33 protein-coding genes and 3 pseudogenes are annotated in these 44,548 nt (G+C 42.1%); 9 read left to right on the forward strand and 27 right to left on the reverse strand.

Annotation, left to right across the window (positions count from 1 at the left end; all coding sequences use genetic code 11):
* From ODU37_RS07765 to ODU37_RS07805, 9 genes are all read right to left on the reverse strand, one after another.
* Window positions 1-1,260, reverse strand: a 1,260-nt coding sequence (locus ODU37_RS07765) for an RHS repeat-associated core domain-containing protein (RefSeq protein WP_398580452.1), incomplete at its 3' end; no start/stop codon positions are given.
* 220 nt (window positions 1,261-1,480) lie between these two features.
* Complete coding sequence (locus tag ODU37_RS07770; RefSeq protein ID WP_024382960.1) at window positions 1,481-2,095, reverse strand: hypothetical protein; 615 nt, start codon at window positions 2,093-2,095, stop codon at window positions 1,481-1,483.
* Window positions 2,085-11,519 (reverse strand): DNRLRE domain-containing protein, encoded by a 9,435-nt coding sequence (locus tag ODU37_RS07775; RefSeq protein WP_398580453.1) that lies wholly within the window; start codon window positions 11,517-11,519, stop codon window positions 2,085-2,087. The genes ODU37_RS07770 and ODU37_RS07775 overlap by 11 nt, the downstream gene beginning before the upstream one ends.
* 14 nt (window positions 11,520-11,533) lie before the next feature.
* Window positions 11,534-12,133: a hypothetical protein gene (locus ODU37_RS07780; protein ID WP_024400446.1), complete on the reverse strand. Its 600-nt coding sequence runs from the start codon at window positions 12,131-12,133 to the stop codon at window positions 11,534-11,536.
* Between the two features lies 1 nt (window position 12,134).
* Window positions 12,135-12,818: a class B sortase gene (locus ODU37_RS07785; RefSeq protein WP_024400445.1), complete on the reverse strand. Its 684-nt coding sequence runs from the start codon at window positions 12,816-12,818 to the stop codon at window positions 12,135-12,137.
* 252 nt (window positions 12,819-13,070) lie between these two features.
* Window positions 13,071-13,457: a hypothetical protein gene (locus ODU37_RS07790; RefSeq protein ID WP_105106331.1), complete on the reverse strand. Its 387-nt coding sequence runs from the start codon at window positions 13,455-13,457 to the stop codon at window positions 13,071-13,073.
* 2 nt (window positions 13,458-13,459) lie between these two features.
* The gene (gene pcrA / locus ODU37_RS07795) at window positions 13,460-15,739 is read right to left on the reverse strand and encodes a DNA helicase PcrA (protein WP_249562507.1); all 2,280 of its coding nucleotides are present in this window, start codon (window positions 15,737-15,739) and stop codon (window positions 13,460-13,462) included.
* A gap of 180 nt (window positions 15,740-15,919) precedes the next feature.
* On the reverse strand, window positions 15,920-17,287 hold the full coding sequence (nox, locus tag ODU37_RS07800; RefSeq protein WP_014638055.1) for a H2O-forming NADH oxidase: 1,368 nt from the start codon (window positions 17,285-17,287) through the stop codon (window positions 15,920-15,922).
* 184 nt (window positions 17,288-17,471) lie between these two features.
* The gene (locus ODU37_RS07805; protein WP_002935455.1) at window positions 17,472-17,810 is read right to left on the reverse strand and encodes an ATP cone domain-containing protein; all 339 of its coding nucleotides are present in this window, start codon (window positions 17,808-17,810) and stop codon (window positions 17,472-17,474) included.
* 166 nt (window positions 17,811-17,976) lie between these two features.
* On the opposite strand from ODU37_RS07805, the gene pepF reads away from it, so the two are divergent.
* Window positions 17,977-19,767 carry an oligoendopeptidase F gene (pepF, locus tag ODU37_RS07810; RefSeq protein WP_249562506.1) on the forward strand — a complete coding sequence of 597 codons (1,791 nt, stop codon included), beginning with the start codon at window positions 17,977-17,979 and terminating at the stop codon, window positions 19,765-19,767.
* Between the two features lie 137 nt (window positions 19,768-19,904).
* Here pepF and ODU37_RS07815 read toward each other — a convergent pair.
* The 12 genes and pseudogenes from ODU37_RS07815 to ODU37_RS07870 form a co-directional block, all read right to left on the reverse strand.
* Window positions 19,905-20,210 (reverse strand): annotated as a pseudogene (locus ODU37_RS07815) (MIP/aquaporin family protein); the annotation flags it as partial.
* 378 nt (window positions 20,211-20,588) lie between these two features.
* Window positions 20,589-21,524, reverse strand: a complete 936-nt coding sequence (gene dapA / locus ODU37_RS07820) for a 4-hydroxy-tetrahydrodipicolinate synthase (protein WP_249562505.1) — start codon at window positions 21,522-21,524, stop codon at window positions 20,589-20,591.
* A 72-nt stretch (window positions 21,525-21,596) separates the two neighbouring features.
* Window positions 21,597-22,673 (reverse strand): aspartate-semialdehyde dehydrogenase, encoded by a 1,077-nt coding sequence (locus tag ODU37_RS07825; RefSeq protein ID WP_029171167.1) that lies wholly within the window; start codon window positions 22,671-22,673, stop codon window positions 21,597-21,599.
* Window positions 22,674-22,841: 168 nt separating this feature from the next.
* A complete protein-coding gene (locus tag ODU37_RS07830; protein ID WP_024384405.1) occupies window positions 22,842-23,936 on the reverse strand; it encodes a glycerol dehydrogenase in 1,095 nt (364 codons plus the stop codon).
* 120 nt (window positions 23,937-24,056) lie between these two features.
* Window positions 24,057-25,013 (reverse strand): iron-containing alcohol dehydrogenase, encoded by a 957-nt coding sequence (locus ODU37_RS07835; protein ID WP_249562504.1) that lies wholly within the window; start codon window positions 25,011-25,013, stop codon window positions 24,057-24,059.
* A 31-nt stretch (window positions 25,014-25,044) separates the two neighbouring features.
* A complete protein-coding gene (locus ODU37_RS07840; protein WP_024382948.1) occupies window positions 25,045-25,713 on the reverse strand; it encodes a fructose-6-phosphate aldolase in 669 nt (222 codons plus the stop codon).
* A 14-nt stretch (window positions 25,714-25,727) separates the two neighbouring features.
* The gene (locus tag ODU37_RS07845; RefSeq protein ID WP_398580454.1) at window positions 25,728-28,172 is read right to left on the reverse strand and encodes a glycyl radical protein; all 2,445 of its coding nucleotides are present in this window, start codon (window positions 28,170-28,172) and stop codon (window positions 25,728-25,730) included.
* 151 nt (window positions 28,173-28,323) lie between these two features.
* Complete coding sequence (locus ODU37_RS07850; RefSeq protein ID WP_024395167.1) at window positions 28,324-29,625, reverse strand: PTS sugar transporter subunit IIC; 1,302 nt, start codon at window positions 29,623-29,625, stop codon at window positions 28,324-28,326.
* A 12-nt stretch (window positions 29,626-29,637) separates the two neighbouring features.
* A complete protein-coding gene (locus ODU37_RS07855; protein ID WP_002935430.1) occupies window positions 29,638-29,943 on the reverse strand; it encodes a PTS sugar transporter subunit IIB in 306 nt (101 codons plus the stop codon).
* Between the two features lie 32 nt (window positions 29,944-29,975).
* On the reverse strand, window positions 29,976-30,299 hold the full coding sequence (locus ODU37_RS07860; RefSeq protein ID WP_011922241.1) for a PTS lactose/cellobiose transporter subunit IIA: 324 nt from the start codon (window positions 30,297-30,299) through the stop codon (window positions 29,976-29,978).
* A 188-nt stretch (window positions 30,300-30,487) separates the two neighbouring features.
* Window positions 30,488-31,462 (reverse strand): sugar-binding transcriptional regulator, encoded by a 975-nt coding sequence (locus tag ODU37_RS07865; RefSeq protein WP_002935426.1) that lies wholly within the window; start codon window positions 31,460-31,462, stop codon window positions 30,488-30,490.
* Between the two features lie 12 nt (window positions 31,463-31,474).
* On the reverse strand, window positions 31,475-32,218 hold the full coding sequence (locus ODU37_RS07870) for a DeoR/GlpR family DNA-binding transcription regulator (protein WP_011922238.1): 744 nt from the start codon (window positions 32,216-32,218) through the stop codon (window positions 31,475-31,477).
* 131 nt (window positions 32,219-32,349) lie between these two features.
* On the opposite strand from ODU37_RS07870, the gene ODU37_RS07875 reads away from it, so the two are divergent.
* The gene (locus tag ODU37_RS07875; RefSeq protein ID WP_044683564.1) at window positions 32,350-33,126 is read left to right on the forward strand and encodes a glycyl-radical enzyme activating protein; all 777 of its coding nucleotides are present in this window, start codon (window positions 32,350-32,352) and stop codon (window positions 33,124-33,126) included.
* Window positions 33,127-33,420: 294 nt separating this feature from the next.
* Here ODU37_RS07875 and ODU37_RS07880 read toward each other — a convergent pair whose 3' ends face one another.
* From ODU37_RS07880 to ODU37_RS07895, 4 genes are read right to left on the reverse strand one after another with little or no spacing between them, the layout of a single operon-like run.
* Complete coding sequence (locus ODU37_RS07880) at window positions 33,421-33,708, reverse strand: DUF1905 domain-containing protein (RefSeq protein WP_044675765.1); 288 nt, start codon at window positions 33,706-33,708, stop codon at window positions 33,421-33,423.
* Window positions 33,709-33,716: 8 nt separating this feature from the next.
* The gene (locus ODU37_RS07885; RefSeq protein ID WP_398580455.1) at window positions 33,717-34,370 is read right to left on the reverse strand and encodes a DNA alkylation repair protein; all 654 of its coding nucleotides are present in this window, start codon (window positions 34,368-34,370) and stop codon (window positions 33,717-33,719) included.
* Window positions 34,360-34,869 (reverse strand): GNAT family N-acetyltransferase, encoded by a 510-nt coding sequence (locus ODU37_RS07890; protein ID WP_249562501.1) that lies wholly within the window; start codon window positions 34,867-34,869, stop codon window positions 34,360-34,362. Before ODU37_RS07890 ends, ODU37_RS07885 begins: the two co-directional genes overlap by 11 nt.
* Window positions 34,870-35,487 carry a DUF5052 family protein gene (locus tag ODU37_RS07895; RefSeq protein WP_024400873.1) on the reverse strand — a complete coding sequence of 206 codons (618 nt, stop codon included), beginning with the start codon at window positions 35,485-35,487 and terminating at the stop codon, window positions 34,870-34,872.
* A gap of 266 nt (window positions 35,488-35,753) precedes the next feature.
* Between ODU37_RS07895 and ODU37_RS07900 the strand changes: the two genes are divergently transcribed.
* Complete coding sequence (locus tag ODU37_RS07900) at window positions 35,754-36,485, forward strand: PrsW family glutamic-type intramembrane protease (protein WP_249562500.1); 732 nt, start codon at window positions 35,754-35,756, stop codon at window positions 36,483-36,485.
* Window positions 36,486-36,914: 429 nt separating this feature from the next.
* Here the strand turns inward: ODU37_RS07900 and ODU37_RS07905 are convergent.
* Window positions 36,915-37,067: pseudogene (locus ODU37_RS07905) on the reverse strand (FAD-containing oxidoreductase); the annotation flags it as partial.
* Window positions 37,068-37,432: 365 nt separating this feature from the next.
* Between ODU37_RS07905 and ODU37_RS07910 the strand changes: the two are divergent.
* Window positions 37,433-38,242 (forward strand): PrsW family glutamic-type intramembrane protease, encoded by an 810-nt coding sequence (locus ODU37_RS07910; RefSeq protein ID WP_024414644.1) that lies wholly within the window; start codon window positions 37,433-37,435, stop codon window positions 38,240-38,242.
* Between the two features lie 43 nt (window positions 38,243-38,285).
* Here ODU37_RS07910 and ODU37_RS07915 read toward each other — a convergent pair whose 3' ends face one another.
* Window positions 38,286-39,956 carry a formate--tetrahydrofolate ligase gene (locus tag ODU37_RS07915; RefSeq protein WP_248021463.1) on the reverse strand — a complete coding sequence of 557 codons (1,671 nt, stop codon included), beginning with the start codon at window positions 39,954-39,956 and terminating at the stop codon, window positions 38,286-38,288.
* A gap of 304 nt (window positions 39,957-40,260) precedes the next feature.
* Between ODU37_RS07915 and ODU37_RS07920 the strand changes: the two genes are divergently transcribed.
* The 5 genes and pseudogenes from ODU37_RS07920 to ODU37_RS07940 all read left to right on the forward strand — a co-directional run.
* On the forward strand, window positions 40,261-40,956 hold the full coding sequence (locus ODU37_RS07920; RefSeq protein ID WP_161942252.1) for a phosphopantothenate--cysteine ligase: 696 nt from the start codon (window positions 40,261-40,263) through the stop codon (window positions 40,954-40,956).
* On the forward strand, window positions 40,949-41,497 hold the full coding sequence (coaC, locus tag ODU37_RS07925) for a phosphopantothenoylcysteine decarboxylase (protein ID WP_172029993.1): 549 nt from the start codon (window positions 40,949-40,951) through the stop codon (window positions 41,495-41,497). Before ODU37_RS07920 ends, coaC begins: the two co-directional genes overlap by 8 nt.
* Entirely contained in the window at window positions 41,484-42,053 is a 570-nt protein-coding gene (locus ODU37_RS07930; RefSeq protein ID WP_024402764.1) for an ECF transporter S component, read from the forward strand. Before coaC ends, ODU37_RS07930 begins: the two co-directional genes overlap by 14 nt.
* A gap of 90 nt (window positions 42,054-42,143) precedes the next feature.
* Complete coding sequence (locus ODU37_RS07935) at window positions 42,144-43,862, forward strand: phospho-sugar mutase (RefSeq protein WP_249562499.1); 1,719 nt, start codon at window positions 42,144-42,146, stop codon at window positions 43,860-43,862.
* 416 nt (window positions 43,863-44,278) lie between these two features.
* Window positions 44,279-44,548, forward strand: a pseudogene (locus ODU37_RS07940) (IS4 family transposase); the annotation flags it as partial.

Consider the following 44,548-nt stretch of genomic DNA (forward strand, 5'->3'; position numbering starts at 1 on the left):
AACCTCATCCCCATTCTTCGCAAAGGCTTGAACAAGATTGTCAAAACCTTTCTTGGCGTTTTGTCCAACTTCACGCAAAGTGGTTCCACCTGCGTTCATGGTCATGCCACCAACTCCAGCGAGTTGCGGAGAGAAACCAAATGGGGTGTCGAGAAGTTTGCCTACATTCGATTTTATGAAAGTTTTGGTACCATCAATCGCTTTGTTAGCTCGAGAAACAATTTTTGAACCTTTAACAACATCAAATAGATTGTCAGCCTTAGTCGCAACTTTAGCCAGTTTACCGAATTTTGAACCTCCCATGCTAATGAGGTCCGTTGCCAGCCATGCTGCTGCTTCCAAACGACTAGCTTTCTCACCAGTAATAGGATCAGTACCAGTAATTACACGGTAAATATCATTAACATAGAAGAACTCACCTGCTATGCCTGCGGCATTCTTAAGAACATCCTTCCAATCCACATTTTTAAGGAATTTGACACCAGAGTCTACCCAGTGATTAGCCGTCTTGCAAACGTGTGTATACATGAAGCTCAAAGCTGGTCCCCAGTTTTTGATAAGGTTTTGAGCTTCTCTTGTTTTGGGCTGTCCTTTTATACCTGTCGCTGTAATGTATTCTTGATTCACCCGCTGCTGATACTGTTGCTGAGCGATGGCTTGACGCTGAGCTTCAGATTGCTGGTAGGTCACATAGTTTCGAGTGCTATTATTGTAGCCTCGCTGAGAGGTGAATTGCTGACCAATCCAATTAATAGTCTGCCTTACCGCATTGCCAGCCCAGTTGACTGCCTGATTGACCTTTTGTCCGACCCAGTTGACTGCGTGACCGACTGCGCTCTTAATGGTGTTATAGGTGTTTACCACTGCTTTTTTGACAGTATTATAGGTATCGACAACTACTTTCTTAGCGGCGTTATAGGCCTTGGACACTGCTTTCTTAGCAGTATTATATGCATTTGTCAAAGTCTTCCAGATATGCCCACTCGGGTCGGTGTAGTTGGCTGGGTTGTTCTGCACATAGGCATAGAGGTTTTGGCTGAGCGGGTCTGTTTGACTACCTGAGTAGCTGTCAGCCGTCAGGAAGGTGCCTGCTTGGTTGTCATAGTATCGTGCACGAAGGTAGTCCAGACCTGTCACATCCCGTACTTCGCCATTGTAGGCAAATGGGTTGCCTGTGGCGTCTGTGGTCTGCTTGGTTGCTCCGTAAAGGGCATAGCTTGAACTTGCGACTGCCTGTCCATTCTGAGTCAGACCTGTCACAGAGCCAGACTGGCTGATCAGGTAGTGATAGCTGTCGCCAGTGCTCTCGTTAGTATAGGTAGCTAGACAGGTTCCATCTGATATTCCGTCCTCAAAGATCTACATATTTATTCTATCACACCAAAAAGAAATCACCTAGAAAAGTCTAGATGATTTCATGAACTAGAGCGATTTTCTAAAAATTATCAATAAATAATTGAAAATAACAATAATATAAGCTCTAATTTCCAAACAATGTTTGGTTCATCAAGCTTTCGGGACCAAAGCCTATAAAACCAGTATTTATATCATCAAAGTATCCTTCTCGAAATAGCACAACTCCCCCTTGATTGACAACATTTGAAATATAGCTACTATTTTCAGATAAACCTCTAGAAAAACCAGATTTTATTATCTCTTCTACACTCAAATTAGGAGGTAATAGTAATAAATGCGAAGTCATTCTTGTAAGTATAACATCAACACAACCCGAAACTGACTGTTCCTCTAAAAGTTCAATTCCACCAAAGAATCTAATCATAGTATCTTTTTTAAGAGATATTTCTTCTGAGTATTTTCCATTTATCACATTTAGATTATATTTTGATAACGATTTCCAAAGTTTATAGTAGTTAATAATCCTAGTTGACTCATTAAAATCATCATCCCCTACTGCAACAACCAATTTAAATCGAATCTTTTTCGAAAAAATATAAAGTTGATTAACCATGTATTCTAAGTATTCTTTTCTTTTATTACATTGTCCACTTATTTCCCAACGTGTTGCAACTATATTTTCAGAGAGATTAACATTTAAATATGAAATATCAATATTTTCCTCTTTTTCAATAATCATAGTGGTTTCCTTCCATATCATTAAAATGTGGTCCTCTATTTTGAGTAGGATCATCTGGATAAATATGTCCTCCAGCATCATCTCTAATTCTAATGGTTTCTTTTCTACCATCTTTGACTATATCAAATTCATAGATTCTGCCAGGTTGTATATTATTTCTCTTATCAAAGTTAGGACCTACTCTACTCGGACTTTGACTCGTTGGAATACCACTCTGTCTTTTGGCTTCATTAAAAGCACCACGTCTTCCAGATTTTTCTGGAGATAAATTAGGAGGGCGTGTCCCTTTACCTACTTGGACAACCTCATCCCCATTCTTCGCAAAGGCTTGAACAAGATTGTCAAAACCTTTCTTGGCGTTTTGTCCAACTTCACGCAAAGTGGTTCCACCTGCGTTCATGGTCATGCCACCAACTCCAGCGAGTTGCGGAGAGAAACCAAATGGGGTGTCGAGAAGTTTGCCTACATTCGATTTTATGAAAGTTTTGGTACCATCAATCGCTTTGTTAGCTCGAGAAACAATTTTTGAACCTTTAACAACATCAAATAGATTGTCAGCCTTAGTCGCAACTTTAGCCAGTTTACCGAATTTTGAACCTCCCATGCTAATGAGGTCCGTTGCCAGCCATGCTGCTGCTTCCAAACGACTAGCTTTCTCACCAGTAATAGGATCAGTACCAGTAATTACACGGTAAATATCATTAACATAGAAGAACTCACCTGCTATGCCTGCGGCATTCTTAAGAACATCCTTCCAATCCACATTTTTAAGGAATTTGACACCAGAGTCTACCCAGTGATTAGCCGTCTTGCAAACGTGTGTATACATGAAGCTCAAAGCTGGTCCCCAGTTTTTGATAAGGTTTTGAGCTTCTCTTGTTTTGGGCTGTCCTTTTATACCTGTCGCTGTAATGTATTCTTGATTCACCCGCTGCTGATACTGTTGCTGAGCGATGGCTTGACGCTGAGCTTCAGATTGCTGGTAGGTCACATAGTTTCGAGTGCTATTATTGTAGCCTCGCTGAGAGGTGAATTGCTGACCAATCCAATTAATAGTCTGCCTTACCGCATTGCCAGCCCAGTTGACTGCCTGATTGACCTTTTGTCCGACCCAGTTGACTGCGTGACCGACTGCGCTCTTAATGGTGTTATAGGTGTTTACCACTGCTTTTTTGACAGTATTATAGGTATCGACAACTACTTTCTTAGCGGCGTTATAGGCCTTGGACACTGCTTTCTTAGCAGTATTATATGCATTTGTCAAAGTCTTCCAGATATGCCCACTCGGGTCGGTATAGTTGGCTGGGTTGTTCTGCACATAGGCATAGGGGTTTTGGCTGAGCGGGTCTGTTTGACTACCTGGATAGGTGTCAGCCGTCAGGAAGGTGCCTGCTTGGCTATCGTAGTATCGTGCACGGAGGTAGTCCAGACCTGTGATGTCACGGGCTTCGCCATTGTAGGCAAATGGATTGCCTGTGGTGTCTGTAGTCTGCTTGGTTGCTCCGTAGAGGGCATAGCTTGAACTTGCGACCGCCTGTCCATTCTGAGTTAGACCTGTCACCGAGCCAGACTGGCTGGTCAGGTAGTGATAGCTGTCGCCAGTGCTCTCATTAGTATAGGTAGCTCTGCCATTGCCATAGACATAGGTCTCCCGTTTCTGGAGCTGGTCGTCATAGGTTTGCAGGACTTGGGTGTGCTGCTGATTGACGTCGTTGACGTAGTTTCTAGTCTCGTAATAGTTGTAGGTGTCTTCCTTGGTCGTGTAAGGGATGAGGACATCCTGCACCTGACTCCTGTAAAGCACCTCGTCTTCACCCGGTAGGTTGTCCTCGCTTGGTGGATTGACCACAAGCCCTTCTTCCGTCGCTCGGTCCTTGGCTACCTTCTGATGATAGGCAGTTGAGACGGTATCGAAGGTCTCGATCCAGTCATAGCCCTCGCTAGTCGTGAAGCTCGAGAAGAACTGGACGACATTCTGCGTGAAGCCGTACCAGAAGAGACTGTTGGCTTCGCCATCTGGCGCAGTATACGGAGATTTGCGCTTCTTATCCGCTGGCTTGCGTTTGAAGAGCTGGTAGGTGTTGGTCGCTTGGGTCCTGCTGGCGGTGAAGACACGGTTATCATCCCCATCATAGAGGGCAGCGAAAAGTAGACCTTCCTTATCCTTGACCGCAAGTAAGCGATTTTCCGTGTCATAGATATAATCCAGCTTGGCATCACCAGCACCAGACGATGTGCGGTTGCCATTCTTATCATAGGTGTAGGTGATGGTCTTGTCGCCAGACTTCGTTTCAAGCAGGCGGTTCTCGGCGTCATAGCTAAACTCTGTCTTGCTTTCCTTACCGTCCACCGTCTCCGTGCTGGTCAGCTTGTTTCCTGCATGGTCGTAGGTGTAGCTAAACTGACTCAGTTCCTTGCCATCCTTACTTGAAACGGTCATCTGGACGATTTGCCCTAGACTATCGTAGTTGTAAGTTTGGACCAGAGTTTCCCCATCCTGCGTGATGGTTTCCTTGGCGATGTAGTTGCCATCGTCGTACTCGTAGGCATAGCTGGAAATCAGCTTGCCTTTCTTGTCACGATGAACAATCTCTGTCACACGATGGGCTGCGTCGTAGGTCAGAGCACTTGTCGTGCCGTCCCCACGCTCAATCTTGGTCATGTCACCAGCCTTATCATAGGCGTAGGTGGTCACCTTGCCGTCACGGTCGGTCACCTTGGTCAGACGATCGAGCTCGTCATAGCTATAGGCTACCTCGCTACCATCTGGATAGACCATATTGGTGATATTGCCATAGTCGTCGTAGGTGTAGGTAATCAGACTGCCATCACCCTGACGAACACCAGTCAACTCACCCTCTTCATTATAAGCGTAGCGGGTCTGACCCGTCAAGTCACTCATCGCCACTCTACGACCATCCGCATCATAGCTGTAGAGGACCTGCCCTTCTGACTCGGTAGAAGTCTTCTTGGTCAGCAGTTGGTCCAGCTTGTTGTAGTCGTAGCTAATGGTCTGACCATCAGCCTTGGTAATCTTGGCTAGTTGGTTATTGACATCGTAGGTGTAGGTCTCGCTGTCTCCCAGTGCATTCATCTTTTCGATGACATTTCCTAGCTGGTCATAGCTATACTTCGTTACCTGACCATTGCCATTGGTGATGGAGGTGAGATTGCCCACGCTATCATAGGTGTAGCTGCTGGTTGATGCTTCATCTCCACTTCCCTTGGTGGCGGTCAGCAGTTGGTCTTCTTGGTCGTAGGTGTAGCTAGAAAGGCGCTTGCTTCCTGAGAGAACACTGGTCAGATTGCCATTGCCATCATAGGTGAGACTACTACTTGCGCCTGTAGGACTGGATACCTTGATTAGGCGGTTATCCTTGTCATAACTATAGAGACTGGTCTGACCTGCGGTATTGGTCTCCGCTGTCAGACGATTGCCTGCATCGTAGGTCCGCTTGGTCACCTGACCAAGTGGATTGACTTCCTCTAGGAGATTACCATTCGGGTCATAGGCATAGGTTGTCTCTCTCTTACCATTGATGACTCGCTTGGTCACTTGCCCTACAGGATCATAGCTCAGCTCCGTCTCACGACCTGTCGGACTGGTGATCGTTTTAAGCTGATCCAGCTTCGTATAGGACAGACTGGTCTTAGCACCGCTCGGACTAGTGATGCTAGTCAGATTGCCCATCTCATCGTAGGTGTAGGTCTTTTCTAGATCCAGAGCATTCTTCTCCACCAAGAGACGACCGGCAACATCGTAGGTGTAGCTAGTCGCTCGTTCCGACTGGTCTACTTCCTTGATAAGATTACCAGCTACATCGTAGGTATAGGTCTTGAACAAGCCTTGTGGCGCGGTCTGTTTCTCCAGACGACCAAGAGCATCATAACTATAGCTGAAAGTCGCCTGATTTGGAAGAGTTCGACTAGTCGCACGACCGTAGAGGTCATTGACATAGCTTGTCACATCCCCACTCGGGTCTGTCTCTGTCGAGAGACTACCAGTTTGGTCATAGGTATAGCTTGTCTTACCGCCAGTTGGCTTGGTTAGGCTAAGCAGACGGTTGAGACTGTCATAGGTATAGCTAGTGGTATTTCCCTCACCTGTTGTTTCAGACAGACGATTGCCTACTGCGTCATAGGTGTAGGTCTGGCTGGCACCTGTAGGAGCCACCGTCTCCAGTAAGCGACCGAGTGGGTCGTATTTCAAGACAGTTTCCTGTCCCTTTGGATCTTTGTATAGAACCAGGCGTTCATTAGCATCGTATCCGTAGGTAGATTGGTGTCCGTTGGCATCTGTGACACTTGCGACATTCCCCAGCACATCGTACTCGTAGTTGGTCTCATGCCCCTCAGGGTCCGTTTCTGTCACGACACGGTTGAGTTGGTCATAACTGTAGCTGGTTTCACGTCCAAGATGGTCTACCTTCTTCTGTAAATTTCCATTTTCATCATAATGGTAGCTAGTCTCATGTCCTTCTACATCCGTCTTAGTCGCTAGATTACCTGATAAATCATAGGTGTAGCTTTCACTACTTCCATCTGCATAAGTGACCTTGGTCAACTGATTGTAGCTGTCATAGGTCATGCTTGTGGTCTGACCAAGGCTGTTGGTTGTCGTCAGGCGATTGCCTGCTGCGTCATAGGTGTAACTTTCATTTAGAGATTGATTATCCTTCGCAGCTATCAGACGATTGGCAGCATCATAGCTATACTCAGTAATGAGTCCGCTAGATTGCGTCTGCTTAATGAGGCGATCAAGAGCATCGTATTCATTGACAATACTACTACCATCTGCCTGGATAACTTCTTTAACCTGAGCCGTTGGGGTATAGCTCAGCTGAGTTGCATGACCATTTGGATTAGTCACTTGGGTCAGGTAGCCAAGTTCATTATACTGATAGCTTGTTTTTCCACCTAGAGCATCAATTTCCTCACGAAGTTGCTCCATTTGGTTGTAGCTAAAGTGAGTTGTATGACCAAGTGCATCGGTGACTTGACCAACTTGGTTTTGCCCTGTATAGCGTGTGCTGGCAGTATTTCCTGCCGCATCGGTCAAGCTGATTTGATTTCCGTTCGCATCATAGGTCATCGTGGTTATTTGACCAAGAGCATTTGTCGTACTGCTCAAACGACCAGCGGCAGTATAGTCATACTGAGTGGATATGCCCTTGGCATCTGTCTGCTCGAAAACATTTCCCATGCTATCATATCGGTAGGAAACGCTCGTCTTATCTGGATAGATGACCTTGGTCACATTGCCAAGTGCATCGTAGCTATAGCTGGTCGTACGTTCATCCAGGCTTTCGGTCAGTTTATTTCCTAGCGCATCGTAGGTATAGCTAACCGTGCGGCCTGCTTGGTCTTGGTAGCTGAGACGACGACCTAAAGCATCGTAAGTGCTGGTCGTACTCGTACCAATTGGGTAGGTGACTTGAGTCTCATTCCCTGCCTTGTCATAGCTATAGCTGGTCACCTGCCCTAAAGCATCTGTAATGCTTGCGATTTGGTTGACTGTCTCATCATAGGTATATGATGTTGTCTGACCAGCTTCATTGGTCCGTTCCAAGACACGACCAATTGCGTCACGTTTGTAATGCACCGTTTGTCCAGCAGCATCCGTCTCTGTCAGAAGACGACCTCTGCTATCATAACTGTAGCTCGTCGTACGACCTTCGGCATCTGTCAAACGAAGGAGGTTCCCAACACCATCATACTCGTAGCTATACTGACCACCTTCACCATTACTTGCCGCAATCTTGCGTCCAAAGGCATCGTAAGTAAAGCTGCTAGTATTCCCATTTCCTTCGGTCACTGCAATCACTTGCCCTGCTGGGTCAAATGTCTGACTTGTACCGACACCATCCGCATCTTTTTCACTTAGTTTACGACCTTCGGCATCGTAGGTCATCGTTGTCACACCACCACGAGGGTTGGTGATGGAGGTGACTTGATTATGAGCGTTATAGGTAAGAGTGGTCACTCCGCCAGCTGCATTGGTCACTTTGACCAAATTAGCCCCATCATAGGATAACTGGACTGTGTTTCCTAGAGCATCGGTGGTTGAAAGAATGCGTCCTTGCTCATCAACTGTGTGGGTAATGCTAGTACCATCTGCCAAACTTGTAGAAAGAAGGTTTCCTTTCGCATCATAAGTATGGCTAGTAGTCTGTCCTGCAAAATCTGTTACAGAAAGGAGATGGTTGTTTTGGTCATAAGTAGATGTTTTGACCGCTCCGTCAAAACGAGTTTCCGTGAGAATATTTCCCTGACTATCGTGAGTGTAGCTAGTCGTTTGACCCAATTCATTGGTCTCACTCACTAAGCGGTTATTATCGTCATAAGCCTTACGAATACTGCTTCCATCAGGATAAGTAATGGCTGTTGTACGATAATGTTTGTCATAGGTATAAGTCGTCACTTGACCATTAGCATCTGTCGTTACTGTCTGTCCATCACTATAGGAAAGAGTGGAGACTGCTCCTGTTCCGTCGGTCTGCTGGATGACACGATGCTGTTCATCATAGACATTCTCGATAATCTTGGTCCCATTGGCATCATACCAAGCTATCATCCGTCCTTGTTCGTCATAGTCGTAACGTGTCTTAGCTCCTGCTGCGTCCGTGTAAGAAATAAGATTTCCCGCTTCATCATAGTCATAAGCTAATGTCGAACCGTTCGGTAACTGGATTGCTCCGATATAGCCTGAATCATTTTGGATCACACCATATACAAGACCTGTCGGTGATGTAATCTTAGTCAGTTGAGCCTGTTCGTTATAGGAAAGGCTAGTTTTATTCCCTTTTTCATCTGTTTGACTGGTCAAAAGCCCATAGAAATTGAAGATTTTTTCCTGCTGATTGCTATCGGTAATGTGATATTCCTTGACAGCGTAGTCCTCTTCGCCATTGCCAAAATCAGCTTTTTTAGTCTCTATTTCCTTTACCGTCAAGGTTAGATCATAGCCCTCTGGCGCCTTATAGGTATCACCTTCTTTGATAAAGGTCAAAATAGAACCATCTGTACGGATATAGTTAATATTGCCCTCGTCATCAAGTGAAAGTTGTTCGTTGAAGGCAAAAGACCATCCTCGACCAAATAGACTATTGATGCCTGCTGCTTTCGAGTTATAATTGCGGACAATCGCAAAGTCTCCACCTAGGTCTGAGATAGATACATCTGTTCGTTCTAAGTAGAAATTACCTGTATTAAGATTTATCGGTTCAAAACCAAATTCACAGTGTAAACCACGCCCCATCAACAGCATATCCACGTCTGCTTTGACCTTATCAGTCAGAGCAGGTGGGTTATAAGGCTTGTTCGCATTTTTACTTGGATTGCGGATAAAGAGAGTATTGTTTTTGACCAGAAGCATATCTTGAATCCGGTTGTCAAAGGCAATCTGTTTTAGCGGTACGCCATAGTAACTGGCTATCTTAGGAAGAGTATCATATTGGGTTACCTTGTAAATGATGAAAGAGTCACTACTCTTCTTCCCACTCGTTTGACCATCTTTCTTGCTTTCCGCATCGATGGTGTAGAGCGTATTTAATTCCGGCTCTGTAAACGGCACGAGCGTTTGCCAGTTAGACAATTTATCTTTGTATTGTGTCGTTCCTTTTTCAAATGCTGAAATAAAGGAAGCAGTGTCAGGGTATTTGTATGAAAAGCTGGCTGTACTCTGACCAGTATAATTCTTAGCAGGGTCACTGAGCTGGTAGCCAACCTGTGCAGCAGGGCTAGTCAGACCATCCGCAAAAACTCCTTGGAATTGGAGTTTACCAGACTTATCTGTCTTCACCATTGTTCGGAGATTGATAGTCGTATCACCGATAGCATAATTGATATCTACTGGATCTGGGACGGACCAATTAATCGTAATACTTGGCGCCTTTTCAGGAGTAAAGCCAATTTGACCAGCATTGGAGGCTGTGGCTTCAGTCGTATAAAAGGCACCGCCATCTGCTCCCTCATCTGTTGCAGCGACAACTAAACCATAGTTTGGATAGAGTCCTTGCACCCAGCCGTTGACCGCATCACGAATATCAAAGTTGTGCATCCCAACCTTTTTCTCGGAAATGGCATTTTCACCTGCAATTTCTCGACCTAGATTGACGGATGAATTCCAAGTCACCGTATTGATATTAAAATCTTCTGTTAAACGATAGGCAGCAAACTGTGTTCCCTGATTTCCAGGAGCAGTGTACTCATAGAGATTGAGTGTTGCGCTATCAATTTTAGCTTCTGAAGGAATATTCTGCTTAAAGTCATAGTTGACCTTAAAATACATACGACTCCGACCGATGTCCTTAACGTATGCGACTCCTTGCATTCCCATGGATTCGACCGTCATATATCCAATATAACCATAAGCATATCCCTGATATTGACCGTGAACCGAACTCGTTACAGAATCTAGTATATGTTCTCGTGGGACAGTAATGGTTGGATCGATACGAACAGGATATTGACGTGCCTGATCTGCCAACCATTCTTTCCCTGCGACGACAGTAATATGGTAGTGTCCATCTTTTTCAGCCAGTTCCAATTTTATATCTTGACTGGTTTCTCCTGCAGCATCCACCATAAGAGGAGCATTTAAGACAAAAAGTATTTCTTTTTTACCTTTTTGGCGAACCAAGATTTGATTGGTTTCAAGACTTACATCATAATTTCCTGCCTCTAAAACGTAAGTAAAACGGTTCTTTTCTTCCCATTTACTCAGAACGATTTCTTCTTTAACGCCGTTTGACTGTACTGTATATTGGACATCTGTCGCACCGTCAACGTTATTATAAAGGATAGCATTGTCCTCTACAGTCGCATGCTCGTAGGTTTTATCCAAAGGATAGAGCGATATTTTATCTTCCTGACTGATAACATCAATCGGCGTAGTCTCGGTCACCTTAGCGGGAAGCACTACATCAACAGGTGATTCTTTCGGTAGATAATAATGCGTGCCATCTGCATGATAGGAATACAGATCAAGGTCAATCGGAACTTCCCGCCCCTCGTAGTCAATATAGGTCTTAGCCTGGCTACCAATATAGGTCACAAAGCGTGTCTCGTCTACCTTGTAAAGTTGTTCTTGACCACTTTCGAGAACTGGTTCTCCATACTGCGCCCGTAAAGCTGCCTCTTCTGCATTTTGCCCTTCTTCAGTGATTTTAGGCTGCTGAATGGCATCTCCGCCATCAGTGGCACTTGCTGCGGTTGTCTGGTCGGAGTTTGATGCATTGGTTGTATTTGCATTATCACCACCGACAGTCGACTCACGCGCTTCCTCCACTGCTTCTTCATAATAAGCCTGACTTTGCGAAGTTTCAACAATTTCTTGAATTTCCTGCGCATAGACCAGGGGACTATTGGCCAATAAAATAGTTGAAAGCATCAGCCAACTAACAATTTTTCTTCTCTTTTTCATATATATCATCCTAATTATTTTTCAAGTAAATAATACACTGTCCCTAAAATAACAATCATATCTGCAAGCCCCAACAAGATATCTGATATGGCAGACCATATCAATCCTATGCTGGCTGCTATAAGAATTCCCAATAAGACAATGGCAATTATTCTTCGGAAGTCCCCCTTCTTCCAAGAAAAGTTACTATCTTTATAAAAGCAGTAAAGGTTAAAGATGACCGTTACTTTGATAAATGTCTGAAATAGGCTCGTCACTAGCCAGATGGCATTTTTTACTTCTTGATAGCCAAATGAAGTGTAATCATAGATTAGCTGCCCTAATCCTCCAAGCAGCAAGCCTCCAAGCACGCTAACTGCTAATGCTAGACCAACAACTTTCGCTACTCGTTGCTCCTGATTGAACTGCCTTAGAAACCAAATGGCTAATTTTCCAATAAAAAATAATCCAATCCCAAACAAGGAAAGTCCTACCAACCCTAGCCACAAAAGGACCGGAGCATTTTCAGACCAGGGTTTCAATAGACCGACTCCCATCAATTTTTGCCCTATACCCATAAAAATATATCCAATCGCAAACTCAAAAAATTTTCTATTCTCTTTAAAAATAACCATATTAGCTTCCTCCTTTTCTGACGGCATGAACTACAAACCGTCTCTCATTTCCTGCCACGTCACAAGTAGATAAAATCAATAACTTATCCCGAGTAACATCAAAATCAAACGAGCGATAGAATCCACCATATTCATTTGCCTTGGCTTCTAACAGAGAGACATATGACTCCACCTGCTTCGTATCGCCTAGTCCAAAGGTGTGATACAGGTGATCATCAGTAAAGGAATATGCTGCAACAATCTGGTATAGAAAGTCTTTCCCGTCTTTGGTAATAGTTACTGTCTGGATTGATTCAAATGTAGAAGGCTCCGCTAAATAGTCTAGGCTACCAAACATGGAATCATCACGCATGGCATGTCCATAGATGATCGTCACAGGATCCTCAAAACTAGTCTGATTTACCCTTTCAGTAAAAATAGCACCATACTGAGTCTCATTTCCTTCTGCATCATGGGTTAAATAGTAGGCGTCGTCTGTAGGATGTTGTAGAACAGGGTAGTTAATTTTCGTTCCTTCCACCCGAATCCAAGCATAGGCATCTGAGTTTTTTTGAAACGTTTGTTCAAGATTTTTACTCTGTATACGTCGTTCTTCAGTCTTTTCCAAATCACCTATCCCGTACAGGAATAGGAACACAGTACTTATTAGAAGTCCTAGTCCAAATAATTGTCTAAATCTTTTCACAATATCTCCTTTTCCATAATATTTTACCACAAGTTTATCGGTTAGTGTGACTCTTTTGAAAAAAATTACAAATCTACAGACATATCACCAAGTAACAAATGATACTCAATGAAAATCAAAAGTAGCCTAGGAAACGAAGCTGAAGATAGAACTGGAGTTCATCAAGGCAAGTTGACAACGGATAATTTTGATTTTAGAAGATTATAAATAAAAAAATACAACACATTTAATGCATTGTATTTTAAGCACTATCTATATTTCCAGAAAATTAGCCACCGCTTCTTTTTTCCTAGGAATGGATAGCATACGATCACTAAGTCCACTCTGTAACAAGGGTGTACACTTCTTAATGTATTCCTTTTCTTTATTTCTTCTGATTCCCATCGCTTCTTCAAGCTCTAGAATTTCAAACATTAAGATAAGGTTTTGATCACGAAGGATTTCAGCGGTCATCCCTAAATACTCTGGGTATTTTCTTAACTGATATAAATGTTGTGCACATCTTATCAGCATAGAGAATGATTCACCGATATACAAGACCCGCCGTTCACCATCAACTTTTTGAAGCGAAATTTGATATACTCCTCCCTTGATGGCTTTTATAACATCGTTTTGAAAAAATTGTACCTGAAGATTCATCCCTACTCTTCCTTACTAATCGGTGCTAAGCTTGCCAAGACTTTTTTGAGGCCCATTTCTGGGAAATTGATTTTGAGTTCTTGGTTGCTGCCTGAGCCTGATACTTCAAGGACTGTCCCGCGTCCCCATTTCTTGTGGACTGCGATGTCACCAACTGACCAGTTGGTGCCTGAGCTTGACGATCGGTTGCTTGATGCGAAGGGCATACTTCCTCCGAGCTTGGCTGATGGTTGTACGGATGCTTTTCGACTTTGTAAGGCTTGTTGCAAGCTCATGCCTTGTCCAAACTGTGTCGCTCTGCCATTGACATAAGAAGCCTTAAAGCTAGTATTGGCTGGACGAGCGAGCCCTTGATAATCAAGCAAGTCACTGGAAATTTCTCGGATAAAGCGGCTTGGTTGGTTGTAGTTGGTGCGACCGAAAAGGAGTCGAGAATTGGCATTGGTCAGGTAGAGAGTCTGCTCAGCACGGGTGATGCCTACGTATGCCAAACGACGTTCTTCCTCCAATTCGTCCTCTTCTTCTGCTGCACGACTAAGTGGGAAGACATTTTCCTCCATACCAATCAAGAAGACAACTGGAAATTCCAGACCTTTGGCTGCGTGGAGGGTCATAAGAGTCACTTCTGAAGATTCTGTATCGCCATCATCTGTGTCAGCAATCAGGGCCAAATCAAGCAGGAAGCGTGTTAATTTATCTAGACCTGTCTCTTCTTCCTCAACATCCTTTTCATCAAAGTTTTTGGTAACAGAAAGGAATTCCTGGATGTTTTCAATGCGGGCATTTGCTTCCAGGGTATTTTGTGCTGCAAGGGCATCGATGTAGCCTGTTTGGTTCAATACTGCCTCGACTACTTGGGTAACCGTCAAGTTGTCTAATTGATTGCGAAGATTATAGAGGAGATTGGCTAGGTCAAAGACTGCCTGCGCTGCCTTCCCTTTAATCGGCGACAACATAATATCCTGAGAAGCTTCTAGCAAGGACATGCTGTGGCTGGTCGCAAAATCACGGAGTTTGTCAACCGTACCAGGTCCAACGCCACGTTTGGGCTCATTGACAATACGTTCGTAGGAGATATTATCCGATGGATTTGCAATGATATTCAAATAAGAAATCACATCCCGGATTTCCTTACGGCTGTAGAACTTGGTTCCTCCAACCATGGTATAAGGGATATTAGATTTGAGCAGGGCTTCTTCAATGGTACGTGATTGGGCATTGGTACGGTAGAGAACTGCAAAATCCTTATAAGCCTTGCCTTCTCGGTGCAACTGGTCAATCTGCCCTGCGACAAAAATCGCCTCGTCATTCTCATCTCTGGCACGATAGTAGGTAATCAAATCCCCTTGGGCATTCTGTGTCCAGAGTTTTTTGGGACGGCGATTGCGGTTGTTTTCGATGACCTCATTGGCAGCCTGTAAGACGGTCTTAGTCGAACGATAGTTTTCCTCCAAAAGGACGACCTTGCTCTCAGGATAATCCTTTTCAAAGTCTAGAATATTCTGCATATCCGCACCACGCCAACCGTAGATCGACTGATCAGCATCACCGACCACACAGATATTCTTGAAACGTGATGCCAGGAGCTTGACCAATTGGTACTGGGCATGGTTGGTATCCTGATACTCATCGACATGGATATACTGGAATTTCTGCTGGTAATAGGTCAGGACCTCTGGATTTTGATCAAAAAGGCGGAGCGTCAACATGATCAAATCATCAAAGTCAACGGCCTCTGACTGTCTTAGTTCCTTTTGATAAGCCGTGTAGCATTTAGCAACAATCTGCGTGTATAGGTCACCTGCCTGGGCTTCAAATGCCTTGTCATCAATCAAGTCATTTTTGGCATTGGAAATGGTTCCCAGGATAGAACGTTCACTCCACTTTTTCGGATCTAAATTGAGATTTTTTAAAATCCGTTTCATGAGACTGCGTTGCTCACCTGGATCGACAATCGTAAAATTGCGATTATAACCAATATGGTCAGCATCCCGACGCAAAATCCGCACACACATGGAGTGGAAGGTAGCTATCAAACAATCTTGCGTAGCAGGATTGAGGGCGTAGGCCCGCTCCTTCATCTCACGCGCCGCTTTATTGGTAAAGGTAATGGCTAAGATATTCCAAGGATTGACCATTTTTTCATCAATCAAATAAGCGATACGGTGGGTCAGGACTCGCGTCTTACCCGAACCAGCCCCTGCCATAATCAATAGCGGACCTTCCGTCGTCTGCACCGCCTCTGCCTGTCTGTCATTCATTCCGTTTAATAATGGGTTCATTTTCTCTTACACTCTCTAAAAAATCATTCTCTCCATTATACCAAAAAATCATTTTTAGGGCAGGTGGTAAATTAGAAAGATCAACTAATCGTTGAGTGATGAATTTCCAAATTTGGAGGATCATTAGTAGCAAGCGCCAAAAAAGCCCAGAGTCATCTCTGAGCTTTTGTATTCAATTAATTATTCAGCACCCAAGGCAGCTACTGTGATGTAGTTGTAAGGTTTGTTGAAGTGTGGCAAGAAGAACAAGTCTGTCAAGGCCAATTTTTCGATTGTTACACCTTCTTGGATTGCCAATGAGAAGAGGTGGATACCCAATGAGATATCTTCACGAGCAGCCATTTGCGCACCAAGGATACGACGTGAATCTTTATCGTAAACAATCTTGATAGTAACAGGGAAGTTGCCGTGCTCCATGAATTCTGGTTTTTGGTTGTCAGTTACTTCAGTAACCGCAGCATTCAAACCAAGACGAGTTGCTTTTTCAAGTGTCAAACCAGTTGAAACAAGGTTAAGACCGTAGATAGAGATACCGTTAGAACCTTGTACACCGATACCTTCAAGGTCAGTGCCACAGATGTTGTGAGCTGCTACGATACCAGTACGTACTGCATTTGAAGCCAAAGCGATGTAGCTTGTGTCGCCAGTAGCGTTGTCGTAGATTGTTGCACAGTCACCGATAGCGTAAACGCCTGGGATTGAAGTTTCTTGACGTTTGTTTACAAGGAAGGCACCGTTACGGAAGCGCTCGATTCCTTCACCTGCAAATGCAGTGTTTGGACGGAAACCAACAGCCAAGATAACCATGTCAACATCGTATTCGTTCTTATCAGTGATGATTTTCTCAACTTTACCATTACCAGCAACTTCTTTAACAGTTTCGCCAAAGGCAAGTTGAATACCATGCTCTTCCATGTTTTTAGCCATAAGGTCTGACAAGTCGCGGTCATAGTAACCAGCCAAACATGTATCTACAACGTCGATAAGGATAACTTCTTTACCTTTACGTTGGAATGCTTCTGCAAGCTCAACACCGATGTAACCAGCACCAACAACTGCTACACGGTTGATGTCTTTGTTTTTCAATTTTTCAATAACATCTGCTGAGTTTTGGTACAATTTAACAAATTGCAAGTTTTCAAGAGTTGCTTCAAATTCAAGAGAACCTTCTTTGATTTCAGCACCTTTGATTGGTGGCAAGATAGGTTGTGAACCAGTTGCGAAAAGAAGTTTTTCAAATGATTCAACATGTTCTTGACCATTTACAAGCGCTGTAACTGTTTTGGCATCATAGTCAATGTTTGTAACAGGTGACTCCATGTATACTGTCGCGCCCAAGCTCTCCAACTCTTCTTTGTTTGAGTAGAAAAGTCCTTCAGGACCGCCAATTTGCTCACCGATCCACAAAGCCATACCACAACCCAAGAATGAAATATTTGAGTTTTGGTCAAATACAACGATTTCATTTTCTTGACCATAATTTGTCAACATAGTTTTGATTGCGGCAGTACCAGCATGGTTAGCACCGACAACAACGATTTTAGCCATAATGTAAAATCTCACTTTCGAAAATATATTTTTTTACGAACTATATTATACAATATAAATGTTACCGATTTCAAAAAATATGCTCAGAATATCACATTTTTTTCAAAAAGTTTTTGAAATGCTATTTTCTTTAAACAATGTAAAGATATATAAAAGCAAAAACCTAGATTTCTCTAGGTTTCTCTTAACGTACTTGTTCAAAACGCAGATGTACAATAATCTTATCGCCATAGCCGTTACGTTCCAAATCACGTTGCAAACGATAGGAAATGTAATGCTCAGCAATAGAAATATACCCTGCATCTAAAAGACGGTGTTCAACTTGCGACTGAACCATGCTAATCGTTGGTCGCTCTGTATGAGCTTCTTCCAAGTCAAGCACTACTTTCTTTGTGACCTGAGCAAGATTTTTCCGCCAAGTTTCATCAATGACATAGACTGTCTGTGCAGCTTTAATGATGGCTTGGTAGATTTTATCTGGGTCAAATTCAACAATCTCTCCACTACGTTTAATGACTTGCATAAAAGCTCCTTTCTGGTTTTCAGTAAACCCTTTCATACTTACATTATCTAGGTTTTTGTGTATTTTGTCAAGTATTCTTTTTCATAAATTTTGCCTTGGCTTATTTTCGCTGAAAGCCCTTCAGTATGATATAATGGACCTATTAAAATGAAATAAGGAGAAAATCATGACAAACGCAATGCCTAAACGTCAAGAAATTGATGTGCAATTAACTTGGGATACGGACATCCTATTTCCGACCCCTGATAACTACAAAGAAAATTTGGTAGCCTACGCTAAGCAAGTGACAGCTTTCGAATCGAATTACAAAGGGAAGCTAACAGATAAGGATACCATCGTTTCCGCCTTAACAGAATACGAAAAAATCGTTATTCTTGATAGCAGACTTTCCCACTATGCCTTTTTGCCATTAGAAGTTGACAAGATGAATACTGAATTGGCGAGCCTGGCCAACGAATACGACCTGGTTTCTGCCAAGGCACGTCCTCAACGAGATTTCCTCTATTCAGAACTTGGTCAATTAGATGAAGCCTTTCTTCTTGAATTAAAAGAAGAACAACCACAATGGGCTGCTTTCTTCGAGGCAATCCTACGTGATAAGCCGCATCAGCTTCATCCACTACAAGAAGAACTTCTCTCTAACTTCGCACCAACCTTTGGTCAGCCATATAATAACTACGGTGTGACCAAGTTTGAAGATATGACCTTTGATAACTTCGAGGCAAATGGCGAAACGCTCGGCAATAGCTATGTGCTCTTTGAAAATGATTATGAACTCAGCCATGATACCGAAATCCGTCGCAATTCAGCTGCTGGTTTCTATTCAACCTTGAAAAAATACAAGAATACAACTGCAGCAACTTATTTGTCTCATATCAAAAACGAACAAATCGAAGCTCGCTTGCGTGGATTTGACAATACGATTGACTTCCTCTTACATAGTCAAAATGTCTCTCGTGACCTATTTGATCGTCAGATTGATGTCATCATGAAGGAATTGGCTCCTCACATGCGTCGCTATGTGAAATTGGTTGCCAAGGCTCATGGTTTGGATAAAATCACTCATGCTGACTTGAAAATCAGTCTACCATCTGAATACAACCAACGCATCACACCTGAAGAATCCAAACAATTCTTGATTGACTGCTTGGGCATTCTTGGTGAAGATTATGTGAAAATGATTGAACAATCATTTGATGAGCGTTGGATTGACTTTGCTCAAAACGAAGGCAAAGCTACGGGTGGCTTCTGTGCTACTCTTTATGATGGACCATCTTACATCTTACTTTCATGGACAGGCTTGATGAACGAGGTCTTGGTATTGGCTCACGAATTGGGACATGCTGGTCATTTCCAATTGGCTAAGAAACAAAGCGTTCTCAGCTACGATCCATCCCTCTACTTCATCGAGGCGCCTTCTACTGCTAATGAAGTCTTGACATGTAACACCCTTTTGAAAAACAACCAAGACCCTGGCTTCCAGGCTTACTTGATTAGCGAGTTGATCAGCCGTACTTACTTCCACAACATGGTCACTCACTTGCTTGAAGCAGCCTTCCAACGTGAAGTCTACACTCGTTTGGACAATGAAGAATACCTCAACGGTGATATTCTCTGCCAAATCAAGTTGGATGTCATCAAGGAATTCTGGGGTGAAGACTTTGAAATCGGTGACGATGCAGGTCTTATCTGGATGCGTCAACCACACTACTACATTGGTTTGTATCCATATACCTACTCAGCTGGTTTGACCATCGGTACGGCTATGGCTAAGCAATTGGAAGAAAAGCCTGAAGAAGTTGTTGAAAAATGGTTGGAAACCCTCTCACTCGGTGCAAGTCTTTCTGCCCAAGACCTTGCTAAACACGCAGGTGTCGACGTTTCAACAGACCAACCACTCAAAAAAACCATCGCCTATGTTGGTTCATTGGTGGATAAATTGGAATCCTTAATCTAATAACTCTTAAAGGCTTGAACAACTTGTTCAGGTCTTTTTTGTTTGCTTGTTTTCTCCATAAGACCAATTCCTCCCTTATTTGGTATCTACGTAATAAAAAACTTCCCTAACCATTGCTGATTAGAGAAGGATATTTCTTAAAAAATGAGACCATAAAGGAGAGCCGCAAGCAAGCCTCCGATGATGGGACCAAGTACTGGTACCCAAGCATAGCCCCAATCCGAATCTCCCTTGTGCTTCAATGGAAGGATTGCATGCATGATACGAGGACCAAGGTCACGCGCAGGGTTTAGGGCATATCCTGTTGGACCACCAAGAGAAACTCCGAGGGAAACAATCAAACCGCCGACGATTAAAGTGCCAAGCCCTGTTGGAAAATCATACTGACCGAAAGCCAGTAATCCCAAGACCAAAACAAAGGTTCCGATTGCTTCGCTAATTGTAAATGTCCCCTAGACGTTGTTCGCTCCCTTATTTCAAGGCTCACCTTAAATTACTTCGCTTTTTTATTTTCAAGCTCAGGTAAGAATAGTCCACTGGACTATTCTTATCCCCTGACTATCCTCGCTTTCGGGTTTTTGAGCTCGGGTCTTCTATGGTCACTTTCGTATTTCTTGGTGACCAGCTGAAACAGTTCCCCGAACTGTTTCACTCCCCCAGACATTGTTCGCTCTCTTATTTCAAGGCTCACGTTAAAATAGTCACTCCCCTGACTATCCTCGCTTTCGCATTTCTTGGCTCGGGTCTTCTGTGGTCACTTTCGTATTTCTTGGTGACCAGCTGAAACAGTTCCCCGAACTGTTTCACTCCCCTAGACGTTTTTAATAATCTGGTCGTACGACTCCTGTCACTGTGGCTTTGGTTGCTTCGTAGTCGCCGTCAACGACAACTTTGATAGTGCGTTTGGCATCTTCTTCTGGACATGGAACCAACGGCAAGCGGAGTGGACCAACTTCAAATCCAAGGTAATTAAGAACCGCCTTAACTGGTGCAGGACTTGGATAGGAGAAGAGGGCATTGACTTTCGGAATGAACTTGCGTTGAATAGCGGCTGCTGTTCGAATATCTTGTTGTTCGATGGCTGTAAACATTTCATACATCTCATCACCATTCGTGTGAGATGCAACAGAAATCACACCATCTGCTCCCAAGTTCATTGCATGGAAAGCATCGCCATCCTCACCTGTATAAATCAAGAAGTCGTCAGGTCTATGCTCAATTAGGTAAGCCATGTTGGCAAGGCTTGTACACTCTTTCACACCGATGATGTTTGGATGCTCAGCCAAACGTAACATGGTTTCTGGCGTCATTTCAACGACAACACGACCTGGGATATTGTAGATAATGATTGGCAAATCAGAGGCATCCGCAATAGCCTTGAAGTGCTGGTACATGCCTTCTTGAGAAGGTTTGTTGTAGTAAGGCACGATAGCAAGCCCTGCCGCAAAGCCGCCGAATGCCGCCACTTCTTTGGCAAACTCAATCGAGTCTCGCGTATCATTTGTACCGATACCTGCAATCAAGGGAACACGACCATTGACAATTTTTTGCACAGCACCAAATAGTTCCAGTTCTTCCTCGTGTGTCAGGGTTGGACTTTCGGCAGTTGTTCCTGCTAATAAAATCCCTTCTGTGTGATGGGACAACAGATGCTCAATCAACTCAGGTAAAACTTCAAAATTAATCGAACCATCTTCTTTGAAAGGGGTAATCATTGCTGTAATAATTTTTACATCACGTAAATCTTGAATAGACATAGGCTTCCTCTCTTACTGATTGTTGCTAAAAAAGGCTGAGTGCAGCCTTTTGTGTACTTTGGATTAATGAAATTATTTCAATTCAAATTTCAAGTCTGCCGTTGGACGAACTAGACCACGCTCATGAAGGGTTTCAGCGATTTGAACAGAGTTCCATGCAGCACCTTTGAGCAAGTTGTCAGAAACAACCCACATGTGGATTCCGTTTTCCTTATCCAAATCTTTACGGATACGACCAACAAAGGTATCACGGCTACCGACAGCGTTAATCGCTTGCGGATAAATTTGATTAGCCACATCGTCTTCTAAAACAGCTCCTGGGAAGGATGCAATAGCTGCCTTCACTTCTTCAATCGGTGCAATTTCTTTAGTTTCAATGTAAACAGACTCAGAGTGGGCAGACAAGACTGGAATACGGACGCAGGTTGCAGAAACGGCAATACTGTCATCTTCCATGATTTTCTTAGTCTCTTTTGTCATCTTCATCTCTTCGTATGTGTAGTCATTTTCAGTGAAGAGGTCGATTTGCGGAATAGCATTGAAACCGATTGGGTAGTGCTTCTTATCGCCTCCAGAAGGGAGAATATTCGCTTCTACCGCTTTTGGTTCCACGCCATCATTCAAGACAGAACGAAGCTGAGCTTGCGTTTCCAAGATAGCTCCCATACCAGCTCCAGAAACTGCCTGATAAGTAGATACGATGATCCGCTCCAAGCCCCATTTCTGACGAACAGGCTCCAAGGCTACCATCATTTGAATGGTTGAGCAGTTTGGACAAGCAATGATGCCATTGTGGGCATCCAGTGCGTGAGCATTTACCTCAGGAACAACCAGAGGAACATCTGGATTTTGACGGAAGTAAGAGGTATTGTCAACTACTACAGCTCCTGCTTTTACAGCGTAAGGAGCATACTTGGCAGATGTAGAGCCACCAGCTGAGAAGAGGGCAATATCCACTCCTTCAAAGGCTGTTTCTGTTGTTTCTTCAATGACAATATCCTGTCCCTTAAACTGCAAGGTCTTGCCTGCTGAACGGGCAGAAGCAAGGAAACGCACTTTCTCGATTGGAAGTGTTGACTCTTCCAACATTTTAATCATTTGGGCACCGACTGCACCAGTGGCACCAACAACAGCTACTACATAGGCCATAGAAATCTCCTTTAAGTCAATTCTTCAAAATTTTCTAAATATTTTATATTTAACAATTATATCATAATTTTTTCAAATGAAAAGCCCTGAGAAAGAATTTCCCAAGGCAATTACTTCGAACCTCTATTCACAAGTTTAGATGGACATGCTCAACTGTTAATGCTCTTCTTATTTATCTAATGAGCGAACATAGTAGTCAACAGCCATCAGAGCTTCTGCTACATCTTCTGCTGAAATAGCAAATGGCATACCGTGAATTGTTTCTCCTTCAATCGTCGCTTGTTGGCCGACTTTCAATAGATCTTCATAACTAGCATCAGCCAAATGTAACTCCTCCAAAGTTGTTGGAAGATTCAAGGCTTGATAGAAACGGATGTATTTTTCCAATTCTTCTTTCGGACGGTTTTCCAAGAAGAGCTGGGTCAAGGTCCCATAAGCCACTTTTTCACCATGTGTCAAATGGTGAATGTCTCCCTCCAAGGCGGTGAATCCATTGTGTATCGCATGCGCCGCAGCCAAGCCTGCACTTTCAAAGCCTAAACCACTTAGCAAGGTATTTGCTTCAACAATATTTTCTAAAGCAGCTGTCACAACCTTGGCTTCACAGCTGGCCATGGCTTGAAGTCCGTATTCAAAGAGTGTTTGTTCACAGGCTTGTGCAATAGCGATACCAGCAAGTGTCTGACCTCCTCCTGCCATTGTTGTTCCATTGCTTTGTAAAATAGCACGCGCTTCTACCCACGTCGCCAAGCCATCCGCAATACCAGAAGCCAAAAGACGTGGCGGTGCTTGACAAATAATCGCTGTATCTACTAAGACAAGATCTGGATTTTTCTTATAGAAAATATAGCGTTCAAACGCCCCTTCTTCAGAATAAATGACAGATAAAGCAGATGTCGGAGCATCTGTTGAAGCAATAGTTGGAGCAATGACGACTGGCACTCCTAGTAAATCAGCAATCGCCTTGGCTGAGTCAATCGTCTTCCCCCCACCTAGACCGATTACGACGTCACTAGCCTGTTCTTTTCCGATTTCTACGACGCGTTGGATTTCCTTGTCAGATGCTTCTCCATTAAAGGCCACACGATGGACTTGCATCCCTTCTTCAACGAGATAGGACAAAAACTTCTCACCGACAATCCCATATACTAAATCATCACAAAGAATCAAAGGCTTTGTTCCCAATTTTCCGATAGCTTCTGCACCTTGGAAAAGGACATGTTTACCTTGAATATAGCGAGATGGACTTGCAAATACTTTCATAAGAATTCCTCCTTGAAATAATAGATAGTGTTATATTGAGTAATAAACGACAGTTAGCATTACCGAAAGCAAGAGGCATGAGCCCGTATTTTAAATATTGCCATTGTACAGCGATGCCTACTAGCAACGTGTCGAGCAATCTTCTCCTATCTCTAGTGCAATTTCCTTGAAAACGGCCTCCAGCGACAATAGATTGCTAGAGTTGGCAGACAAAAGCAACTGTTGACACCACTTCAGCCTGGCTTGAAATTCTTCTGATTCCTGAGTCAAATAGATCAAAAGCAAGTAGAGGACAAGATTTCGTTTCAATGGCTCATCCACTAAATCCTCTCTTCTTTCGCTGAGCTTTGATTCTATTTGTTGAATCACGTCCCAAGCATCACTAGGTAGGTCTAATGTTACACAAGTAGAAAGAACTTCTAAGACATCTTGTACTTCTTTTGATAATATCCGAGCTTCAAAATCCTCTATAGCTTGAAGGCCACTGTTAAATAAAACGCTTTCAAAACCTCTGATAAGAATATCATCTACCAAACTGAATAGATGATTTCTTTTTACTTCTTTTATGGCTGCTAGATAAAGAAGAGTATTGACCACTCCATTCATCAACTCCGTGGTAGGTTGTGTCAATAATTGGTCCCTATCCGCTATAATTAGCTGGATGGACCCATTAAACAATGGTCGCTCTCTTTTCTTGTTTTCCACCAATACCCGAGGCAGAGTGGTAAACGGTGAAGTCGGTATAAGAACGGCTGGCAAGTCTAGTAAATCCGCAACAGCCTTTGTACAAGCTGCCACAGAACTATTACCAATGCCAATAATATGGTCTGCACAATGTCGGAAACCAGCTTCCCCACATTCTTCCACCAAGTTCTGGTCCCACTCCTCCATATAGGTTATTTTAACAATGAGTCCGTGACAAGTTAAGACTTTCACAAAGTTTTCTACAGTCGTATTATACTCCTGTTTTGCACATAAAACAAGGGGACGATGACCTATTTTCAAAATGTCAATCGCACAAGTGTCTAAAAGATGATTTCCTTGGATAGTGCGTGAAAGACCTGAGAATTGTTTCATAGTGCCCCCTTATTTTTTAATATAGAACTGTTTAGATAGTATATCTTCCATGAATGGCAGACCAATCATCTGCAAAATCATTTACCGCCTTTTCAATGGATGGCATAGAAAAGGCTGCTTCAAATATATCTGCACCTGCCGTAATAGCCTGCGCCCCATTTGCAAATGCTTGGTTCACTTGATCCACATTTTTGAATGACGCTGCTAAAATTTTACTTTCCGAACACTCCCTGTCAATTGCTTCTGATAACTGAGCGATGACCGCATTCGAATCAATATTCAGATTGGCCATGCGATTGTAGTACGGTGCCAAGTAATCTGCACCCGCTTCAATAGCTAACAAGCCCTGAAAAACGGTATAAATCGCTGTTGCTGTAATCTGATAGCCTTGCGCTTTCAATGTTTTCATAGCAGCCAAACCAGCAGGCGTTACCGGAACCTTAATATAGACATTTTCCGGAGCCAATTCACGAATTTTTTTAGCGTCTGCCAAAATCCCTTCATAATCCTTTGCCACAACTTGCACATGTAGTGAAGCATTTGGACCGATGATGTCACGGATAAGGTGCAAACGTTCAAAAAAGTCAATGTCACCTTCTTTCTTCGCAATCGTTGGGTTTGAGGTCACCCCCGCAAGGGGTAGAACCTCAGCCCATTTTCGTATTTCCTCTATATTTAAGGTATCCAGCATGAATTCCATAATAATAACCTCTTTTACAATGTATGTTCTGTACGACCAATGATGTCGTCTTGTGTTGCTCTCGACAATACATTGAAGAATGCTGAATAACCTGCTACACGGACAATCAAATCACGGTGTTTTTCAGGATGTAGTTGTGCATCAATCAAGGTTTCTCGAGAGACAACATTGTACTGAATATGATAGCCATGCAAGCGGTTAAAGAATGTCCGCAAGAGGGCAATTAATTTTTGTTTGTCTTCTTCTTTGGCAAGTGTTTGTGGATTGACCTTCTGATTGAGCAGAACGCCTCCAACAATTTCATGCGTTGGTAATTTGGCAACTGATTTCAAAACGGATGTCGGTCCATTTTTATCCATATTATGTGATGGAGAACAACCTTCTGCCAACGGTGTACCTGCATTTCGACCATCTGGAGTTGCTAAGGTACCACGCCCCTGTCCAACGTTTGCTGAAATGGATGATGTACCTGAATAACGGATACCACCAATCGGACCACGACCAAAGCGAGTATTTGGATATTTGGCAATCTCATCGATATAAATATCATACGCTGCTGTTACCAATTGATCTGCATAATCATCATCGTTACCATATTTTGGTGCATCTTCAATCAACATTTCCTGGATTTCTTTACCACGCTCACCAGCATAGTCTGTTTCCAAAGCGTGCCATAATTCTTCTGGTGTCAATCGTCCTTCTTCAAAGACTAATTTTTTGATTGCTGCTAGAGAATCAGATAAATTGGCAATGCCAACCTGCAGACCAGAAATGTAATCGTAAATCGCTCCACCTTCTTTCAGGTGCTTGCCACGACCGATACAGTCATCTGTCAGAGCTGAGCAGAGAATGTCTGGTACTTCTCTTTCTAAAGCAATGTCAATTGCATTTTCAACGATGACACTCATCCGTGTTAGATGACGAAGCGTCTTTTCCCATGCCGCTTCAAGCTCTTCAAAGGATTTCATATCTTTGAAGTGACCAAAGGCTGGTGCAAACCGTTTGCCTGATGCAGGATCGATACCATCATTCATGGTAATCAATAAAACTTTCGGGAAGTTCATATAGCTCATACCTGTACAACGGTATCCCCATTTACCAGGAACAGCCGTTTCTACACAGCCAATCGCACTGTAGTCATAGGCATCTTCTTCCAAGACACCTTTCTCTATAAAGGATGGAATGATAATTTCATCGTTGTTGAAGGCAGGCATACCAAAACCAAGTTTCATGACTTCAATACATTCATTCATGAAGCGAGCATCTAGGCCTGCATGATAGCGAACAGTCAAGTTTGGCTGTGGCAGGTGTGTTTGGGCAACAGATTTCAATACTAAGTAAGAAAGTGGATTGACAGCATCCTTCTTATCACGTGTTTGTCCACCAATGGTTACATTTTGGTATAGTGGACTACCAGCAGATGAGAAGGTATGCGATTGACTACGAACCTTGTTGATAGTAATGGTCTTAATCCACAAGTTAGTCAAGCGTTCGACGATGCTGTCTTCCGTTTCACGTCCGGCTTCTAAATCAGCTTTTACATACGGATACATGTATTGATCGAAACGTCCATAGGACAGAGAATGTCCATTTGACTCGATTTGCAAGATACACTGGATAAACCAGACAGATTGCACTGCCTCTGCAAATGTTTCAGCAGGTTCATACGGCACCTTCGCACAAATCCGTGCAATCTCCAGTAGTTCTTGACGGCGTTGAGCGGTTGGAGCTTTCTCTGCCAATTCAGTAGCCAAGGCGACAAAACGATCTGCGTATGCTTTCACCGCATCAATGATGACAAAGATTGAGTCATAGAAATGATATTTATCAATACTTGCAGGATCCGTCAAATCGAGATTAGCCTTTGCTTCACGAACTCGCTCCTCAAAACCACGCAAACCTTGTTCCAATACCTTTTGGTAATTGACAGCCAAGTGGGCATCGCCAGAGTTCATCTTACCTTCCATACCAAAGAAGCCAGTTTCCATATAGACTTGAACTTCTTCTGGAAGCAAGACACCTGCACGTGAACGAAGATTATTCTTTTCCCAGAATGGAGCGATGCTACGCAACTGCTCCTTGGTTTCCTCGGTAATATAGAAGACGTCCCCATCCCGTTTTTCGAATAAATCCAATTCATTCAATACAAACTCCAAGGTATATTCTGGGAAGATGGGAGCATCTTTATTTGAAGAAGCTTGGTTACCTGCAATCAGACTTTCTTCTTCAATATAAAGCGTCATGTTCTCCAATATTTCCTTGAGCATATAGGCCCTTTTTAATACATTGGGCTTCTCTCTATGTTCTTGATAGGCTTTTGTTGCTAAAACAGCCCGTTCCGCGTCAATATAGGGCTTCTTATCAAGGACATCTTCTCTGTATTTGTTCATCCGATCTGTCAGACTTCCAAAATACTCAGTTTTAATGCTAGTGCCAGCTACTTCAGTCACTGTTTTCATAGTTTTACCCTTTCTTTCGAAACTTAATTTTGCTTCGTTTGTAACTTAAGTATATCCTGTAATAGGGGTTATTGTCAATTGATGCTAGTGAGAGCTAAGATTTCCGAAGCCGGCTGCACATTTGTGCAACTCTTTTGTCTGACATCATTGACTAAACTGGTTCTTTCGTTTCACTTTCATAGGCAATCCTATCTTGGATTTTGAAGAATGGGAAATAAACAATAGTTGAGACAGCTAAAATAATGATTTGAACAACTGCACCTTGCCAACCACCCACCATAAAACCAGAAATGATTGCTGGAGTAGACCATGGTAGGGTCACACCTGAAAATGGTTGCATAAAGCCGATTGAGATTGCACCGTAGACAATGAAAGCCGCTAAGATCGGTACCAAAACAAATGGTAAGAACATTACAGGATTCATCACAATTGGAAAACCAAAGACGACTGGTTCATTTACATTAAAGAGTGCAGGAAAGGCCGCTACCTTACCAAGAGCCTTATATTGTTTTGATTTAGCGGTAAATAGCATTGCAAAAACAATACCGAAGGTAATACCTGAACCTGACATAATCAAGAAACTATCTAAAAATTGTTGGGTCACGATGTGGGCGCCATTTTCCAGAGACAATTTATCTGCTGCTAAAAGGGCCTTATTGGCATCGAGGTTTGACAATAGTAAAGCAGTAACAACACCATTGACAACTGACTGGCCATGTACACCAAACCACCAGAGGAAGGAAATGAAGAAAGCAATTCCAATCGCACCTGGTAATGAACCAGTCAAACCTTGTAGTGGCACTTGAATTACATCGTAAATCATTTCAATGAATGTACCACCGTTTGTCGCCATCTTGGAAACAATATAGACAATCATAGATAGCAAAAAGATGACAAAAGCTGGAATCATAGCTTCAAACTGCTTGGCAATAGCTTGCGGTACTTGTTCAGGCATCTTGATAACAATATGACGCTGAATAAAAGTCGTATAGATAGCGCCCACTACCAAACCAATAATAATCGCACCGATAATTCCTTGACCACCAAACCATACTTTTGCGATGGCATCACCGATTGGTTCTCCATCAACTGGAATATAAGATGATTTCAAGAGGATAAAGAATGAAGACAAGGACAGTACGCCCGCAGGGAGAGGCTCAACTCCACTATTTTTGGCGTAAGAATAGCCGATCGCAAAACAAGAAATCAAGCCCATAATCGCAAAGGTTCCGCTATAGACTTGCATAAACGGTTCAGTCCATTCCGCTCCAAATATAGAAGCTATTGCAGCATTTAAGCCTTCAAAAGGCAACTGCCCCAAAATTAAGAAAATACTACCAACTACTGTTAAAGGTAAAATAGCCAACATACCATCTTTTAGAGCGATGATCCCTTTCATATTCACAAATTTCATGATTGGGACAATAATTTTTTGTGTATCAATTTTGGACATGACCATACTCCTTTATGAAACCATGCTGAGTGCCAATTGAAGAACTTTTTTCCCGTCCAACATCCCGTAGTCTGCCATTGGAATCACGGCAATAGGGACTTGCTTTTCATCACAGAGCGCTTTTGACTTATCAAGCGTATATGCTACTTGTGGTCCCAGTAAAGCCACATCGATTTCGTCAAGGTAATCTGCAATTTTCCCTTGGGAATGCGCATCGATTTCTACTTCGACACCTGCGTCTGCTGCTGCAATCTTCATGTTGTTTACCAACATGCCTGTAGAAAAACCAGCGGCACAAAATAGAGCGATTTTAACCATTTCGGTTTCCTCCTAAATATAATTTTTTTGTTTTAGCCAACTTTTTTTAGTTCTTTCCGCAAATCAATGATTTCTTTAATCAAATTGATCTCTGTAATAGATGTCATCAAATGATCTTGCGAATGGACAAATAGTGCTGTAATATCAGATTTTGCTCCACCAGCTTCCTGTGCTAAGAATTTTGTCTGCATATTGTGAGCTTCTAATAATGCTGCATCTGCCAATTCTAATTCCTCTTCTGCTCGCTCTTCTTCACCTGCTTTGACAAGCGACAAAGCTTGGTAGGCGTGACTTTTCGCATCTCCAGCATAAATAATCAATCCCATGATCAATTGATCTGCAACAATCATTTCCATTTCTTTTTCCTCCGATTTGTTTTATTTGTAAGTTATTATATTTCTTTCGTAAGTAAATCATATCATTTTCTCTTTATAGCGTAAATATATTTATAGAACATTTTCTGTTTTAATTTATTTCTGCACTTTTGTGCATTTTTGGGAATAAAAAAATACTTCAACCACCTTTAAGCGATTGAAGTACTCTCTTACAAATTTGTATGGACATGCACATCATTATCCAGTTCTAAAACTTTTACGATGGTTCGTTCATCTGTTACCAGATGATGAATGTAGCCAGCTCGCAATACAGCTAAAATGGCTTGAGCCTTTTCCTCCCCGTATGCAAGAGCTATGGTATCTGGAACTTCTTTTAAATCATCTAAAGAGATGGCAATGGTCCTCTTTTGCAAATCCTCAACGATAGCTTGACCGTATTGATTCAGACCACGACAGCAGGTTTCACCGACTGCACCTTCATCCGATAAGGCTTGAAAGTCAGCTGTCGTCAACATATCTAACCATTGACGATTTTTTTCATCGACTCGGCCGCCAATACCTATTGCTGCTACATCTAAGTCCTTCCAGTCAGCACGTAGCTCCTCGAAATATTTAGAAGAAAGAATACCTTGAGCAAGTTCTTGATTCTCCTGGATAATCGTCGCATTGATAAAACTACATTCTCCACGAAATTTATTGGCCATATCGTAAATCAGGGTATTCACATGATAACGTGCGTGGATATGACTTGGACCGCCGGCTATTGGAACAAATTTGACACCTTTCATACGATGATTCCCTATCTTATCTACAATAAGACTGAGGCTTCTCCCCCATGAAAAACCAACTTTCTTTCCATCATCAATGAGATTGGTAAGCATATCGGCTGCAGCCTGTGCCAGACGATTTTCTAAATCAAGCTGGTCCTCATCGGTGCTGTTTTCAACCAGTTCTAAACCTTTTAATCCATATTTTTCTTGAACATATTTTTCTAGTCGATATAGGCGCCTATCAAAATCTTGAATTTCTATTTTTACAATGCCTTCTGACTTAGCCTTGGTCAACATTCTACTGACTGTCGTTCTATAAATTCCTGTCTCAGCAGCAATCTCAGCTTGGCTTTTCCCCTCTTCGTAGTAAAGATAGGCTATTTTTGCCAACTGCCTTCTTTTTTCTTGCTTCATACTGCCCCCAACCTAAACTAGCCTTACTGTGACTCTAGCATTTTCTAATTCCTTGACAAGATCTTCAGAAATCGACGTATCTGTAATAACCTGAGCAACTTGACTTAAACCAAATCTGCGTACTGTCCCTCGTTTTGTAAATTTACTAGAATCTGTTAGCACAATCATGTTTTCAGCAACGTCAGACATGTACTGTACTACTTCGCTTCGCATTAAGTTTTTACCTGTAAAACCATGCTCACTATCATAGCCGTCAGTTCCTACAAAAGCCTTATCAACATGGAAAAACTGAATCATTTTATGCAAGAGCGGCCCAACAGTTACTTGGGAATCTTTTTGAAACTCACCACCCAATAAAATAATCTGACAGCTATCATATTGTCGCACATAATTGGCTATAAAATAAGAATTTGTTATGATGGTCACATTTCTCTTGGTTTTGCAAATTTCTTCTGCCAAGAGAGCACAAGTTGACCCAGACTCTATCATAATCGTTTCATTGTCGGCAATAAGATTTGCTGCTTCTTTTGCAATTCGTTTTTTTACATCATAGCGAAAGGACATCCGAATATTAAGGTCATCGCCACTATTTAGAACAGCATAGCCGTGTTCTCTACGTAATAAACCTTTTGATTCTAACTTATCTAAATCTTTACGGATGGTTACCTTAGAAACGTCCAGTTGCTCCGCCAAACTATTGACATCTATTTTTTCATGTTGTGATACCAGTTGTATAATTTTATCTAATCGTTCCATTTCATCACCTCATCATTATTCTATCAAATTTTGACTCTTTTTCAACTATTTGCAACTCTTTGACTTACGTTCGTAATTGTAAAACTTTCTTTTGTATGATAAAATCAAATTAATCGAAAAGGAGAAAGAGCATGAATACACGAAAAGGCATTATTTTTAACATTCAACATTTTTCGCTCCATGACGGTCCTGGTATACGTACGACGGTTTTCTTGAAAGGTTGCCCTCTACGTTGTCCTTGGTGTGCAAATCCAGAATCTCAAAAACGAAAACCTGAACCCATGCTTGATGCTGTTAGTAAAAAAGTGACCATCATGGGAGAAGAAAAATCTGTTGATGACATCATATCCGAAGTCATGAAAGACATTGATTTTTATGAAGAATCTGGTGGTGGGCTCACGCTGTCTGGCGGAGAAATTTTTGCCCAATATGAGTTTGCGAAAGCTATTCTTATGGAGGCAAAAAGACACGGCCTTCATACAGCTATTGAAACCACCGCTTTCGTAGAACACCGCAAATTTGTTGACCTTATCCAATACGTTGACTTTATCTATACTGATTTAAAACATTACAATACAATTTCTCATAGAAAAGTCACCGGCGTCAACAATAACCTTATCATACAAAATATCCAATACGCCTTTTCCATCGGGAAAGAAATCGTCCTACGTATCCCTGTTATCCCTGACTTTAATAATTCCCTCGAAGATGCTGAACAATTCGCCTGTCTCTTTAATCAACTCAAGATTGACAAAGTTCAACTACTCCCCTTCCATCAATTTGGAGAAAATAAGTATAAGCTTCTCAATCGAACCTATGCTATGACCGATGTCAAGGCTCTCCATCCAGAAGATTTAAAAGACTATCAAGCAATCTTCATCAAACATAATATCAACTGTTATTTCTAACTTTGAGAAATACAAAAACTTCCTCGGCTGAGCCAATAGCATTCCTATAGAAATCACATACTGAAATATGCTTCCGATAGAGTATCTGAAGCATATTAGTATACAAAAAAGCCCACCATAAAGGTGGGCAAGGGCATCGTTTCCGATGAGAATAGAAGGTTCACACAACTATTCAAGGTCCGCTCCTGCGTTTCAATTAAATGAAGACCTCCCTAGCGTCGAAAGTGACAAAGTCACTACTCGGCTCATCGCATGAATTTATTCTACCATAATCTCAAGGATTTGCAAGTCCAACTAGTCCAAACGTTCTTGAATAGTTACTTGTACTCTATCACCAGCCTGTTTTCCAATAGCCACTCGAATAGCCTTTTGAACGCCAATAATATAACAGATATTGCCTGCTTCATCCTTAACTCCCATATTGACAATGGAGCCATCATAGGGATGACCATCAAATCTGGCATGTACCTTTACCCTCCCCTTGCCAAACTCTTCTCGTATATCATAGGGAAATATGACATAAGCTCCGCCCTTATCTGGTACTGGATGGATAAGAGTTTCAAATTCATAGACTTTGGACATGGCTCCTCCTAGATATACTTACTGGCTTCACGAATAGACAAGCCTGCCATTTGTGAGCTGTACTTGGTAAGAAAAACTCGTACCCAGTCAGGATTGGTTTTGGAATAATCTCGCAAACTCCAGCCAATTGCCTTGTTAATGAAAAATTCAGTCTGATTGAGATTATTGATCAGGATTTGTTCCAACAGTTCCGTATCCGTCTTTTCTTTTTGCAATAACTGGTGGTCAATGGCAATCCGTCTCAACCAGAAATCATCATCCAAACTCCATTCCAAGATTGTCTGCTTGGCCTCTGAATTGTCCAAAACAATCTTACCGACTAGTTTATCTAATCCATCAATACTATCCCACCAAGACTTGCTTTGAGCCAGTTTTTTCAAGCGGGGTAGGTCAGCTAAGACTAGATCTTTTTTCTTGGTAACCAGATAATCAATGGCGATATATTGAAATTCACGGTAGGGCTTAGACCAGCAAGCCTCAACAAATTCCCAGTCAATGCCCTGAGACTTAAATTCTTTGAAAAATTGCCTAGCCACTTTTCGGCGGTCAGGAGTTCGCACACCCAGAAAGTCAAAATTGTTTTTCATATAAGCCTTCATAGGCTGGGCCTGACTGGCATCCGCCACAGCCAACAAACGTTTTTCTAATTCGTCAATCTTCATTTTGCTTACCTACAAGAGATTTTTGAAGCCAGACAATATCATGCCATGTATCAAATTTATAACCAACTTTTTTGAAATGAGCTACCTGTTCATAGCCTCTCTTCTCATGGAGTGCTATAGAGGCTGGGTTTGGTAGGGCAATGCAGGCTAAGAAATTTTTAAAACCACGCGCGTTCAGTTCCCTTTCCAAAGCATTGTAGAGAAGAGTTCCAATTCCTTTTCCACGTGCTTCTTGCTGAATATATACAGATAATTCCACCGTCCAATCGTAAGCCGCACGGGCATAGTAGGTTGAAGCATAGGCATACCCTACAAGAGCTCCCTCTTCAACTGCGACCAGATAGGGAAACTTCTCCAAGGTCTTTTCAATTCGACTTGCAAAGGCTTCGACAGTCGGCACTTCTGTTTCAAAGGTAATAGCGGTCTTTTCTACATAAGGAGCATAAATTGCCACAAGGTCTGCAGCATCCTCTATCCTTGCGGAACGAATTTCTATCATCTAGTTCTCCAATAATTCTCTATCATAAATGGTATAGTCACAACGATAGATAATCAACCGTTTACCGTCAATCAAGAGTTCAGAAGTCTTAGGTGCATCAGATGCATAAAGAGACACTTTATCACCTACATAAGTAGCAAGCGGGGTTCCGTTTTGCGAACGAATCAAAACCACCTTTGCCTTACCTGTAAAATCATTTTTGAGACTAGATACCATACGGTTAACAAGCGGAATTGCACGATCGTAATTTGCAATATCTACTGTGGTCTGATATTTCGCATACAAGTCTTCCAAACCTTCTTCTGCTGCAATCAAAGATGAGCCTACGTGGTCAATTTCGTAATTCCCAAGTGTCACCTTCAAGACAGACGAATCCGCATTGGAATAGCCTTCGGCATCCACCGAGTCAAATTCCTGATTCCGCGAAATCGATAGGGACTTACCAGACATTTCATCTATCAATTGAGAATTTTCATCGTATGTCCGTACCGTCATCTCCAAACCAATCCATTCTTCCTTGGTATTTTTCCACCAATTTGAAATTGACTGACAGGCAGACAAACTAACAAGGCTCAAACCAAGAACAACAGATAGCATGATTTTCTTTTGCAATTTCATATAATAGTCCTCCAACATATTTTACTTATTATATCATGGAATACAAAAACCGAGAAAAAATAGATAGACCTGAGATAATAAAAAGATGGCTATGATAAACTATAGCACGGTAGGGATAGGTGACATCTACTAAATTAATATAAAGGAAGTCATTTTATGAAACAATTCTGTGCTAAACACAAAATGAAGCTACTTATTTTTTAGCCGTTTGGAGTTTTTTCTCTGGCTGTAAAGTTCTTCTTACCTTTTTTGGGAAACCGGATGGAATGGACGGAAAATATCCTCTCTTCTTTCTAACTATTTCCTTAGTTGCACTTTATGTCCTCCCTATGATTCTTATCATTCGTTATGTAGCGAAACGTTTTGATATTTCTAAAAAAGTTATCCATCTCAGTTGGATTTTGGGTATAACAGCTAGTTTTTACTTCTCTGGTATTGGTCAAACACTTTTAGGAGCTTTTTGGTTATTCATCATCAAACCACCTCAAACATTTATCCAAAACTGGGGAGCAGCTGTCACCGCCCCCTTCCATGAAGAGTTTGGTAAGGGCCTAGTTGTACTACTCGTACTCCTCTTGCTCAAAAAACTTACTCTAAAAAATGCCGTAGTCAGCGGTATGATTGTAGGTTTGAGTTTCCAAATTATTGAAGACGGTCTCTATGTCTTCCAACAAATCTTTAAATCTAAAGCAGATGGCTTCGCCACTCTTATCGAACGTATGCTTCACGCTGGTGGAACTCACTGGGCCTTCTCCCTTGCATTCGCAGTCGGTTTGGTCGCTCTCGTCTCAAAAAATAGTGGCATGTCTAAAAAACAAGGACTTTTCTGGATGCTGATGGCTGTCTTGGCACACTTTTTCTTGAATACTCCATTCAACGAAGGACTAACATCTAACTCTGGTGAAATAACCGTTCTCATGCTCTGCTTTAGTTTCTGCGTGGCACTTGCTACATTTTTCAAAGTAGACCAAATTGAAACGACTCAGCACCACCAGTAACACATACTAAAACAAGCCTGCATTGACAGGCTTTTATTATGTTACAAACCAAGTATTCGAAATGGTTGTTGATTCATCAATATCTATTACCGATCTTTATCCCCTTCCAATCTGTCCAAGAAATCGCAGATAATTGGCTGGGCAAAAAGCCCAGCGCCACTTCTTAGAGTTCGTGTCAACATCTCAGCGCAGTGGTTGATTGGCGGATTTATTCGTGTTTTACACTCCAAATCCAACCTAATCAACTGTGCGGGGGTGGGAAGACGAACTCTTTTTAGACCACTCGAGTTCTTTCCCACTCCCCACGGTTCATCAATGAAAAATTGTCTCTTGATGAAAAATGGTCACTCGATGATCTTGGCACTAGTCTAGGAAACGAAGCCGCAGATTATACTTGAGTATATCAAGGCAAGTTGACGCCGATTAGTGTTAATTTTCGATGAGTGAAAAGACATTATTCAAATTCTCAGCCATAGTCGGATGGGTGAAAATCTGTGTTTTGAAGTAGGTATAAGGAATCTTATTGTCAATCGCCATAGCAATCAAGTTAATCAGCTCCTCTGAATTGCGACCAAAGAGAGTCTTGGTTGGAATACAGCCGATATTGATACAAGTCCCGCTAAACATAGCAGGATTTCCCTCCACCAAGGCAACCTTTTTCCAGCTGCTGGCAGCTTACCTGCTAAGGTCTTTCCATCCAAAACCAATGACCAATAAATCATATTGTTCCATAACATACTCCTTTTATTTTTTAAACCTTAGTCTAGCAAAAAAGAAAATTTGAGACACAATTCCGCTACGACTCTATTATGGAGTCCAAGTTGCAGGAAAAACATTACAATAACTGATAAGGTTTAGATAAAAAATAGATGAATTATAGACAAAATGCACCCACATTTGATACAATGTATCTATACACTAGTTTATTAATACAGAAAGGTAAAACTATGAAAGAAAAATTTCAAACGTGTAGAACCTATATTCCAATCATCTTAGCAACGATTGGATTTGTCAACGGTTGCAAAATTATCTTCGGAGAATTCGGTAAGCCAAATGGCATGGAAGCTAAATATCCTCTCTTTTTCCTAACCATTTCCTTGGTCGCTATCTACCTCATTCCCCTACTAGTACTGACATATTACTTAGCTAAACGCTATAACATTTCTAAACAAGTTATAGGTCTTAGCTGGCTTTTAGGCTTAACAAGTAGCATCTCTTTTTCTGAACTGGGGCATACAGCTATCGGATATTTCCTGCTCGAAATTGTTAAAGCTAGTAATAATTTCCTAAATGACTGGGGCGCAGCTATTTCAGGTCCATTGGCAGAAGAAATCGGTAAAGGGCTGACTGTTCTACTTGTACTGCTTATTTGTAGAAAAATGACACTAAAAAATGCATTGGTAAGCGGAGTGATTGTTGGATTAGGTTTCCAAATCGTGGAAGACATCACCTTTGTTTTTAGAGACATGTTCATGAATAAGTTAGACGGCTTTGAAACCATTCTTGAACGCGTTGGTCAAGCTGGTTGGGCCCATTGGGTTTTCACGCTTCTCTTTGCTATTGGTTTAGTAGCCCTTCTCACAAAAAATACAGGCATATCAAAAGCACAGGGAGTATTTTGGATTGGTGCAAGCTTTGGAATTCACTTCCTCTTTAATTCACCATTCAACACTGGTATCTTCCAGACGGTATTTCCTATGTTGAGTATTTTCCTTGGCTTACTTGCCTATCAAACGGTTGAGAAACTATCTGAATAGACAAAAAATCCGCCTTTGAGCGGATTTTTTATATTCATTCTTGTTAGAACAAGCCGATAGCTGTCCCGTCTGCTGCCACATCCATGTTGAGAGCTGCGGGAGCTTTTGGCAAACCGGGCATGGTCATGACATCTCCAGTCAAGGCAACGATAAAGCCTGCACCTAATTTTGGCACAAATTCACGGACTGTAATGTCAAATCCTGTTGGTGCACCGAGGGCAAACTGATCATCTGAGAAGCTGTATTGGGTCTTGGCCATGCAGACTGGCAACTTATCCCAACCATTCTTAGCAAATTCAGCCAGCTGGTTACGAGCCTTCTTCTCAAAGACAACGCCTGTACCACCGTAGATTCGCGTGACAATCTTGGTCACTTTCTCTTCCAAACTATCCTCAGCCTTGTAAAGACGTTGATAGTTTGCTGCTTGGTTATCAATAGTAGCAACAACTGTCTCAGCCAATTCAACACCACCATCAGCGCCATTTGCCCAAACACTTGCCAACTCGACAGGTACGCCAATTTCAGCGCAAAGTTCTTTCAAAGCGGCAATTTCATCAGCTGTATCTGAGACGAATTCGTTGATAGCAACCACCGCTGGAATACCATATTTCTGAATATTTTCAACGTGACGCTTCAAGTTAGAAAAACCAGCCTTGACTGCCTCTACATTTTCAGCAGAAAGTTCTGTCTTAGCTACACCACCGTGCATTTTAAGCGCACGCAGGGTCGCTACAATCACCACAGCATCAGGAGCCTTAGGCAAGTTCGGCACCTTAATGTCAAGGAACTTCTCTGCTCCAAGGTCAGCCCCGAAGCCTGCTTCTGTGACGGTATAGTCGGCCAATCGCAGAGCTGTTGTGGTAGCGAGGACTGAGTTGCAACCGTGGGCAATGTTAGCAAATGGACCACCATGGACAAAGGCTGGCGTGCCATAGATGGTTTGGACAAGGTTTGGTTTAATAGCGTCCTTCAAAATAAGGGTCAAAGCACCTTCCACCGCCAAATCACGCACGTAGACAGGACTGCGATCGAAACGATAACCGATAACAATATTTGCCAAACGTTCTTTCAAGTCATTGAGGTCTGTCGCCAAGCACAAAATCGCCATGATTTCAGAAGTTACGGTAATATCGAATCCATCTTCACGAGGAATACCATTGAGCGGACCACCCAAGCCAACTGTTACCTTACGAAGGGCACGATCGTTGAGGTCCACAACACGTTTCCAGATAATACGACGTTGATCAATCCCAATCACATTCCCCTGATGGATATGGTTATCAATCAAGGCTGAAAGGGCGTTGTTTGCTGTGGTAATGGCATGCATGTCGCCTGTAAAATGCAAATTGATGTCTTCCATTGGCAAAACCTGAGCATAGCCACCACCTGCAGCTCCACCTTTGATCCCCATGACAGGTCCCAAAGAAGGCTCACGGAGGGCAATCATGGTTTTCTTGCCAATTTTAGACAGGGCATCCGCCAGACCAATGGTCACCGTTGACTTGCCTTCACCAGCAGGCGTTGGATTGATAGCCGTCACCAAAATCAGCTTGCCAAGTGGATTTCCCTTGACCGCATTGATTTTATCAAAAGACAATTTTGCCTTGTATTTTCCATATAGTTCAATATCATCAAAACTGATACCAACTTTTTCAACGATCTCTGTGATAGGTTTCAAGGTTATACTTTGTGCAATGTCAATATCTGTTTTCATGAGAGTACCTAATTTCCTTATTTTTTATGGATATTATACCATACTTCAACTTATTTTCGCATATTTTTTATTATTTATTCACCAACGTACGGAATTTTCAGAAAAACTACAGGTTCCCTTACTTAAACAGATACAAATTTTTAAAAACTGTATTCTCATCATATCATAGCTCTACACTTCCGTCTAAGACTAGTTTTAGTTAGTTTTTTCAAAAGAGAATCAGTATTCCTTTAAAAATTGCCTTGATGAGCAAGTGGATTAGTGCAAACTTTACGAAAAATAGAAATTCTAGTAAAATATGAACATGAAACTATTGATTACATCAGGCGGAACAAGCGAAGCTATCGATCAAGTCCGCGCTATTACAAACCATGCTTCTGGAAATCTTGGAAAAATCATTGCCGAACAAGCCTTGAAACGTGGTCATGAAGTTACTCTTGTAACTACAAGACAGGCTGTCAAACCAAATTCTCAGAAGAATTTAAGCATTATCGAAATCACAAATGTTGATAGTTTGAAAGAAACATTAGAACCTTTAGTCAAAACACATCAGGCCCTGATTCATAGCATGGCTGTATCCGATTATACACCTGTTTATATGACTGGTTTAGATGAACTAAGAGCAACTGAAGACATCTCTAGTCTACTAAAAAAACAGAATACAGAAAGTAAGATTTCATCCAAGGATGACTACCAAGTTCTTTTCTTGAAAAAAACTCCCAAGGTCATTTCCTATGTAAAAAAATGGAATCCAGCTATCACACTCTTTGGCTTCAAACTATTGGTTAATGTTCCTAAGGAGGAATTATTTGCCGTAGCTCGCCAAAGCATTGAACGAAATGGCGCTGATTATATACTTGCTAATGACTTGAAGGACATTGGAGAAAATCAACACATTGCCTATTTAGTTGATAAAACAAGGGAAATTCAAGCACAGACAAAAGATGAAATTGCTCAGCTCATTTTAAATACCCTAGAAAAAGGAGAACAAAATGGCTAATATCACACTTGCCGTTACTGGCTCTATTTCAGCCTACAAAGCAGCTGACCTAACTAGTCAATTGACCAAACTGGGTCATCAGGTTACAGTCCTCATGAGTCGCTCTGCTATGGACTTCATCACACCTTTGACTCTCCAATCCTTGTCAAAAAATCTGGTTCACACAGATGTCATGATCGAAGAAAATCCTACTCTTATCAAGCATATCGATATTGCCAAAGAAACAGACTTATTTTTACTTGCCCCTGCTTCTGCCAATACGATAGCTAAATTAGCTAATGGTATGGCTGACAACATTATTACTGCAACAGCTCTGGCTCTGCCAATTGGTACTAAAAAACTGCTGGCACCTGCTATGAATACTAACATGTACCTCAATCCTGCTACCCAGAAAAACCTTCAAACCCTGACAGAATACGGCTTTGAGGAAATCAAACCACGTGAAGCCCTCCTTGCCTGTGGCGATTTTGGAACAGGTGCCCTTGCTGAAGTTGATGTGATTCTTAACAAAGTAATGGAGGTTCTAAATGAAAACAAATAAATCCAGGGATATTGCGACTCTTGCAATATTTCTAACAATCATGATTGTCATTGAAGTGGTCAGTCAGATGATTTTTGCTAATTTTATCTTGCCAATAAAACCGACTATTACCCATATTCCCATCATCATCGCTTCCATTCTTTACGGTCCACGCTTAGGGGCACAACTGGGTGGTTTTATGGGAATAATGAGTATCATTCGGAATAGTATCATCATTTCACCGATGAGTTATGTTTTCTCTCCTTTCGTAGAACATGGAAACTTCAATTCTATCCTGATTGCCTTAGTTCCACGTATTTTAATCGGAGTTACACCATATTTTGTTTATAAATTGATGAAAAACAAAAAGGGGCTCCTACTAGCAGGTCTTACTGGTACCTTGACAAATACAATTTTTGTCTTGACTGGTATCTTCTTCCTATTTTCTAATGTATATGCTGGGGATATAAAATTGTTACTAGCTAGTATCGTCTCATTCAATTCTATTGCAGAATTAACCATCTCCGGTCTCTTAACCATAGCTATCGTTCCAGTTTTACAGAAAGTTCAAAAATAAATATCAGAAAATCATGTGAAAGCGTGATTTTTCTTTTCAAACATGGTATAATGAAAGCGTTTAATAGAAAAATTTTTAAGGAGATATGCGATGACTTATCAAGAAACCTATCAAACATGGCTCGACTTTGCGGACCTTCCAGATTACTTACGTGAAGAATTAGTCGCAATGGATGAAAAAACAAAAGAAGATGCCTTCTATACAAATCTTGAATTTGGTACAGCTGGTATGCGTGGCTATATTGGCGCTGGTACCAACCGCATCAACGTATTCGTAGTCCGTCAAGCTACAGAAGGTTTGGCAAAATTGGTAGAATCAAAAGGTGAAGAAGCTAAAAAACGTGGAGTTGCCATCGCTTACGACTCACGTCACTTCTCTCCAGAATTTGCCTTTGAATCGGCTCAAGTTTTGGCTGCACATGGCATCAAATCTTATGTATTTGAAAGCCTTCGTCCAACTCCTGAGTTGTCATTCGCTGTGCGCCATTACAATGCCATCGCAGGTATCATGGTGACTGCCAGCCACAACCCGAAAGAATTTAACGGCTACAAGGTTTACGGTGAAGACGGCGGACAAATGCCACCAGCTGATGCAGATGCATTGACCAACTTCATCCGTGCCATCGACAATCCATTTACAGTTGAATTGGCTGACCTTGAAGCAAGTAAGGAAAATGGCTTGATTACAGTTCTTGGCGAAGAAACTGACGTTAAATATCTGGAAGAACTCAAAGACCTCAACATCAATCCTGAATTGATTGCTGAATACGGTAAAGACATGAAGATTGTCTACACACCACTTCATGGTACGGGTGAAATGTTGGCGCGTCGTGCCCTTGCACAGGCTGGTTTTGAGTCTGTCCAAGTTGTTGAAGCACAAGCAACTGCTGACCCTGACTTCTCTACTGTCGCTTCACCAAACCCTGAAAGCCAAGCTGCATTTGCCCTTGCGGAAGAATTGGGCCGTGAAGTCGGTGCAGATGTCCTTCTTGCAACTGACCCTGACGCTGACCGTGTTGGTGTTGAAGTTCGTCAAGCTGACGGTTCATACTGGAACCTTTCTGGTAACCAAATCGGTGCTATCATCGCTAAGTACATCCTTGAAGCCCACAAGCAAGCAGGTACACTTCCGGCAAACGCTGCCCTTGCTAAGTCAATCGTATCTACTGAGTTGGTAACTAAGATTGCTGAAAGCTACGGCGCTACCATGTTCAACGTCTTGACAGGTTTCAAATTCATCGCTGAGAAAATCCAAGAGTTCGAAGAAAAACACAACCATACTTACATGTTTGGTTTCGAAGAAAGCTTTGGTTATCTCATCAAGCCATTTGTACGTGACAAGGATGCTATCCAGGCTGTGCTTATGGTGGCTGAAATTGCTGCCTACTACCGTTCACGTGGTATGACCCTTGCTGACGGTATCGATGAAATCTTCAAGGAATACGGCTACTTTGCTGAGAAAACCATTTCAGTTACCCTTTCTGGTAAAGACGGTGCAGAGCAAATCAAGGCAATCATGGCTAAATTCCGCGATAATTCACCAGCACAATTCAACGCGACGGACATCGCGGTCTTTGAAGACTTTGCCCTTCAAACTAAGACAGACAAAGATGGAAATGTTGAAAAACTCACTACTCCTCCATCAGATGTCTTGAAATACACCTTGGCAGATGATTCTTGGTTTGCAGTTCGTCCTTCAGGAACAGAACCAAAAATCAAATTCTACATCGCAACAGTCGGTGAAACACTTGCTGAAGCAGAAGAAAAAATCGCTAATATCGAAAAAGAAATCAACGAATTTGTTGGGTAAGAATTAGAAAGTACAAGCCATTTCCTCCAGCGACGTCTAAAGACATTCGCTGAACTTCGTTCAAGTTAGTGCTATAATTACTTGACTAAAGCCCGTAACAACGGGCTTTTATCTTGCCATGGCTTCAAGCCAGTTTTTCTCTACGAGAAAAACCAGAAGCGAACTCTGTTCGCATCAGTCGTAGAGGTTAGATTTGGAGTGTAAAACACGAATTGCTGAGATTTGCTTCGCAAATCTTATCTCCAACCTTTAACAGTCCACTGGACTGTTAAACCCAATCAACCACTGCGCTGAGATGTTGACACGAACTTTGAGAAGTGGCGCAGGGCTTGCCCAATGTCATTAAGTTAACTAACCTATCACATTTTGTGGTGGGTTAGTTTTTATGTTACACTAAAAATAAAAGGGGAAAAGTCATGCTAGATCAGATTAAAGCTCATTTACTTGATAGTATTAACGACATCGTTTCCACCGCAAACCAGTTTGTGCTTCATCCTGAAAAAGATTTTAGTCGGAAAAGTCAGCTAACGATGAAAACCATGATTCAAGCTATACTGACCATGGGAAGCAATACCTTATCTAAAGAGCTACTTGACTTACATTTACCAGTTACCCAATCTGCCTTTGTCCAACGACGATATCAGATCAAACATCAAGCTTTTAAAGCCCTGTTTACCAATATTACT

It is taken from the genome of Streptococcus sp. 2021WUSS109 (genome assembly GCF_044427305.1).
GTDB lineage: Bacteria > Bacillota > Bacilli > Lactobacillales > Streptococcaceae > Streptococcus > Streptococcus suis.

Bases quoted from the DNA above. Each gene is read 5' to 3' on its own strand.
- ODU37_RS07770 (WP_024382960.1), bottom strand. From the start codon at position 2,095: ATGATTATTGAAAAAGAGGAAAATATTGATATTTCATATTTAAATGTT.
- ODU37_RS07775 (WP_398580453.1), bottom strand. From the start codon at position 11,519: ATGAAAAAGAGAAGAAAAATTGTTAGTTGGCTGATGCTTTCAACTATT.
- ODU37_RS07780 (WP_024400446.1), bottom strand. From the start codon at position 12,133: ATGGTTATTTTTAAAGAGAATAGAAAATTTTTTGAGTTTGCGATTGGA.
- ODU37_RS07790 (WP_105106331.1), bottom strand. From the start codon at position 13,457: ATGAATCTTCAGGTACAATTTTTTCAAAACGATGTTATAAAAGCCATC.
- pcrA (WP_249562507.1), bottom strand. From the start codon at position 15,739: ATGAACCCATTATTAAACGGAATGAATGACAGACAGGCAGAGGCGGTG.
- nox (WP_014638055.1), bottom strand. From the start codon at position 17,287: ATGGCTAAAATCGTTGTTGTCGGTGCTAACCATGCTGGTACTGCCGCA.
- ODU37_RS07805 (WP_002935455.1), bottom strand. From the start codon at position 17,810: ATGCAAGTCATTAAACGTAGTGGAGAGATTGTTGAATTTGACCCAGAT.
- pepF (WP_249562506.1), top strand. From the start codon at position 17,977: ATGACAAACGCAATGCCTAAACGTCAAGAAATTGATGTGCAATTAACT.
- dapA (WP_249562505.1), bottom strand. From the start codon at position 21,524: ATGTCTATTCAAGATTTACGTGATGTAAAAATTATTACAGCAATGATT.
- ODU37_RS07825 (WP_029171167.1), bottom strand. From the start codon at position 22,673: ATGGCCTATGTAGTAGCTGTTGTTGGTGCCACTGGTGCAGTCGGTGCC.
- ODU37_RS07830 (WP_024384405.1), bottom strand. From the start codon at position 23,936: ATGAAAGTATTTGCAAGTCCATCTCGCTATATTCAAGGTAAACATGTC.
- ODU37_RS07835 (WP_249562504.1), bottom strand. From the start codon at position 25,013: ATGAAACAATTCTCAGGTCTTTCACGCACTATCCAAGGAAATCATCTT.
- ODU37_RS07840 (WP_024382948.1), bottom strand. From the start codon at position 25,713: ATGGAATTCATGCTGGATACCTTAAATATAGAGGAAATACGAAAATGG.
- ODU37_RS07845 (WP_398580454.1), bottom strand. From the start codon at position 28,172: ATGAAAACAGTGACTGAAGTAGCTGGCACTAGCATTAAAACTGAGTAT.
- ODU37_RS07850 (WP_024395167.1), bottom strand. From the start codon at position 29,625: ATGTCCAAAATTGATACACAAAAAATTATTGTCCCAATCATGAAATTT.
- ODU37_RS07855 (WP_002935430.1), bottom strand. From the start codon at position 29,943: ATGGTTAAAATCGCTCTATTTTGTGCCGCTGGTTTTTCTACAGGCATG.
- ODU37_RS07860 (WP_011922241.1), bottom strand. From the start codon at position 30,299: ATGGAAATGATTGTTGCAGATCAATTGATCATGGGATTGATTATTTAT.
- ODU37_RS07865 (WP_002935426.1), bottom strand. From the start codon at position 31,462: ATGAAGCAAGAAAAAAGAAGGCAGTTGGCAAAAATAGCCTATCTTTAC.
- ODU37_RS07870 (WP_011922238.1), bottom strand. From the start codon at position 32,218: ATGGAACGATTAGATAAAATTATACAACTGGTATCACAACATGAAAAA.
- ODU37_RS07875 (WP_044683564.1), top strand. From the start codon at position 32,350: ATGAATACACGAAAAGGCATTATTTTTAACATTCAACATTTTTCGCTC.
- ODU37_RS07880 (WP_044675765.1), bottom strand. From the start codon at position 33,708: ATGTCCAAAGTCTATGAATTTGAAACTCTTATCCATCCAGTACCAGAT.
- ODU37_RS07885 (WP_398580455.1), bottom strand. From the start codon at position 34,370: ATGAAGATTGACGAATTAGAAAAACGTTTGTTGGCTGTGGCGGATGCC.
- ODU37_RS07890 (WP_249562501.1), bottom strand. From the start codon at position 34,869: ATGATAGAAATTCGTTCCGCAAGGATAGAGGATGCTGCAGACCTTGTG.
- ODU37_RS07895 (WP_024400873.1), bottom strand. From the start codon at position 35,487: ATGAAATTGCAAAAGAAAATCATGCTATCTGTTGTTCTTGGTTTGAGC.
- ODU37_RS07900 (WP_249562500.1), top strand. From the start codon at position 35,754: ATGGACGGAAAATATCCTCTCTTCTTTCTAACTATTTCCTTAGTTGCA.
- ODU37_RS07910 (WP_024414644.1), top strand. From the start codon at position 37,433: ATGAAAGAAAAATTTCAAACGTGTAGAACCTATATTCCAATCATCTTA.
- ODU37_RS07915 (WP_248021463.1), bottom strand. From the start codon at position 39,956: ATGAAAACAGATATTGACATTGCACAAAGTATAACCTTGAAACCTATC.
- ODU37_RS07920 (WP_161942252.1), top strand. From the start codon at position 40,261: ATGAAACTATTGATTACATCAGGCGGAACAAGCGAAGCTATCGATCAA.
- coaC (WP_172029993.1), top strand. From the start codon at position 40,949: ATGGCTAATATCACACTTGCCGTTACTGGCTCTATTTCAGCCTACAAA.
- ODU37_RS07930 (WP_024402764.1), top strand. From the start codon at position 41,484: ATGAAAACAAATAAATCCAGGGATATTGCGACTCTTGCAATATTTCTA.
- ODU37_RS07935 (WP_249562499.1), top strand. From the start codon at position 42,144: ATGACTTATCAAGAAACCTATCAAACATGGCTCGACTTTGCGGACCTT.